The 57,671-nt window shown below is 69.6% G+C and carries 39 protein-coding genes and 3 pseudogenes (1 of these 42 running past the window's edge); 22 read left to right on the top strand and 20 right to left on the bottom strand.

Annotated elements, in window-relative coordinates; all coding sequences use genetic code 11:
• On the top strand, nt 1-77 hold the final stretch of the coding sequence (locus PV679_RS20830; protein ID WP_319681840.1) for a hypothetical protein. 310 nt of this gene lie to the left of the window's left edge; 77 of the gene's 387 nt are visible here — the last part of the coding sequence; the start codon falls outside the window, past its left edge; its stop codon occupies nt 75-77.
• A 36-nt stretch (nt 78-113) separates the two neighbouring features.
• The gene (locus tag PV679_RS20825) at nt 114-10,916 is read left to right on the top strand and encodes a hypothetical protein (protein WP_319681839.1); all 10,803 of its coding nucleotides are present in this window, start codon (nt 114-116) and stop codon (nt 10,914-10,916) included.
• Between the two features lie 25 nt (nt 10,917-10,941).
• Here PV679_RS20825 and PV679_RS20820 read toward each other — a convergent pair whose 3' ends face one another.
• Nucleotides 10,942-11,544, bottom strand: a complete 603-nt coding sequence (locus PV679_RS20820; protein WP_319681838.1) for a TetR/AcrR family transcriptional regulator — start codon at nt 11,542-11,544, stop codon at nt 10,942-10,944.
• Between the two features lie 126 nt (nt 11,545-11,670).
• On the opposite strand from PV679_RS20820, the gene PV679_RS20815 reads away from it, so the two are divergent.
• The 4 genes from PV679_RS20815 to PV679_RS20800 all read left to right on the top strand — a co-directional run bounded on the left by PV679_RS20815 (nt 11,671) and on the right by PV679_RS20800 (nt 19,191).
• Nucleotides 11,671-12,609, top strand: coding sequence for an oxidoreductase (locus PV679_RS20815; protein WP_319681837.1), 939 nt, complete (start codon nt 11,671-11,673; stop codon nt 12,607-12,609).
• Between the two features lie 602 nt (nt 12,610-13,211).
• Nucleotides 13,212-14,435 carry an alpha-hydroxy acid oxidase gene (locus tag PV679_RS20810; protein ID WP_319681836.1) on the top strand — a complete coding sequence of 408 codons (1,224 nt, stop codon included), beginning with the start codon at nt 13,212-13,214 and terminating at the stop codon, nt 14,433-14,435.
• 717 nt (nt 14,436-15,152) lie between these two features.
• Nucleotides 15,153-16,595: an MFS transporter gene (locus PV679_RS20805; protein WP_319681835.1), complete on the top strand. Its 1,443-nt coding sequence runs from the start codon at nt 15,153-15,155 to the stop codon at nt 16,593-16,595.
• Between the two features lie 298 nt (nt 16,596-16,893).
• On the top strand, nt 16,894-19,191 hold the full coding sequence (locus PV679_RS20800) for a carbohydrate-binding protein (protein ID WP_319681834.1): 2,298 nt from the start codon (nt 16,894-16,896) through the stop codon (nt 19,189-19,191).
• A gap of 226 nt (nt 19,192-19,417) precedes the next feature.
• Here the strand turns inward: PV679_RS20800 and PV679_RS20795 are convergent, their stop codons facing one another.
• The 4 genes and pseudogenes from PV679_RS20795 to PV679_RS20780 all read right to left on the bottom strand — a co-directional run bounded on the left by PV679_RS20795 (nt 19,418) and on the right by PV679_RS20780 (nt 23,678).
• Nucleotides 19,418-19,897 carry a poly-gamma-glutamate biosynthesis protein PgsC/CapC gene (locus tag PV679_RS20795; protein WP_416069763.1) on the bottom strand — a complete coding sequence of 160 codons (480 nt, stop codon included), beginning with the start codon at nt 19,895-19,897 and terminating at the stop codon, nt 19,418-19,420.
• The gene (gene pgsB / locus PV679_RS20790; protein WP_319681832.1) at nt 19,897-21,333 is read right to left on the bottom strand and encodes a poly-gamma-glutamate synthase PgsB; all 1,437 of its coding nucleotides are present in this window, start codon (nt 21,331-21,333) and stop codon (nt 19,897-19,899) included. Before pgsB ends, PV679_RS20795 begins: the two co-directional genes overlap by 1 nt.
• Before the next feature lie 490 nt (nt 21,334-21,823).
• Nucleotides 21,824-23,239 (bottom strand): annotated as a pseudogene (locus tag PV679_RS20785) (MFS transporter); the annotation flags it as partial.
• Nucleotides 23,232-23,678, bottom strand: coding sequence for a MarR family winged helix-turn-helix transcriptional regulator (locus PV679_RS20780; protein WP_319681831.1), 447 nt, complete (start codon nt 23,676-23,678; stop codon nt 23,232-23,234). The gene PV679_RS20780 and the pseudogene PV679_RS20785, both read right to left, overlap by 8 nt.
• A 415-nt stretch (nt 23,679-24,093) precedes the next feature.
• Here PV679_RS20780 and PV679_RS20775 point away from each other — a divergent pair, with 415 nt between their 5' ends.
• From PV679_RS20775 to PV679_RS20745, 7 genes are all read left to right on the top strand, one after another.
• Nucleotides 24,094-24,954 (top strand): alpha/beta hydrolase, encoded by an 861-nt coding sequence (locus PV679_RS20775; RefSeq protein WP_319681830.1) that lies wholly within the window; start codon nt 24,094-24,096, stop codon nt 24,952-24,954.
• Complete coding sequence (locus PV679_RS20770) at nt 24,947-25,501, top strand: TetR/AcrR family transcriptional regulator (protein WP_319681829.1); 555 nt, start codon at nt 24,947-24,949, stop codon at nt 25,499-25,501. The genes PV679_RS20775 and PV679_RS20770 overlap by 8 nt, the downstream gene beginning before the upstream one ends.
• Before the next feature lie 286 nt (nt 25,502-25,787).
• Entirely contained in the window at nt 25,788-27,593 is a 1,806-nt protein-coding gene (locus PV679_RS20765) for a gamma-glutamyltransferase family protein (RefSeq protein ID WP_319681828.1), read from the top strand.
• A 63-nt stretch (nt 27,594-27,656) separates the two neighbouring features.
• On the top strand, nt 27,657-28,517 hold the full coding sequence (locus tag PV679_RS20760) for an inositol monophosphatase family protein (RefSeq protein WP_319681827.1): 861 nt from the start codon (nt 27,657-27,659) through the stop codon (nt 28,515-28,517).
• A 155-nt stretch (nt 28,518-28,672) separates the two neighbouring features.
• Complete coding sequence (locus PV679_RS20755; protein WP_319681826.1) at nt 28,673-30,088, top strand: NAD(P)/FAD-dependent oxidoreductase; 1,416 nt, start codon at nt 28,673-28,675, stop codon at nt 30,086-30,088.
• Between the two features lie 136 nt (nt 30,089-30,224).
• A complete protein-coding gene (locus PV679_RS20750) occupies nt 30,225-31,706 on the top strand; it encodes an AlkA N-terminal domain-containing protein (RefSeq protein ID WP_319681896.1) in 1,482 nt (493 codons plus the stop codon).
• An 11-nt stretch (nt 31,707-31,717) separates the two neighbouring features.
• Complete coding sequence (locus tag PV679_RS20745) at nt 31,718-32,224, top strand: methylated-DNA--[protein]-cysteine S-methyltransferase (protein WP_319681825.1); 507 nt, start codon at nt 31,718-31,720, stop codon at nt 32,222-32,224.
• Nucleotides 32,225-32,287: 63 nt separating this feature from the next.
• Here PV679_RS20745 and PV679_RS20740 read toward each other — a convergent pair whose 3' ends face one another.
• The 3 genes from PV679_RS20740 to PV679_RS20730 all read right to left on the bottom strand — a co-directional run bounded on the left by PV679_RS20740 (nt 32,288) and on the right by PV679_RS20730 (nt 35,061).
• Complete coding sequence (locus PV679_RS20740) at nt 32,288-33,010, bottom strand: SIR2 family NAD-dependent protein deacylase (RefSeq protein WP_319681824.1); 723 nt, start codon at nt 33,008-33,010, stop codon at nt 32,288-32,290.
• Between the two features lie 40 nt (nt 33,011-33,050).
• Complete coding sequence (locus PV679_RS20735; RefSeq protein WP_319681823.1) at nt 33,051-34,238, bottom strand: hypothetical protein; 1,188 nt, start codon at nt 34,236-34,238, stop codon at nt 33,051-33,053.
• Between the two features lie 331 nt (nt 34,239-34,569).
• Nucleotides 34,570-35,061 (bottom strand): NUDIX hydrolase, encoded by a 492-nt coding sequence (locus tag PV679_RS20730; RefSeq protein WP_319681822.1) that lies wholly within the window; start codon nt 35,059-35,061, stop codon nt 34,570-34,572.
• A gap of 98 nt (nt 35,062-35,159) precedes the next feature.
• On the opposite strand from PV679_RS20730, the gene PV679_RS20725 reads away from it, so the two are divergent.
• Nucleotides 35,160-35,390, top strand: a complete 231-nt coding sequence (locus PV679_RS20725) for a hypothetical protein (RefSeq protein ID WP_319681821.1) — start codon at nt 35,160-35,162, stop codon at nt 35,388-35,390.
• Between the two features lie 116 nt (nt 35,391-35,506).
• Nucleotides 35,507-36,661: a glycerate kinase gene (locus PV679_RS20720; protein ID WP_319681820.1), complete on the top strand. Its 1,155-nt coding sequence runs from the start codon at nt 35,507-35,509 to the stop codon at nt 36,659-36,661.
• Between the two features lie 154 nt (nt 36,662-36,815).
• On the opposite strand, the gene pssA is transcribed toward PV679_RS20720, so the two are convergent.
• From pssA to PV679_RS20675, 9 genes and pseudogenes are all read right to left on the bottom strand, one after another.
• On the bottom strand, nt 36,816-37,670 hold the full coding sequence (gene pssA, locus PV679_RS20715; protein ID WP_319681895.1) for a CDP-diacylglycerol--serine O-phosphatidyltransferase: 855 nt from the start codon (nt 37,668-37,670) through the stop codon (nt 36,816-36,818).
• Entirely contained in the window at nt 37,663-38,310 is a 648-nt protein-coding gene (locus PV679_RS20710; protein WP_319681819.1) for a phosphatidylserine decarboxylase, read from the bottom strand. The genes pssA and PV679_RS20710 overlap by 8 nt, the downstream gene beginning before the upstream one ends.
• A 180-nt stretch (nt 38,311-38,490) precedes the next feature.
• A complete protein-coding gene (locus PV679_RS20705; protein ID WP_319681818.1) occupies nt 38,491-39,696 on the bottom strand; it encodes an acyl-CoA dehydrogenase family protein in 1,206 nt (401 codons plus the stop codon).
• Nucleotide 39,697: 1 nt separating this feature from the next.
• Nucleotides 39,698-40,225 carry a MaoC family dehydratase gene (locus PV679_RS20700; RefSeq protein ID WP_319681817.1) on the bottom strand — a complete coding sequence of 176 codons (528 nt, stop codon included), beginning with the start codon at nt 40,223-40,225 and terminating at the stop codon, nt 39,698-39,700.
• A 3-nt stretch (nt 40,226-40,228) separates the two neighbouring features.
• Nucleotides 40,229-41,209: a CoA ester lyase gene (locus tag PV679_RS20695; RefSeq protein WP_319681816.1), complete on the bottom strand. Its 981-nt coding sequence runs from the start codon at nt 41,207-41,209 to the stop codon at nt 40,229-40,231.
• The gene (locus PV679_RS20690; RefSeq protein ID WP_319681815.1) at nt 41,206-43,242 is read right to left on the bottom strand and encodes a protein meaA; all 2,037 of its coding nucleotides are present in this window, start codon (nt 43,240-43,242) and stop codon (nt 41,206-41,208) included. The genes PV679_RS20695 and PV679_RS20690 overlap by 4 nt, the downstream gene beginning before the upstream one ends.
• 231 nt (nt 43,243-43,473) lie before the next feature.
• Nucleotides 43,474-44,805, bottom strand: a pseudogene (ccrA, locus tag PV679_RS20685) (crotonyl-CoA carboxylase/reductase); the annotation flags it as partial.
• Between the two features lie 421 nt (nt 44,806-45,226).
• Complete coding sequence (locus PV679_RS20680; RefSeq protein ID WP_319681814.1) at nt 45,227-46,036, bottom strand: TetR family transcriptional regulator; 810 nt, start codon at nt 46,034-46,036, stop codon at nt 45,227-45,229.
• 91 nt (nt 46,037-46,127) lie between these two features.
• The gene (locus PV679_RS20675) at nt 46,128-47,909 is read right to left on the bottom strand and encodes a 3-hydroxybutyryl-CoA dehydrogenase (RefSeq protein WP_319681813.1); all 1,782 of its coding nucleotides are present in this window, start codon (nt 47,907-47,909) and stop codon (nt 46,128-46,130) included.
• A 358-nt stretch (nt 47,910-48,267) separates the two neighbouring features.
• On the opposite strand from PV679_RS20675, the gene PV679_RS20670 reads away from it, so the two are divergent.
• Entirely contained in the window at nt 48,268-48,834 is a 567-nt protein-coding gene (locus PV679_RS20670; protein WP_319681812.1) for an adenylosuccinate lyase, read from the top strand.
• On the opposite strand, the gene PV679_RS20665 is transcribed toward PV679_RS20670, so the two are convergent.
• From PV679_RS20665 to PV679_RS20655, 3 genes are read right to left on the bottom strand one after another with little or no spacing between them, the layout of a single operon-like run.
• A complete protein-coding gene (locus tag PV679_RS20665; protein ID WP_319681811.1) occupies nt 48,783-49,331 on the bottom strand; it encodes a GNAT family N-acetyltransferase in 549 nt (182 codons plus the stop codon). The genes PV679_RS20670 and PV679_RS20665 overlap by 52 nt on opposite strands.
• A complete protein-coding gene (locus PV679_RS20660) occupies nt 49,328-49,468 on the bottom strand; it encodes a hypothetical protein (RefSeq protein ID WP_319681810.1) in 141 nt (46 codons plus the stop codon). Before PV679_RS20660 ends, PV679_RS20665 begins: the two co-directional genes overlap by 4 nt.
• A 53-nt stretch (nt 49,469-49,521) precedes the next feature.
• Entirely contained in the window at nt 49,522-50,589 is a 1,068-nt protein-coding gene (locus PV679_RS20655) for an Rv2578c family radical SAM protein (protein ID WP_319681809.1), read from the bottom strand.
• A gap of 137 nt (nt 50,590-50,726) precedes the next feature.
• Between PV679_RS20655 and PV679_RS20650 the strand changes: the two genes are divergently transcribed.
• The 6 genes and pseudogenes from PV679_RS20650 to PV679_RS20625 all read left to right on the top strand — a co-directional run.
• Entirely contained in the window at nt 50,727-51,206 is a 480-nt protein-coding gene (locus PV679_RS20650; protein ID WP_319681808.1) for an SRPBCC family protein, read from the top strand.
• A 232-nt stretch (nt 51,207-51,438) separates the two neighbouring features.
• A complete protein-coding gene (locus PV679_RS20645) occupies nt 51,439-53,871 on the top strand; it encodes an MFS transporter (RefSeq protein WP_319681807.1) in 2,433 nt (810 codons plus the stop codon).
• A gap of 135 nt (nt 53,872-54,006) precedes the next feature.
• On the top strand, nt 54,007-54,729 hold the full coding sequence (locus PV679_RS20640) for a PAS domain-containing protein (protein WP_416069762.1): 723 nt from the start codon (nt 54,007-54,009) through the stop codon (nt 54,727-54,729).
• Between the two features lie 138 nt (nt 54,730-54,867).
• Entirely contained in the window at nt 54,868-55,038 is a 171-nt protein-coding gene (locus PV679_RS20635) for a hypothetical protein (RefSeq protein ID WP_319681806.1), read from the top strand.
• Between the two features lie 842 nt (nt 55,039-55,880).
• Nucleotides 55,881-57,143, top strand: a complete 1,263-nt coding sequence (locus PV679_RS20630) for an MFS transporter (protein ID WP_319681805.1) — start codon at nt 55,881-55,883, stop codon at nt 57,141-57,143.
• 1 nt (nt 57,144) lies between these two features.
• Nucleotides 57,145-57,671 (top strand): annotated as a pseudogene (locus PV679_RS20625) (non-ribosomal peptide synthetase); the annotation flags it as partial.

Raw genomic sequence — 57,671 nt, 5'->3', positions numbered from 1 at the left:
GGATCGAGAGCTTCCGCCGCAAGACGGAGACCGGACCAGGCGGCGTCCCCGGATCGAGCACCACCGGGAAGCACTGAGTGGAGGAAATCAACTTCCCTCCGGAAGTCCGTACCATGCTCTGGATCCTCATCGGCGAAATGCCGTTGCAGGCCAGGGAGAATCTGGCCTACGAAAGCCAGCGGCTGTACACGGAATTCGGTGCGGATCTCGTCGAACTGCGCACCGCCGTCGAGCAGTCCATCACCGACGCCGGTGCCGGACTGCCCTCGCGGGTCTCCGAGTCCTATATCCAGGGTCTTTCGCTGCTCACTGACGACGGCGGTGTGGACCGTCTCCAGCAGATGGTCGACCAACTGGAAACCATCGCCTCGGGTCAGATCGACCACTCGATCAATATCCAGGGCGCCAAATGGGAGATCATCTCCGAGATCATCATGCTCCTCGCGGAGCTGGCGATGCTGGCCGCGCTCGCCTTCTTCACCGGCGGCACCTCGCTGACCAGTATGTTCCTGGCCAGGGCGCGCAGCCGGCTGGCGGTGCTGCTGATCCTCCAGCGGCTGCTCCGCATGAGCCATCTCGCGCCGACCCTGTCCGGCGCGCTGGAGGAGGCGTTCCAGACCCTCGCCGTCCGGCTGGCCCAGATCGGCCTCAACACGGGTCGGCGCAGGCCGGGCGGGATCGATGGCGCGGCGGTGTGGAAGGCGGCGGCCTTCGGCGGCCTCACCGGGCTCTTCACGCAGTGGCTCGGCGGCGCCGGTGATTACCTCAAGAAGCTGCTCAACATCAAACTCTTCAACGACAACCCGTTCAAGAACGGCCTGACCAGCGCGGGCGGCTTCCAGAAGTTCATAAACCACGCGTTCGACGTTCCGTCGACCTTTGTCGTCACCGGCATCAGCGAGTCGGCGGCCGAGGTGGTCATCAACGGCGCGTTCGACGGCAATTGGGCCTTCAAATGGGAGACCTTGGTCGGCAGCGGCACCAGCGGCATCTTCGACCACGGCGCGAGTTCGGGCCTGACCGCCGGTGGCCAGGCCCTCCACCTCACGTTCGACTCCGGCCTGACCGGAGGCGGCGGCGGGATCAACCAGTCATCTCCTTTCGACGGTACGGAGAAGTCCGGCGGCGGCTACGGCGGATCCTCCGGCGCCGTTCCCACGGTCACACCCGCTCCCGTCTCCACACCGCCGCCGGTGGCCACCACGCCGGCACCGCTCATGGCCACGCCTTCGCCACAGCCCGTCACGCGCTCGCAGTGGCAGGACTGGCTGACGTACGCGCCGGCCTCCGCGCTGTGGACCGAACGCTTCGACCCGGCCCGCGACCCGGGCCCGCTCCCCGGCGGCTCCAGCACTCTGAGCGGTGAATCCACGCTGATCCGCACCTGGATCCAGCGGATCGAGGTCACACCGGGCCAGTGGGTGCGCAATCTCTCCATCCATCTGCCGGTCAGCTTCGGCACCGGCTTCGACCCGGCGGACCTGACCGCGTTCCAGAGCCGTATCCAGGGCCTGCTGGACACCCACTTCAACAACGGCCTGCTGCTGCCCGGTTCCGGCGACCAACTGAACATCGACCTCACCCTCACTCCGGCCGCCGACCATCCCGAGGCCGTCAATCTCACCCGGACCGCCGACCCAGGACGCTCGGACCAGACCCACTTCCGCCTCCATCCGCAGGACGGCGACGGCGTCACGGACGAGACGCGCGAGGAGGACGACGCGACCGCGCTGCACGAGGTGCTGCACTACGCGGGCCTCGCGGACCGCGGACAGGACGCCGAGACGCTGTTCCGGCGGCTGGCCTCCCAGGCGGACGCGTACGGCCTGATGGCGGACGCCTCGCACCTGCCCACCGCCGGTGTGCCGGTCGACTATCTGCGGACCATCGAGAACGTCACGGACTCGGGTCCCGTGGTCCGGGACTATCCGCTGAGCGCGCGCGTCCTCGACGGGGCCACGGACACGGTGCTCGCCACGCCTCCGGCCGTCACCGCGACCGGCGAAAGCCCCTCGCTTCCGGCCACCGCCGGAGACACACGCGTACCGGCCGGAGGCGACCAGCGGAATGAGCCGGCGCGGACGCCGCCGGCCGGTCCGGCGCGCTCGGCCGTCCCGGACCCGGCGACCGAACCGGTGCTGGCGGCCGATACGGCGCCTGCTCCCGAAGCCGGTCACGCGCCGGACACCGGTACGGACCCGGCGACCGAACCGGCGAACGCCGTTCCGGCACAGCCGGACGACACCGTGCCCGTGGCTCCGGACAACGCCGTTCTGGCGGAACCGGAGTCTCCGCCGGCCACCGGTCCGTTCACGGCCACCGGTCCGTTCACGGCCACCGGACCGGGTGTCACCGGCGGCTCGGGCACGCCCGCCGCACCGCACTCGCGCACCGGTCCGGATACCACGCTCACGGCCCTCACCGCCGACACGGCCGACGCCGACAGCGCCACCGACCCGCGGCCGGACCAGGCGCCCGGTCCCACCGCCGTCGTCCCCGGTGTCGCTTCCGACACCGCCGTCCCGGCCGCCGCCGCGCGGCCCATGACCGGCGTCACCGCCACCGCGTCCGGCGGCTCCACCGCGACGACATCCTCCGCACCGGCGACCACCGGCACCGCGCCCGCGCCACCGTCCCGCGTCGTCACCGTCTCCGGCAACCCAGTGAACCCGCGGGACTGGCTCGCGCCCGCCGACGCACCGCCCCGTCATCCGCCCTCGCACGCGCCCAAGAAGGACGCCAAGGACGGCAAGCACGGCAAGGACAGCAAGCACGGCAAGGACGGCAAGCACGCGAAGAGTTCCGCCACATCGTCGTCCACGTCCGGCAAGCCGCCGAAGGACTCCACGACGACCTTCCTGGAGCCGGGCGGTCCTCGCAAGGACGGCGGACAGGCGCTTCAGGTCCCTGAACGGGAGCGCCAGTCGGACAGCCGTTCCATCGCCTCCTCCAGGCGGTCGCGGACGCACTCCACATCGGACGCCGTCCCGTACGACCTGCCCACGAAGGTGACCGTCACCAGTCCCGACGGCACCGTCGTCGTGGATCCCGAGCCCTCCGTGTTCGTCACCAGTTTCGGTTCCTCCCGGGAAGGCGCCCCGGGGCTTGTCTCCGTCGGGCCGCTGTCCAAGCGGTCGATCGCCGCACTGCGGAGCCGGCTGGTGACCGCTCTGCGGATCACGCGGCCCGCCGACCTCGCCGCACTGGACGAACAGATCAACGCGGAGGCGCTGGCCGAGCACACCGCCGCGCTGCTCAGCGAGAACGGCCACCGGATGACGTTCCGTGTGGACGGCACCGAGCACACCGTCGACGCACGGCTCGCGCTGAACTACGCCGGGCGGTCCAAGCGCTTCGGAGTGAACACCCAGAAGGATCCCGAACGCCGCGTGGAGCGGCGGGCGATGGGCGCGCAGAGTTCGGCGGACACCTCGGGATCCGGCACCACGCGTACGATCCCGATCGGGTGGAGCGGCAGCTTTCCCACCGCCGCCGTGCTGCCGCTGACCGCCGTCCGGGCCTCCGTGCAGGTCGCACTCACGCACAATCAGCTCTCGAACTCGACGACGATCACCGACAGCGTCCAGGTGGTGTCTTCGCAGCGGAGCAACGAGCAGTCGGAGGCATTCGAGTACGACACCTCCTGGAGCCTCCGCTTCGAGGAGACGAACCCGCCGCCGGCGCTCGGAGCCGAACCGGGGCAGCAGGGGCAGGACATCGAACTCCGGCGCACGGACGGTGGGGAGGGCTTCGGCGACTGGCAGGACTCCGCCCCGGACGCGCCGCCGGCACACGGCACGGTCACCGTGTGGTTCCCGCAGCACATGGTGGTGGACGAGGGCAATGTGCCGGATCCGCTGGACGAGGCGAACACACCGGCCGATCCGGACGACCTGCCGCTGTGGACCATCGACTCGCTGGCCGACCCGGGACGGCTGGCCCGCAAGGTCAAACGCGACTTCCAGCGGGAACTGCGGAACATCGGCAAGGACTCGCTGAGCGAGGTCGACACCTTGCTGGCGGAGGCCGGCCAGCGGGGCAACGCGCCGCTGATGCGCGACGGCATGTACTCGCCGGTGCTGCTGGACAAGGACGGCAACGCCCTCGGCATGCTCAAGGTGACCGTAGCCGTCACACCCGGCAACCCTCTGCGCAGCAGTGTCAAGGGCAAGATCAACATGGAGAGCCATCTCGCGCACTCCCAGAAGGTGAACATCTCGTCGAAGGTGACCAGCGGCGTCGCCGTGGACGGTTCCGTCACCTTCCCGATGACCGGCCAGAAGCCGGAGCCCGGTAAATCGGCCACCGCCAGCGGCGGTCCCACCGGCCGCGGTGGTGTGCTGTTCCGCGGCGCCCGGAGCCTGGGGTCCGGAGCCGGTTCCGTGCTCCAGCACTCCGTACGGAGCAACGCCTCGCACCTGCTGACGGACGCGCGGCTCACCTACACCGTCGAATTCGTGGGTGCGCGCGGCGGCACCAGCGGCCCGCGGGTCTTCGGCGGCGGCGGGAAGCCGCACCTGGGCCGGATGCGGATTCTGCGCGCCGCCGACGCGCGAGGCACGGAGCCCACCGGTGCCTCGGTGCGCCGGCTGCCGGCCGAGCTGGCCGAGGCGCGCAGCATCGGTGTGTCGGCCAGCCCGCTGGCCGTCACCGGTACGGACGTGATGTTCGACCGCGCGGAGGACTGGCTGCGCGAGCGCGGCTTCCTGCCGCCGGTGCGGCGCGAGAGGAGCTGGATCCCGGGGATCGACGAGCCCCGCGCCCACGCCCAGTTGGTGAACCTGCGCCGTGTCCAGCAGGCCAGGTCCTCCATCGGCCGCCGGGCCGCGGCCGATTCGATCCTCGACGGCGGCTACGCCCTCTGGCTCGACGACCCGTCCATGATCGGTGGCCAGCGGATCCAGTTGCGGCTCTCCGGCCGCCGGGACCCGGCACGCGAGCCGCGGCACACCAGGAGCCTCCCGGCGATCCAGCTCATCAACTCGGTGGGCCTGGCCGTGCCGGGCGCCGAGCAGCAGTCGCACACCTGGGGCTGGTCCCTGGGCTTCGGTGGTTCCGGCAGTGGGCTCATCGACAAGGCCAAGGGCTGGCTCGGCGGTGGCGCCGACTGGCTGTTCGACTGGAACCGGACCCGCACCAGCACGACCGAAGACGGCATCAGCCACGACCAGTTGACCCTGAGCAGCGGCGGCCAGGCCGCCGAGGTCTTCGAGGTGCCGCTGCTCCTCGACCTGGATGTGTACGGCAGCGACCCGCTGGTCCCGCTGGACCGGTTCGCCCGCGAACGGCCGCATCCGGACGCGCCAGCGTCCGACGAGGAGAACCCGGCGTCCGGTCCCGCGCCCGGCCCCGCCGACAGCCCGGGTGTCCCGGGAGTACTGCGGATCGCCGTCCCCGAACACCGCACACTCCACGCCCGCATGGCGGTGAGACCCGTACCGGATCCCGTCGTACGCCAGGCGACCGCCGAGGACCACCTCAGGATGCGGCTCACCGCCGACGGCGTACCACGCCCGGACGCCTTCCGGGTCCCGGGCGATGCGGTGATCGACCTCTTCGCCGGCTCCGGCGCGCTGATCGGTGTGTGGGACCGGATCATCGCCGGTCTGCCCAACCGGATACCCGATCCGAGGAACACCGGCTTCGGCCGGGCGGAGGGCGGGGTCACCGGACTGGCGGCGGCCGTCCTGCGCGGCACCACCACGCTGGTGATCGGCCCGGCCCCCGGCGACCAGGGATCACTGGCCTCCGAGACACTGCGGGTGGGTCACTCGCCGGGCCAGTTGCTCGCGCACGGCCATCAGATCCTCGGCGGCAGCTATGTGCTGGAGGGCATGACGCTGCCCGGCATGGGCCTCGACCACGACTTCTCGGTGGAGCTGACGGCGTACGCTCGCCGCCCCGCTCTGGCGGTCGACCTGAACCAGGAGTCCTCGTCCGGCGCGAACACGCCCACCGCCGGGCCCGTCGAACTCAACCAGTACCAGGAGTCCGCCACCACCTCGCTCAGCGCGAACGCGCGTGAGACACGGATCGTCTCCGGCCAGAGGATCGTGGGCTCCTTCAGCGGACGCGCGAACGATCCCGCCTCCCACCCGGACTCCTTCACCGTCGCGCCCAGCCTCGCGCAGAGCTTCCAGGGGCACACCGAGGAGGCCGACGGAATCCGGTCCAGCACCAACCAGAGCCGTGTCGCCACCGAGAGCAACCGTCAGTACCGGCTGATCGCCGATGTCACGGTACTGATGACGATCCGGCACGGGCGGCGCAATGTGCTGGTGAACCTCGTCGGCCTCGGTCCCGGAGAGACCGTGATGCTGGCCGTCGACCTCCCACAGGCCCTGCAGATGCTGGCCACCGCACGCCAGATCCGCGCCAACGCACCCTGGTTCGAGGGCATGGACGGTCTGGAGACGATTCTCGGGGAATCCGACCCGGCGCTCGACGGCCCCCGTCCCGCGCTGCCCGAACGGTTCGTGCGCAGCAAGCGGATCGGTGTGGGCACGGTCCTCGACCTCATCCCCATCACTCCTCCGGCCACGCCCACCACCGCCGCGGCCGGCACTGCCACGCCCACCACCGCCGCGGCCGGCACCACCACCGTCGCCAACACCCCTGCCGCCGCCGACTCCCGCAACCCGCTCTACGACAGCCTGGTCCGCCAGGTGGAGCGGGAGGCTCCCGGCGTGCTCACTCCCGGCAACGCCTCCTATCTGCCGGGCCTGCACTCCCGTATCGCCTACCTCACCTCCATCGGCGCACTCCGGTCGCTGCCCGCCCGGGGTCCCGGCGATCCCAGGACACTCCATTTCGTCCATGTCGCGGACGGCGGCGCCCGGCTGGTGGAGATCGCCCTGTCCGCTCGTCCCCGCGCCGCCGCCCAGGACCTGCGCACCCTGCGCGGACGCAAGACCACTCCCGGGACCGGGCTGGAGAACGCCACCGTGCACGGGCCCAAGAGCATCACACGTAACGACACCACCTCTCGCACCCAGTCCACCACGTTGACCCTGCTCACCCGCAAGCCGGACGCCGCCGACGCCATGACCGGTGACCGCACCGGCCCCGCCATGGGAGCGGGCCGCAAACAGAGCCGGGGCATCACCAGGACGAGCGCCTGGGACGACCGCTTCTGGCTGCGCACCGACCATGTGGCGGACTTCGACGTCGACTACGTCGTCACCAGCGCACTGCGTTCGGCGCCGCTCGCCGAGTGGCCGCTCAACCTCCCCGGCGGTGTGATCGCGAGCGGCCTCGCCTCCTGGCGGGAGAGCGCGGACCTCGCCACCTGGTGGGCCGGCGCCGACTGGCCGTCCTGGCTGGCGAAGACCTTCTACGGCCGGGCGCCGGTACCGGTGGACACGCCGTACCGGGCCACGCTGCGCTTCGTCGCGGGCGAGTCCCCGGCGGGCCCCGACGCGCTGCCGGGAACCGACGACGACCCGCTCACCGACCCGGCCGCGCTGACCGGGCCCATCGAGTTCACCCTGCACACCACCGACCCGGCCCGCGACGCCGTCGCCTCCGGTCCGTACGGCGGTCCGCGGCTCGTGCTCACCGAGGCGCTGGTGGCGCACGAGTTTCCCGGTTACGAGTCGCTGCACCGGGCCCTCGGGGAGCTGGGCCTGACGTCGGAACAGTCCCGCGTCGCCACCGAGGAGAACGCGGCGGTCCAGCTCGGCGAGTACATCCACTACGGCCGGAGCGTCACTTCCGCCCAGCCGGCCTCCCGTACGGACCGCGAGGCGGTCAGGATCACCCGCCTGTACAACCCGCGCCCGGTCACCAGCAGCGGCGACGTCACCATGGACCGGGTCAGGCACGGCGGCGTCAGTGTCTCCTCCTCGACCTCCACCGCCCAGTTGCCCACGCTCTCCGTCACCGTGGGCCTGCCCGCACCCGGCGACCGCGGCCAGCGGCTGGGCCTCGGCATCCCGCTGAGCGCCGCCCGACCCGTCGGCTCCGCCCAGTCGGCCGCGATCAGCAGCACCGTCCGCGAATGGCTGAAGATCGGCATCACCAGCGTGCCCGCCGGTGAGCGCGGGGTGCGGAGCTATGTCGCCGAGGTCGACGTCGTGATCGAGCTGGGCCGGGGCACGAGGCGCCGGTACGTGGCGGGCCGTACCACGGCGCGGCTCACGGAGCGGGACCTGCTGGGCCACGGTGTGACTCCGCCGCGCACCGACCCGGGGATCTACGACCTCCGCTCCATGCTGCGTGAACAGGCCGATCCCGCCGACCGGGACTGGACCACCCATCCGCTCGCGGACCTGCCCGGTGTCATCGCCGCCGGACTGCATCCCGACGACACCCGCGCGCAGCTCTGGCTGGCGATCGGCCCTGGAGACCGTACCGACCCGGACGGCCTGCCCGAGGTCGCCCGCGCGCTCTACACGGCGGCCAGGGCCGCACAGCTCTCCCACCGGTCGGTGGAGTTGATGCTGCGTACCGAACAGGGGCACCAGCGCTGGCTGTTCGACGCCGACGGCGAGCTGAGCGGCCCGGATCCCGACACCCGGCGGCTGTGGACCACGTTCGCCACCGCGCTCAACCGGCATGCGGTGGCGGCGCTGCGGCAGTCCTCGCTCAAGCAGGACGAGGACGGCCGGCTGACCGTCCGCCATGACGAGGCCACCGCCCACCACGACGGTCTGACCGAAGAGCTGAGAAAGGACACCGTCGCGCTGACAGCGGCGGAACAGCTTTTCCTCCGGCGCGCGGCGGAGGAGGAACTGGCCGTCGCCGAGGCGAACCGGGCCGAGGCCGAGCGCCAGCGGGACACCGCGCACCTCCGCTTCGGCCATTGGCAGAAGGAACACGCGAAGGCCGCCGGCATTCAGCGGGCGGCCGACGAGCGCTACACCGAGGCCCAGCGGCAGCGCGACGGGGCCCGGGCCGACGTGCGGGCGGCCAGGGCACGTCTGGCCGCGGCGGCCGACGCCGCGACAGTGGCCGCCGCGCAGAGTGCGGAGCGGACGGGACGTACCGCGGAGCTACGGGCGGATCAGGCCATGAAGAAGGCCCTGGAGCCGTTGACGAAGGCCAACGAGGCTCTTGAGGAGGCGGACCGCGAACTCGAAGCCGCCCGGCTGCACCGGGCCGGCGCGGACATCGCTCTGACCAAGACCGAGGCAGCCAGGACCGCGGCGGACCAGGCGCTGACACCGATCGTGCCGGACGCCGACGAGCGGGCGCGCGCCGCCGCCGTCGGTCCGGCGCGGGCCGGAAGGCTGCTGGCCCAGGCCACGGCTGCGCGGAAGGACGCGCGCGAAAGCGTGGACACCACGCGCACCCGTCTCGGCAACGCCGTGACCGCCGTCAGGGAGGCTCAGGACGCTCTGGACGGTGTCCGGACCCAGCAGCGGGAGCAGGCCGACGTGCAGCGGCTGGCCGCCCTGAGCTTCGGCCGGGCCGGGACCCTGCTGTACGCGCGAGGCCGGGGGAGCGCCGACCACGATGTGGAGGTACCGGTCAGCTCGCTGACCGCTCGGACCGGTCTGGGCGCGGACGGCCGGGAGAGCGGGGTACGCAGGCGGCGGACGAAGGACGGGACCGGCGGCTCCGGAGCGGTCAAGTCCGACTCGCGGCGGTCCGCTTCGGCGAAGACCAGCGGCCACAAGGACAGCCAGAAGAAGGACAGCCAGAAGAAGGACAGCAAGAGCAAGGACACGTCGGCGGGCAAGGACAAGGGCAAGTACAAGGAGTCCTCGTCCCGGCGCTCGGGCCGGATTCTGAGCCCTGACGACCCTGCTGTGGTGGGCGAGTTGAGCGACCAGCAGCGGACGGCGCTGCGCGACGAGGACCTGTATGTCCAGGAGGTGCCGCTGGACGGCGACTGTCTGCTGCGCTCACTGCTGGAGACCGCGCCGGATGTCTTCCGCGCCGCCGACGGCGGGCTGCCCGGCCCGGCGGCCGTCCGGAACCGTCTCGCCGCCGCCTTCCGCGCCGAGATCGGGCGGCCCGTGCACCTCCAGCCCCTGATCACCGCCCTCGACCACCAGTTGCTGGCCGGTGTGGCGGAGGACCGCGTCCGCTCGGCGATGCGGGAGCTGCCCGGGCTGCCGGAGGACGCCGCCGACCTGGCGGCGGAACGGCGGAGCAGGATCGACGCGGAGCTGACCACGATGCTGGCTCACGGCCTGGACGAGCGGGAACTCACGGAGATCGCGGACAGCATCGCCACTCCCGGCAACTACGACAACGCCGGCGGCGACATCACTCTGCCTCTGGCCACCCTTGTCTACGGCTTCTCGGCGCTGGTGATCAACCACACCGGGGCCTATCCGGTGGGGCAGGGCGTCGGCCCGCTGGTGCCACTGGTCCGGCAGGACCGGTACATCAGCAGGTCCGACCACTGGATGGCGACCGTCCCCGCTCCGGACCCTACGACCGGCACCGAGCTCGACGACGGCGACACCATCGACCCGTTGGTCCTGGAGGAGACGCGCGGCGAACACCTCCTTCAGCAACTGAGCGCCGAGCTGGCCGTGCTGGGCCCTCGGGGGCCCGTCTCCGCCGCCATGGACACCGAGGCCGTACGGAATCTGCTGGCGGGCACTCCGGCCGAGCGGCTGCCCGACCTGCCGCAGGCGGCCCTGATCGCGCCGGACGAGATATTCGGCGAGGACGAACTTCAGCGGGCCGGGATCACGCTGACGCTGGACCAGCGGACCCAGGCCGTGCTCCAGTCGGGCCGCCTCGCGGCCCGCGATCTCGCGCTGAGCGGACACGACGCGTTCCGGCTGCTGCTGCTGACCCGGCCGGCCGCGGCCGGTGAGACCTATATACGGATCCTGGCCGAGGTGGCGGCCCGGCGGCTGGGCCTGACCATCGTGCTGACCGACCCGGCCGGTGGCCGGATCCGGTTCGGCCCCGCAGGCCCCGGCATCCCGTGGATCACGCTGGAACTCGGGTGAGCGAGATCACCGGGACAGCCGTTAGCTAGTGGGCGTGTCGGCCGGCGAGGGCGCGGGCGGTGCGGGCGGCTTGCTCCTCGACGGACAAGCTGGTGTTCCAGCGGCCGGGCAGCATGTCCTGCTGCTGGAACAGGGCCAGTCCGTGGGCTGCCGCGGCGACCTGGACGAGCAGCTCGAACGCCTCGTCCGGGCCGGGGGCGATCTGACCGGTGACGGGCATCAGGTCGTCGTGCAGCGCGCTTCCCGCCTGGGCCAGTTCGGGGTGCCGGGTCTTGTCGAGGCCGGCCAGGAAGGTGATGCCGAAGAGGGCGCGCTCTTCGGCGGCGAACCGTACATAGGCGACGGCGAAGGCCGCCAGTTGCTCGGCGGGGTCCGTGTGCGCGGCCAGCGCGATGCGATAGCGGCGCCGCTGCTCCTGGTAGCCCTTCAGGGCCAGCGAGGCCAGCAGGGCCTCCCGGTCGGCGAAGTGCTTGTAGGGCGCGGACACGCTCACTCCGGCTCTCCGGCATGCCTCGGCGAGGGTGAATCCGTGCGGACCTCGCTCGCCAACGAGGGCGAGGGCGGCTTCCTCCAGCGCGTTGCGCAGGTCTCCGTGGTGGGTGCCGGTGGAGCGCCGTTTGACTGCCATGCCCTTGAGGTTAACACTATTCACCAGAGGTGAATAGCATTCACCATGCATCACAGGGGAGCGGCGAGCCGCTCCCGCTGCCCCGTCGCGGGCCGCCGAGCCCCCGTAAGACACCTGGAGGAACCGATGACCCGATCGAAGCCCACGCGCTGGACAGCCCGTGACATCCCCGACCAGCACGGCCGCACCGCCGTGATCACGGGTGCCAACACCGGCATCGGCTTCGAGACGGCCAAGGCCCTCGCCCTGCGCGGGGCGGCAGTGGTCCTGGCGGTACGGGACGCCGACAAGGGCAAACGCGCGGCGGAGGCAATCGCCCTCGGCGCGCCGACGGCGCGGGTAGGCGTACAGCGGATCGACCTGAGTTCGCTCGCCTCGGTCCGTGCCGCGGCCGGGGAACTACGGGACACCTGCGCCCAGATCGACATGCTGATCAACAACGCGGGCGTGATGTACACCCCGCACCGGACGACCTCGGACGGCTACGAGCTCCAGTTCGGAACCAACCACCTGGGTCACTTCGCCCTGACCGGGCTGCTGCTGGACCTGCTGCCGGCCTCGCCCGCCTCCCGCGTCATAACCGTCAGCAGCGCCGGCCACCGCATGGGCGGCCCGATCGATCTCGACGACCTCGACTGGCAGAGGCGCCCCTACGACCGAACCGCCGCGTACGGGCACTCCAAGCTGGCCAACCTGATGTTCACCTACGAACTCCAGCGCAGGCTGCCCGCCGGCGGGCCCCTGGCCGTCGCCGCCCATCCCGGCGGCGCCGACACCACCGGCTCCCGGAGCGCGATGTCCCACTCCTCCGCTCTTACCCGCACGGCCTTCGCGGCGATCCGGCCGCTGCTCCTGCAGTCTCCCGAGATGGGAGCACTGCCCGTGCTCCGCGCCGCGACCGACCCGGACGTACGGGGAGGTGAGTACTACGGCCCGCGCGGATTCCAGCAGAGCAAGGGTCACCCCAAGGCGGTCCGCTCCAGCCCGCAGTCGTACGACACCGCCCTCCAACGCCGCCTGTGGACACTCTCCGAGGACATCACCGGCGTCACGTTTCACGCGTAGGGCCGAGCCACGCTGTCACAGATGGCTTCGTGCCGCTTCCGTGCGGCCAGTTTCAGCGCTGACTCCAACGAAGGGATGCCTGACGACCCCGAGGTACCTGTTACCGATGCCTGTGTGAAGGGGCCTTTCCACGGGCCCAGACCTGGTGTGCGCGGCCGTGTCCGGCGGCATCATCCGGCTCCGAGCTCATTCGGTCACGGCCCATCGCAGTTGATGTTTCCGGCGGCCATGGTTCCAACCGCCGGAGCGGCATAGTCACGATTGACCGCCAAGTTGTAAGGAAAACGGGCCAACAGTGGATCTGGCCGCGATGGTGCCTGACCTGCCGTCACGAGCCGTGATCGCCGTGGCCACGGTGTCCGGAAGCCGGATCGCGCCTGTGTACCGTGCGGCCCGGACTGCCCTCAGCCGTCAAGACCGGGCGTGCGGTCGGTGAAGCTTCGTGTCCGAGGCGGGGCCGACAGCCGGCCCGCCTCGGACGGCCCGTCAACGGCGCGGCCGACGCCACGGAACGGACATCGAAACGCTCACCCGGCCCGCCGGGAGACGCGGTCGCTCCCTCAGCAGCACCTCCACGGAGCTGCCCCGAACCACACAGGTTGGTGACAGAATTGGCCAAGCGCCAAATACCCAGGCCCGCCGAGATATTCGAGCTGGCGAAGTTCAAAAGGCCTGATCTGAACGCCCGCAGACGTCGGCTGAACGCGGCACTGACCATCCACGATCTGCGGGCGATCGCCAAGCGACGTACTCCGCGGGCCGTGTTCGACTACACGGACGGCGCAGCCGAAGGCGAACTGTCCCTCGCCCGGGCCCGTCAGGCGTTCGAAGACGTGGAGTTCCATCCCTCGATTCTCCGAAGCGTTCCGGAAGTGGACACGAGCACCACGATTTTCGGCGGGCCCTCCGCACTGCCCTTCGGTATCGCGCCCACCGGCTTCACTCGGCTCATGCACACCGACGGCGAGACCGCCGGCGCCGGTGCGGCCGGAGCGGCCGGTATTCCCTTCACGCTCTCCACGCTGGGTACTACGTCCATCGAGGACGTGAAGGCGGCCAATCCTCACGGGCGTAACTGGTTCCAGCTCTACGTCATGCGCGACCGGGAGGTGTCCTACGCTCTGACTCGCCGGGCCGCGGCCGCCGGCTTCGACACGCTCTTCTTCACCGTCGACACTCCCGTCGCAGGCGCCCGTCTGCGCGACAAGCGCAACGGATTTTCCATTCCGCCGCAGCTTACGCCCGCCACCGTCGTCAACGCCCTGCCGAGGCCCTGGTGGTGGTGGGACTTTCTCACCACGCCCACGCTTGAATTCGCGTCGCTGACTTCCACCGGAGGGACCGTGGGAGAACTGCTGGATTCGGCGATGGATCCCACCATCAGCTTCGAAGACCTCACGACCATTCGTGGAATGTGGCCCGGACGGCTTGTCGTCAAGGGCGTCCAGACCGTCGAGGACTCCAAAAAGCTCGCCGACCTCGGTGTGGACGGAATCGTGCTGTCCAACCACGGCGGACGACAACTTGACCGTGCTCCCGTGCCGTTCCGCCTGCTGCCCGAAGTGGTCAAGGAAGTCGGCGCGGACATGGAGATCGCCATCGATACCGGCATCATGAACGGTGCCGACATCGTCGCCGCGACAGCCCTGGGCGCCCGTTTCACTCTCGTCGGACGCGCCTACCTCTACGGCCTCATGGCGGGCGGACGCGAAGGCGTCGACCGAGCCGTCGACATCCTCACCGACCAGGTCGTGAGAACGATGAAGCTGCTCCAGGTCCCATGTCTGGAAGAGCTGACGCCCCAGCACGTGACACAACTCGTGTAAGGAGCGGAAGCGCCAACCGCGGTGGCATACCGCTGTTGCGGCAATGACCACGGGCCTGCGATGACGGCCGTGCCGAGGTGGCCCCCGCGGCGTGCACACTCCGCGGCACCAGACGACGGATGAGCTCTCACCGACGGCGTGACCCCTGTGTCCACCTCCGGAGGTCACCTCATGTGACGCCGGTCGCTGTAGCCGTACCTGCGCGGCTCAGGGCCGCGTGCGGGCGGGCAGTCGCTGTCCCGGCCCGCGCCCGGTCCGCGAGTTCATTCGGCGTCTGTTCGCCGAGTCGGAGGCCGTCCGGGACGACCGGACGGCCTCCGATCCAGCCGGCCCGCGATGCGCGCCGCGACTCCAGTCATGGCGCGCCACGTCACAGGCATTTCCTGAGCGGCAAGCGGCGGAAAGCAGTGGCAAGCGGCGGAAAGCAGCGGCCGCTGTGGTCGATATGCGTCTCGGTCATGCCCGTCCTTCGATTTCGAAGGTTAGCCAATCCTAACAATTATCGGCCCTTGTATGGAAAACCAGCCATCCTCTCTGTCGGGTGTGCCGTCCGGCCATATCACTCCTTCGAGCTCCTCATGATGGTCTTCACGGACGGACTCGCCGAGGAATTCATCCTCGTCCAGGAAGCGATCCGGATCGATTCGGAATGTGCCGGCACGGAATTCATGTCGCGGTGGCACCGAATTTCAGCACCCGATGGAGGAGACGTTTCAGATGTACCAGACTCAGGAGGCCGGACCGGACGCGCCGGTCTCCGTAGCGACAGCGATGTCCCGCACTCAGGAAGCAATCGGACTGATCGTCATCCTCATGGCGAGCTTTCTCCTCGCGGTCGACTTCTCCATCCTGACCGTCGCGCTGCCGACGATCGGGAACGATTTGGGCTTCACCGTGGGAGGCCTCCAATGGGTCATCACGGCCTTCGCTCTGTGTGCGGCCGGGTTCACGCTGTTCTTTTCGCGGCTCGCCGACCGGCTGGGGCGGCGACGCCTGTTCCTCGCGGGTATGTGCCTTCTCGGCGCGGGCTCGCTCCTCGGCGGACTCGCCGCGAATCCGGCGATGCTCATCGGCGCGCGAGTACTCCAGGGTGTCGCCACCGCGATCTCGGTTCCCACCGCCTTGGCCCTCATCACGACGACGTTCCCGGAGGGCAGCAGGCGCGAACGCGCCATCGGCCTCAACGCGACGCTGATGGCGACGGGATTCACGGTGGGAGCGCTCCTGAGCGGAGTGATCACCGAGTCCCTGGGCTGGCGCTGGACCTTCCTGGTGAACCTCCCGGTCGTGCTGGCCACCGTCGTCGTGACACCTCTGGTCATCAGGGCCACGCACGAGAGGTCCACGGCCCAACTGGACCTCTGGGGCTCCATCACGCTGTCGGGCGGGCTCTTCGCCGTCGTCTACGGGACATCGACGCTGACCGCCGCCGGATGGACCGACATCCGGAGTGGCCCGGTCATCGTCGCCGGCCTTCTGATTCTCCTGGCTTTCGTCCGGATCGAGCGCCGGGCGAAGAATCCGCTGATACCGGTCACGCTGTTGACCAGGCGTCATATCGTGGTCGCGAACGGCACCGGCTTCCTGGCATTCGTCACCGAGACATCATTCGTATTCCTGCTCACCTTGTACTTGCAGGACGCGCGCGGTTTCGATTCGCTGCGGACCGGCCTCTGCTTCGGCCTGCTCGGGGTCGGGACAATCGTCGGCGGTGCGGTGGGTCGCCACACCGTCGGACGCCTCGGAAATCGGGCCACTGTCGCGCTGGGGTTCACGGTGCAGGCCCTCGCGACTCTGCTCGTGGGCATGTTCGGCGCCGTCATGCCGATCTCGATGCTGCTCCTCCTGCTGCTGGTGCAGGGCGCCGCGAGCCTTGTGGCCACCGTCGGATTCGTAGTCGCTGCGACGAGCGGCCTGTGGAATGCCGAACAGGGCGCCGCGAGCGGTCTGGCCACCACCAGCCAGCAAATGGGAATCGCCGTGGGCACGCCGCTGCTGGCCGCCGTCTTCACGCTCGTTCTCTCGCATTCCGGCTCGCCGCACGATGCCGCGATGAGTGACGCGCTTTCGATCGCGATCGTCATCAACGCGTGCCTGTGCGTGGGCGGCGTCATCCTGAGCGGATTCCTGGATCGGTCTCGACCAAGGGCTGTCGCGTGATCCCTGGTGGATCAGCGCGCGGCGTGACGACGGCGTCGCTCGGGACCGCCGCCAAGGAACGCGGCTCATCGCCGATCGCCTGCCGTCCGCCGCGCCCGCGAGCCACCGGCGGCCACGCCGAGCCGCGGCCGGCCTCCGCCGCGCGCGTCATCTTTCGTCGCGACCGACTCCTTACGGGATCGCTGGACAGCGTCCTATAGTGACCGCCGACTCGCGATAATCGATAGGCGATGGGAGCAGGATGGACTGGAAACGTCGCGCGCTTGCGTTCAGCACTGCAGCGACAGCGATAGCCGCGTTGACGATCGCCCTTCCGGCGTCGGCCCAGGCGGCGGGCACCACCCTCTACGTCAGCACGACCGGTTCGGACGCGAACTCCGGCACCGCGCGATCCCCGTACCGCACCGTGCAGAAGTGCGCGGCGACCGCCGTCGCCGGCGACACCTGTGTGATCGCTTCCGGCACCTACCGGGAGACTGTCACTCCGGCCCACGACGGGAATGCCTCCGCACGGATCACGTTTCGCCGCGCGGCCGGAGCGGATGTGATCATCGACGGCAGCGACCGGGTCACCGACTGGTCGGTGGTGACCGCCTCGGATCTCTCGAAACTCCAGGCGGCCGATCCTTCCCTGTCCGGGTCGGACTTCTCGGCAGCCGCGTCCGAGGGAAAGATCTTTCAGACCGGCGTCACCCTGAACCCCGCGCTCCCGGGCAATCAGGTGTTCGTCGACGGCGGCATGCTCGGCGAGGCCCAGTGGCCCTATCCGGGCACCGACCCGAGCCGTCCGAACCACAACTACGCCGACTCGGGCACGACCGACACGCTGTACGACTCCGCTCTGACCCAGCCCGCCGGGTACTGGAAAGGAGCGACCCTGACCTCACACAATTGGTTCGTCAGCGAGACCGGGACCGTCACCAGCTCCGGCGTGGGCTCCGTGACCGCGGCCGGACTGCCGGCGTGTGTCGGGCTCAGCCCCAACCAGCAGAACCTCTACTCCCTGACCGGAAAGCTCCAGGCCTTCAGCCACTCCGGCCAGTGGTTCTACGACCAGGCCACTCACAAGCTCTACATGTGGATGGCCGACAACGGTGACCCGAGCGCGCACACGGTCGAGGCGAAGCAGCGCGAAGTCGCCATCGATCTGTCGGGACGCTCGTACATCTCGGTCGTCGGCATCGACATCCGCGCGGCGACAGCACAGACCTCGGCGACGTCGACCCACAACGTGCTGGACGACATGACCGCCAACTACGTCTCCCACTACATCGACCTGAAGGTCGACCCCGGCAAAGTCACCCCGGCGGACGCCTGCGACGTGCTGACGGCCGGCGAGACCACCAGCGGCATCCTCCTGCGCGGCTCGGCGAACACCCTGCGCAACAGCAGGATCCACTACAGCGCCGGCAACGGGGTGCTGCTCTCCGGCTCCGGCAACGTGGTGTCCAACAACCTCATCACCCATGTCGACTACCGAGGCAGCTACGCCGCCGGGATCAATGTGCTCGGCAGCAACCAGACGATCACGCACAACACGGTGACCAACAGCGGCCGCAGCGACATCAACATCGACAACAAGGTCGCCGGGACCACGTCGTCCGGCCATGACATCAGCTACAACGACCTCTCCGACTACGGCAACCTGGTCGTCGACGTCGGCGCGATCTATGTCTGCTGCCAGGTCGACCTCGCGGGCACGAAGATCCACCACAACAACCTGCACGACGCGGCGCTGTTCGCGGCGAGCGCTCCCGCGCCCGGCGTGTACCTGGACCTGTCCACCTACAACGGGACCGTGTACGACAACGTCGCCTGGAACCGGACCACATACGGAGTCGTGCTGATCAATCCCAACGGTGGCAGCACCTCGGGCAACAGGATCTACAACAACACCAGCGGCACGGATCCCAAGTCCGTCAGCCTCTTCGGCGGCACGTACTCGGACACCGAAGTGGCCAACAACATCGGTGACGCGGACACCATGGCCGGGGTGACCTCCTCCAACAACCTTCCGCACACCTCCGACCCACAGTTCACGAACCCAGGCGCACACGACTTCACACTCAAGCCGACATCGCCGGCCCGCGGCTGGGCGGTGGTGCGTCCGCCGGCCACCGACGGATACACCGACGCCGCGCCCAGCGCCGGCGCCTACCAGTACAGGGCTCCCCTCTGGAAGGCCGGGGTGGCGACGGAGACGACGAAGGTCCAGGCGGAGTCGTATGCCGAGGGCGCCGGTGTCTCCACCCACGCCGCCGGTACCGGCACCGTGCTGGGCAGCTTCGACGGCGGTGACTGGACCAGGTACGACGACGTGGACTTCGGCAGCGGCCGAGACCTGCTCGCCGCCGACCTCGGCAGCGAACCGCCCTACTCGGGCGGCCGGTTCGAGATCCGGGTCGACTCCTCGACCGGCCCCGTCATCGGCGCCGTGACCGTGGAGAACACCGGAGCGTGGGACACCTATCTGAGCCAGACGGTTCCGATCACACCGACCAGCGGTGTGCACGACGTCTATCTGAAGGCTCTCGGAACCGGTCCCGGTGTCGCGAACATCGACCACTTCTCCGTGTTCAGGATGGTTCCGCGGTAGAAGACGCGCGCGGCGTCCGGGACGACGGCGCCCGCCGGCCACGGAGGGCGGCCCCGGTACCGGACGCGGTCCGCACCGATCACATGGACTGGCCGGTCCTCGCCGTACGGTGAGGACCGGGCACCCTTCGTCAAGCCCGGGGGTCCTCCTTGGTCAGCCTCCGCCGTCGGCCGGTGAGCGGCTGTGTCCAAGCCGGGCATCAGCCGTACGCAGGTCTGCTGCCGGGTCAGGCGGACGGCAGGGCGCCGAGCAGGATGCCCGCGGTCAGGACGACATAGGCCGTGAGCGTGACCGTGCCGGTGGCGAGCACGGTCGCGCCCTTGGGCTGGCGTACGACCTGGTAGGTGATGAGGCCCGGCACGATGAAGCCGAGTGTCTGGTTCGCGTACATCAGCGGGAATTCGAGAGACAGCACGATCAGCAAAGCGCCCTGGAGGAGGACACCGATCATGACGACCGCGGAGAACAGACGCTTTCCGTAGAGGATCACGAAGCGCTGGACGAGCAGCGTGGTCACATACGTCAGTACGGTCACGCCGACGGCCATGGCGGCGCGCTGGAGGTCCTCGACGAGCGTCAGTGCCAGCCAGCCCGGCGTGATCATGCCACCCGGGGAGAGATTGGTCGTGAGGTAGCAGACCAGGGAGAACATCAGGCCCAGACCGATGCTGACGGCCGCGATCTCGGGAGGGAGGACCCCGGGCATCAACGAGGTTCTCCTGGGTTCCGTGGCGCCGTGGAGTCCCAAGGGCCCGTGGGATGCGAAGAGTTCGAGTGGTCCGGCGAGTGCGGAAGCCGCGGATACTTGGCGTGGTGCGGCCGCTGTCGGCGGGACGAGGGATGCTCCGCCGGATCGGTGGTGTCACCGGAGCCGGCACGCGGACGCGGCCGTGGATCCGGCGCGGACACGGAGCCACCGGAACCGGCATCCGGCACCTCCCGGTCCTCCGGGTCCGCCGTCTCGTCCGGCGCCAGCTTCGCCAGACGCTCCAGCAGCAATTCGCCCTGACCATGGATATTGCCGATCGCCACCAGCGAGGAGTCCGGTCCGAGCATGCCGAGCAGCTCCCGTGTGAACTCCGCCGGATCGCGCTTGTCGCCGCCCAGATCCACCGCCCGCGACCGCCACTCGGCCGGAATCGCGTCGATCGCGCTCTTCGCCGGGTGGCCGATCACAAAGACCTTCTCCGGCTGGAGTTCGGGGATGATCTCGCCCATCTGGCCATTGCGCTCGATCCGGTCGGGACGGCAGTTGATGACCACCTGGAGCGGACGGTTGACCGCGCCGAGATCGAGGAGCTGGTTGATGTTCATCAGCGTCGACTCGGGGTCGTTCGCGGCGAACGCGTTCGCGAACCGCAGCCGCTTGCCGTCGTGCGTGAGATAGCGCCGCACGGAGAGGACACCCGGGTCCGGCGGTGCGTCGTACATGCCCTGGAGCGCCGTCCCGCGCTCCACGCCCAGCAGCTCGGCCACCTTCAGCGCGATGGCCACGTTCTCCTTGAACGTGAACCAGCCGAAGCCGCGCAGCTCCTCGTCGGAGACCGTCTCCGGGTCCGCGTAGATCAGTTGGCAGTTCCGGGCGTCGGCCTCCTCCTGGAGGATCGCGAACCGGTCCTTCTCCGCCGTGACACAGATACCGTCCTCCGGCATGGAGCGGGACAGTGAACGCGCCACATCGTCGAGAGTCGGACCCATCTCGGCGAGATGGTCCTCCCGTACGTTGCACAGCACCCCGATCGTGGACCGGATCAGCTTCGACTGGTTGATCTCCTGGAGCGCCGGTGTGACGGCCATGCACTCGACCACCAGCGCGTCGGGGCTGTACGCGGCAGCCCGCCGCACGATGCCGATCTCCTCCGCCACATTGGCGACGCCGAACTTGCGGTGGATTGGCTCCTCGGTCGCGTCCGGGTGGATGAACCGGGCCGCCGTACCGGTGGTCTTGGCGACCGTGATCAGCTTGCCGCCGCGCAGCGCGCCCGCGCACAGCCGGGTGATGGAGGACTTGCCGCGGATCCCGTTGACCAGCACGCGGGTGGGGATGCGGTTCAGGTTGGCGAAGTGCCGTGCCTGTTCGACGACGCCCGCGACCAGCAGGATCGTGCTGCACGCGAGCAGCACGTAATAGAGGAAGAGCACGTGCGGTCAGATCCTTTCGGCGGGGACTGACGGCGCGCCTGCGCCGCTCCTGGAGCTGCCGGCGCGGCGGTTGTGGTGCGTTCGAGGACGGTGGTCATGTCCGCGGGCTCCGTCTGGTCGCCGATGTGGGTGGCGACGGACAGCAGGTCGGCATAGCCCTCATTGAGGGCGCGGCGCACCCGGTCGGTGACGGTGTCGGTACGGTCGCGCTGGTCGCTCACCGGCTGTTGCGGTACGACGAGGACGTCCCCGGCGCGGTTGAAGCAGCGGCATCATCGGGGCGGGACCGGACGAGCAGGACGATACCGCCGCCGGCCGCGCGGCCCGGGCGCCGACACGCCACCAGTGCCGATGACGAACAGGGCGGCGCACGACCGATGTCCTGGGCGGCCAGGATCCGCTGTTCGAGGGCGTTGAGGTGCTCGCGGCGTGGACCCCGGGTGGTCTGCGGCGCTTGCGGCGTAACGGCCGAGGTGTTCCCGTCCGTCGCGCGGCCCAGCGTGCGGTCGAAGACGTTCAGGAGGAGGTAGAGCACGCCTGCGCCGAGCATGATCCAGGCGAGGTGGTGCATGCCGCCGGTGTCCGCGCGCTGCCCGAAGGAAGCGGCCGTCGTGGAGGAGGCGACCATCGAGCCGACGTAGGCGAAGGTGCGCAGCAGGCCGGCAGAGGAGGCGGTGCGCTCGGGATCGGCCTGGAAGTAGACGGAGTTCTGCAGGGCCAGGTTGTTCAGACCCTGCGGGACGCCGAAGATCAGGGCGACGAGAATCAGCATCCACACGGCGCTGTCCCCGGTGAGCGTCAGCATCACCACACAGGCGACCACCTGCCCGAGCGCGCCGACGAGCAGCTTGCCGCGCACGCCCTCGCGCCGCCCGGAGACGATCGAGATGCCGATGGCCACCAGGAACATGGGGATCTGCACCAGTCCGGCGTGGAAGGGCGAGAGCCCGACGCCCTCTTCCGTCCACTGGGTGAAACCGTAGAGAAAGGAGTAGGCGACGACGTAGGCGACCAGCGCGCGACCGTAGGTGACCAGCAGTGGCGTGTTGCCGCCCAGCACCCGCAGGTCGATGAACGGGGCGGACGCCCGTAGCTCCCGCACCGCGAACGCGGTGCTCGCGGCGGCGGCGATCACCAGCAGATACCAGTCGCGCAGGTGCAGGTTCATCAGGAACAGCAGCAGCGAGATCAGCGTCACGGCGAAGAGCGCCATGCCGGGCAGGTCGAGCTGGGCGGCGAGGCGTCCGCGCTGCGGAGACTCTTCTGTACCGGTCTTCTCTGTACCGGACTCCTTTGCAGCGGCCTCCTTGGGCAGCCGGAGCAGTCCCAGCAGCACGGCCGCGACGGCCAGCGGCACATTCAGCGCGAAGGTGGCGCGCCAGCCGCCCAGCTCGATCAGCAGGCCGCCCAGCAGAGGGCCGATCACGGCGATGGTCTGGTTGGCGACGGCCAGAGCGGTCAGCACCCCACCTGGACTGTCCTGCCCGGTGCGCTTGGCCTCGCTGCGCAGCAGCGCCATCGCGGCGGGATACCCGGCGCAGGTGCCGAACCCGAGCAGGACCCGCGAGGCGATCAGCATGCCCATGTTCGGCGCCAGAGTGCCGAGGACACCGGCGATCCCGACAAGGCTCGTGCTGACGAGGAAGAGCCTGCGCGGCCCGAAGATGTCGATGAGCCGACCCACGACGGGCTGCCCGAGAGCAGTGGCCAGGTAGAGGGCCGAGACCAGCCACGCGGTCTGCGAGGGCGGCACGCCCAACGCGTCGCCGATGGGTATGAGCGTGACGGCGATGATCGTCGAGTTGATCGGGTTCAGGACCGAGCCCAGCATCATCGGCGGCAGCAGCCGCCGGTCGAAGCCCGCCGTCGCCGTCCTGCCTCGCCCCGCTGTCCTCTGATCAGTCATGGGTGAGGCGCTCCAGTACTGCCATGGCCCCGATCACGGCCCGCCGTTCCTCTTCCGTGCACTTCTCCTGCAACTCACCGGCGAGCCATTCCTGTCGGGCCTGCCGACCCTCCTCCACCCGCCGGTGCCCCTCCACGGTCAGCGCGATCAGCAGACGGCGCCCGTCATCGGGGTCCGGCCGCCGTTCCACCAGACCCAAGGCGGTCAGCGACGCGACCGTCGCCGTCATCGACTGGTGGCGCACTCCCTCGGCCGAGGCAAGCTCACTGGCCGTGACGCCTTGCCTGCCGGACAGGCGAGTCAGAACGGACGCCTGCCCGAGAGTGATGTCCTCGGCTTCGGCGGCGTTCAGGATGCGGCGCCGCAGGCGGCTGATGACCGTACGGACCTCTCGCGAAGCCTGAATAGCCGAGGGCGACAGGCGCGGGCTCTCATTCATGCGTTCCACACTAGAACCCGCAGCCTAAGTTGTACAGTTTATCTGTACAGCTTGGGCTGCTTGACGAGCCACTCCGCAGGGCCCTTTCAGGCGCTGGTCACGCGCTGTCGGTGGTGTCCTTGCCGCTCTTCGCGGAGTTATCAACTCGGCCTGCGCGCAGGTGAATGCGTCGCCCGAGGCCGTGTCCGTGGAGACGCGTCCGGCTGGGCCCTCGGGGTGCTGATCGTGGTGCCGGCTCGCGTCGACGTCGTCTGCCGACGCTCGGGACGAAGCCTGAAGCGCTCCACCTCCCGTCTTGTGGCCGAGCCCTGCGGGGATGCGCTCGGTGTTGACCCGTGGGTGCGCGGCGGCAGTTCCGCTTCCTGTCCGTCGGAGGGACTGGCGCTCATCGGATAAATGCATTAGCTTTATGGCTATGAACATTAACCACGAAGTGAACGCGACCGAAGTTCTGGAGGTCGACGGCGGGCTGCTGGCGTACGACGTGACCGGTGAGGGCCCACTGATCGTTCTTGCGCACGGCATGGGTGAGAACAGGTCGGCCTACCGCGAGGTGGCCGTCCGGCTCTCGGCGGCCGGCTTCCGTGTCGCGAGGATGGACGCGCGCGGCCACGGAGAGTCCAGCACAGGCTGGGCGTCGTACACCCGTACCGATTCGGCCGGCGACATCCTCGCCTTGATCAGGCACCTGGGCGGCCCCGCCGTCATCGTGGGCCACTCCTTCAGCGGAGGCGCCGCCACCATCGCCGCGGCACAGGAGCCGGACCTGGTCAGTGCGATTGTCGAGATCAGCCCGTTCACCCGCGTTCAGAAGATCAACTTGGGCGCGGTGGTCAGCCACGCCCGCCACCGCAAGGGCGTGGCCCTGCTCATGGGCGCCACCCTGCTGCGCAGCGTCCGGTTGTGGAAGCGCTACCTCGACCACGCCTGCCCGGGTGCTGAACCCGCCGGTTTCGACGACTATGTCGCCGCTGTTGAAGCGGACTTGCGCCGGCCGGGCAGGATGGCCGTTGTCAGCAAGATGGGCATGGCCGCCCCGACCGATGCCGGCGCCCGGCTCGCCGATGTCCGATGCCCGGCTCTCATCCTCATGGGCACGCTCGATCCCGACTGGCCCGATCCCAGGGTGGAAGGCGAGGGCATCGTGGCGGGTCTGCCTGCCGGACTCGGCCGACTCGAACTGGTCGAGGGCGCGGGGCACTACGCGCATGTTCAGTTTCCCGCCGAAGTCGCCACGGCCGTCCTGGACTTCGTCAGGAGTGGCGCGCGTGGCTAGGGCGGCACTGTCCACGAACGCGGTGGTCGACATCGCGCTGCAGGTCCTGGACGAGGACGGCCCCGGAGCCCTGACGCTGTCGGCGGTGTCCGGCCGGGCGGGCGTCTCCACCCCGTCCCTGTACAAGCATGTGCACAACCTCGCCGAGCTGCGTGTACTCGTCTCGGCCCGCATCATGAACGACATCGCGGACCAGGCGGGACACGCCGTGCTCGGCCGCTCCGCCGACGAGGCGATTCGCGCGTTCATGACGGCGTGGCGGCGCTATGTGCAGCAACGTCCGCACCGCTACTCGGCTTTGATCCAGAGTCCTGAGCCGCAGACGGCCGAGGCCGGGAGGCGGCTGATCAACATCATCACCGCCGCACTCCGCGCCTATGGAATGGAGGACTCCGCTGCGATCCACGCGGCCCGATGCCTGCGTGCGGCGGTCCACGGCTTCGCGGTCCTGGAAGCTCAGGGAGCCTTCGGTCTGCCCGAGAACCTGGACGACAGCTACGACCTGTTGACCGATGTGATGATCGCGGGTCTGCGGGCGCCGCATTGATCAGCGCGTGCGGTGTCGACGCCCGCCGGCCGGCAGGCCCCGCCGTCGCGCCGCACGCTCAGCCCGTGCGCGACATCCCGCGAGTTCCACACCTCGGCGGTGTCCGGAGGTAACCACTACGCCCACTTCGTGCCGGAGGCAGGCCCGAAGGAGCGTCGGGCGGTCGATAGTCTGCTCGACGGTCAGGCCAACGGAGCCATGGGTCCCAACTCCCCGGATTCTCCCCAGGTCGGTTCGTGAGCACTTACTGTGCGTCCGCAGCATTCAAGTGACAAGGATTCAGGGCATGTTCACTACCCGCCCCACTCTCCAGGGCACCTTCGGCATGGTGTCCTCCACCCATTGGCTCGCCTCGCAGTCCGCGATGGCTGTCCTGGAGGACGACGGCAACGCCTACGACGCGGCGGTCGCCGCCGGCTTTGTGCTGCATGTCGTCGAACCGCACCTCAATGGCCCCGGCGGCGAGGTGCCGATCATCCTCGCGCCCGTCGGCGGCGAGGTCACCGTGCTCTGCGGACAGGGTCCGGCGCCGGCGGGCGCGACCACAGCCCACTACCGCTCGCTGGGCCTCGAACTGGTGCCAGGCACCGGACCGCTGGCCGCCGCCGTCCCCGGCGCGTTCGACGCCTGGATGGTGCTTCTGCGCGATCACGGCACCAAATCCCTGGCCGAGGTCCTGCGCTACGCCATCGGCTACGCCGAGGACGGCCACGCGCCCGTCGAGCGGATCGGCCAGACCGTCGAAACCGTCCGCGAACTCTTCGAGACGGAGTGGACCTCGTCCGCCGATGTCTATCTCCGCGACGGCAAGGCACCGGCGCCCGGAGAGCTGTTCCGCAATCCCGCGCTCGCCGCGACCTGGCGCCGTCTGATCGCCGAGGCCGAGGCGGCCGGCGAGGACCGGGTGACCCAGATCGAGGCCGCCCGCACCGTGTGGCGCGAGGGCTTCATCGCCGAGGCCATGCTCCGGCAGTCGGCGCGGCCCACCATGGACACCAGCGGCTCACACCACACCGGCACGCTGAGCGCCGCCGACCTCTCCGGCTGGTCCGCGGCGTACGAGGCGCCCGCCACCTACGACTGGGACGGCTGGACGCTCTGCAAGGCCGGCGCCTGGAGCCAGGGCCCCGCCTTCCTCCAGCAGCTCGCCCTGCTGCCGCGAGACCCGTCGGAGCTGCCGGAGTACGGCTCCGCGGAGTACGTCCATCTGCTGGTCGAGGGCTCCAAGCTCGCCATGGCCGACCGGGAAGCCTGGTACGGCGACGCCGCCGACGTGCCCCTCGCCGCGCTGCTCTCGGAGCCGTACAACACCGCGCGCCGCGCGCTCATCGGTGAGAAGGCGTCGTACGAACTGCGTCCCGGCAGCCCCGAGGGACGCGAGCCCGCACTGAGCGGCCACGCCAGCGCCGTCGCCGCGGGCGACGCCGGCTTCGACGCGCTGGGCGTGCCCGGCGCGGGCGAGCCGACCGTGGCCAAGGACGGCGCCACCCGTGGCGACACCTGCCACCTCGACATAGTCGACCGGTGGGGCAACATGATCGCCGCCACGCCCAGCGGCGGCTGGCTCCAGTCCAACCCGGTAGTGCCCGAGCTGGGCTTTCCGCTGGGCACCCGGCTTCAGATGGCCTGGCTCGACGACGGCCTGCCGAACTCCCTCACGCCCGGCCGCCGGCCCCGGACCACTCTCACACCGTCACTGGCCCTGCGCGACGGTGTGCCGGTTCTCGCGTTCGGTACGCCCGGCGGCGACCAGCAGGACCAGTGGCAGCTTCACTTCTTCCTGGCGCTCGCCCTGCGGGCGCCGGTCCGTGGCGGCCTCGACCTCCAAGGTGCCATCGACGCGCCCAACTGGCACAACGACAGCTTTCCCGGCTCCTTCTTCCCGCGCGGAATGCGGCCGGGCAGTGTGACCGTGGAGGCGCGCGTGGACCCTGGCGTCATCGAGGAGCTGCGCCGCCGGGGCCATGACGTGACCGTCGGTGACGCCTGGTCGGAGGGACGGCTGTGCGCGGTCGCCAGGGATCCGGAGACCGGCATCCTGTCGGCCGCGGCCAACCCGCGAGGCATGCAGGGTTACGCCGTCGGCCGCTGACCGTCGGCCGACGTGTCCCCACCTGTCCTCCGGTCTGTCACCGTGGCGTGATTGGCTGGACGCATGATCGATGACTCCCTGTACGAAACGGTTTCCCTGCCGGGGACGGCCCATGGACCGAGCGTGGCCGCCGTCGAGGCGGCGGTCCGCGCCGCGGCCGCCGCCGAGATCATGCCGCGCCACCGGCAGCTCGCCGCGCACGAGATCGTGGAGAAGAGCGGTCCGCACGATCTGGTGACCACCGCGGACCGGCGCGCCGAGGAGCATCTGACCGCCGCCCTCACCGCGCTGCTGCCGGGCTCCGTGGTGGTCGGCGAGGAGGCGGTCCACGCGGACCCGGCGGTGTACGGCGCGCTGCGCGGCGACGCGCCGGTGTGGATCGTCGATCCGGTCGACGGCACCCGGCAGTTCGTCCGCGGCGAAGCGGGCTTCTGCACGCTCGTCGCCCTCGCCCAGGGCGGCGAGGTGCTGGCGTCCTGGACCTACGCGCCGGTCCTGGAGGAGATGGCCATAGCGGTACGGGGAAGAGGAGCCTGGCTCAACGGCGTCCGGCTGCGCTCCGGCGCGCCCGCGCCCGGCGCGCCGCTGGGGGTCGCCATGTCGCATCCGGACTACACCACGGACGAACAGAAACGAGCGCTGCTCGGCCTGCGCACCGAGGGCATCGACGCCCGTGCCTGCGGCGCGGCCGGGCTCGAATATCTGGATGTCGCGCGAGGCGCGCTCGACGCGGTGGCCTTCAACTGGGAGCTCGCCTGGGACCACGCGGCGGGCCTGCTGCTGGTGACGGAGGCCGGCGGCGCCCAGACGACGCTCACGGGCGAGCCGTACCGCATCACCGGCGACAACGCGCTGCCGTTCACCGCGGCCAGGGACGAGGCGACGGCCCGGCGGGTACGGGAGCGCCTGCTGGCCGGGGCCTGAGCTGCGCGTCCGCCACCGGCTGTCCCAGCCGGGGCCGCCGGTCGCCTCCTTGTGAGCTGTGGTGCCCGTCGTCGCGGACGGTACCGGCGCTCGGGCTGTCCGTGCCCAGGAATATCCTGGGTCCTCTGGCCATCGGCTGACAAAGGAGTCCGAAGGTGACGTCGTTGCTCGATGCCGTCGTCGTGGGGGCGGGACCCAACGGGCTGACCGCCGCGGTCGAGCTCGCCCGGCGCGGCTTCTCCGTAGCCGTGTTCGAGGCCCGGGACACCGTGGGCGGAGGCGCCAGGACGGAAGAGCTCACGCTCCCCGGATTCCGGCACGACCCCTGCTCCGCGGTGCACCCGCTGGGCATCGGTTCGCCGGTCTTCAAGACGATGCCACTCGACCGGTACGGCCTGGACTGGCTGCATCCCGAACTGCCGATGGCGCATCCCTTCGACGACGGCACGGCCGCCGTGCTGTCCCGCTCGGTCGCCGAGACGGCCGCGTCGTTCGGCGCGCGCGACGCGGGAGCGTACCGCCGGCTGGTCGCTCCGTTCCTCGGCAAGTGGGACACGCTCGCGCGCGACTTCATGTCCCTGCCGCTCACCGCTCTGCCACGGGACCCGGTCACTCTCGCCCGCTTCGGGCTCGTCGGGCTGCCTCCGTCGACCTGGCTGACGCGCCGCTTCCGCGACGAGCGGGCGCGGGCCCTGTTCGCCGGTCTCGTCGCCCATGTCATCGCACCGCTCGACGGACTCGCCACCGGCGCCGTGGGCCTGCTCTTCGCGCTCGCCGCGCACGAGGGCGGCTGGCCGATGCCGCGAGGCGGCTCCCAGTCGCTCTCCGACGCGCTGACCGCGTACCTCCAGGACCTCGGCGGCACGGTCCACACCGGATTCGAGGTCAAGCGACTGGACGACCTGCCTCCGGCGCGCGCGTATGTCTTCGACACCTCACCGACCGCGCTCGCCCGCATCGCGGGCCTGGGCCGGGTGTACGACGGCTACCGCTACGGCGCGAGCGTCTTCAAGATCGACTACGCGCTGGACGGACCGGTGCCCTGGACGGCCGAGGAAGCGCGGCGGGCCGGCACCGTCCAGATCGGGCCCACCAGCGGAGAAATCGGTACCGCGCTGCGCCGGGTCGCCGCCGGACGGCCACCGGAGACACCGTTCCTGATCACCGCCCAGCCCAGTCTGGTCGACCCGTCGCGCGCTCCGGAGGGCAAACACGTCTTCTGGGCCTACGGCCATGTACCGAACGGCTGGGAAGGCGATCTCACGGACGCGATCGAGCGGCAGATCGAGCGCTTCGCGCCCGGCTTCCGTGACCGCGTGCTGGCCCGGGCCACCGCGGGACCGCCCGAGCTGGCGACCCGGAACGCCAACTACGTGGGCGGTGACATCGCCTGCGGCGCCGCCTCGGGACTTCAGCTTCTGCTGCGGCCCAAGATCTCGCTCTTCCCGTACACCACACCGCATCCGGCCGTCTTCATCTGCTCCTCCGCGACCCCGCCGGGACCAGGAGTGCACGGCATGTCGGGACACAACGCGGCGAAGGCCGTATGGCGACGGCTGCGCGAGGTCTGACCCGGGACCACGAAGGCCGACGGGAGCGGGCCGCGCGGGAGCGGACCGGACGCGGAGTACGTGCCGCGAACGCCATGTCGTTTTCCTGCCAGCTCCGGTGCTTCCGGTGGCCGATGCTTGACCCATGCACGCTGCAATGCACACCGACACCGAGCGCTGCGTACGGGCCGTCAGGTCCAAGGACGCACGGTTCGACGGCTGGTTCTTCACGGCTGTGCTGACCACGCGGATCTACTGCCGTCCAAGCTGTCCGGTCGTGCCGCCCAAGGCCGAGAACATGACCTTCTATCCGAGCGCGGCCGCCTGCCAGCAGGCCGGATTCCGCGCCTGCAAGCGATGCCGTCCTGACACCAGTCCCGGCTCACCGGAGTGGAACGCCCGCGCCGACACCGTCGCCCGGGCCATGCGGCTCATCCAGGACGGTGTCGTCGACCGCGAGGGCGTTCCCGGCCTCGCCCGGCGCCTCGGTTACTCGGACCGTCAGATCGAGCGTCAGCTACTCGCCGAGCTGGGCGCGGGCCCGCTCGCCCTGGCCCGCGCGCAGCGGGCGCAGACCGCTCGCGTACTCATCGAGACCACCGCGCTGCCGATGGCCGAGGTCGCCTTCGCGGCGGGCTTCTCCTCGATCCGGTCGTTCAACGACACCGTCCGTCAGGTCTTCGCGCTCTCGCCGAGCGAGCTGCGCTCCCGGAGTGCGCGGAGCGCGCGCGGCGCCGAGCGGCCCGGCGCGCCGGGAGTGATCTCGCTACGGCTGCCGTTTCGCGCGCCTCTCCATCCGGACAATCTCTTCGGCCACCTTGTCGCGACCGCGGTCCCCGGCGTCGAGGAGTGGCGGGACGGCGCGTACCGGCGCACGCTCGCTCTGCCGTACGGGCACGGCATCGTCGCACTCGGCCCGCGCCCCGACCACATCGCCTGCCGGCTCTTCCTCACCGACCCTCGCGATCTCACTCTCGCCATCAGTAGCTGCCGCCGGATGCTCGACCTGGACGCCGATCCGGTCGCCGTCGACGAGCAGCTTCGCGCCGACCCGTCGCTGGCGCCGCTCGTCGACAAGGCGCCGGGCCGGCGGGTGCCTCGCAGCGCCGACGCCGCGGAGTTCGCCGTACGGGCCGTCCTCGGCCAGCAGGTCTCCACGGCGGCGGCCCGGACCCACGCGGCCCGGCTGGTCGTCGCGCACGGCGAGCCGGTCGACGATCCCGAGGGCGGACTCACTCATCTCTTCCCACGCCCGGCGGCGCTCGCCGAGCTCGACCCGGAGGCGCTGGCGCTGCCGCGCAGCCGGCGTACCACTCTCACCACGCTCGTCGCGGCGCTCGCGGACGGCTCCATCCGGCTCGGCGCCGACAGCGACTGGGACCGGGCACGGGCCCAGCTCGGCGCACTGCCCGGTTTCGGACCGTGGACGGTCGAGGTGATCGCGATGCGCGCGCTCGGCGACCCGGACGCGTTCCTGCCCACGGACCTCGGTATGCGCCGCGCCGCGCGGTCGCTCGGCCTGCCGTCCACTCCGGCCGCGCTCACCGCGCGCGCCGCCGCCTGGCGGCCCTGGCGCGCATACGCCGTGCAGTATCTGTGGGCCACCGATGACCACGCCATCAACCGCCTTCCCAAGTAAGGAAGTCCGCAGTGTTCAGACAGCACACCGTGATCGACAGCCCCTACGGGCCGCTGACCCTGGTGGCCACGGACGGGGTTCTGAGCGGCCTCTATATGGTCGACCAGCGACACCGGCCGGAGACGGAGACCTTCGGTGAGCGGGACGACCGGCCGTTCGGTGAGGTCCGCGCCCAGCTCGACGCGTACTTCGATGGCGAGCTGTCGGAGTTCGATCTGCCAGTGCGGCTGGACGGCACAGCGTTCCAGCGCGCCGTCTGGGAGCAGCTCCGGGAGATCCCGTACGGCGAGACGCGTTCGTACGGCGAACTCGCCGTGGCCCTCGGCAAGCCCGGCGCCTCACGCGCGGTCGGGCTGGCCAACGGCCGGAATCCGATCAGCATCATCGTGCCCTGCCACCGGGTCATCGGCTCGACCGGCGGCCTCACCGGCTACGGCGGCGGGCTCGACCGCAAGCAGCGGCTGCTGGTCTTCGAGGGCGCGACGGCCGGTGTCCCGGCCGTCGCCACGCTCTTCTGACCGCTGCCGAGAGGCCGTCGCGCCGGTAGCCGGGACCGCCGCGCCGGCCCCGGTGGAGCCGTGTCAGCTCCGGTGGTACCGCTTCAGCAGCGTCGGGAGCGCCGTGCCGATGGGTTCGCGGATGATCTCGTCGGCCCGGTCGTCGTAGGGCGTCGGCTCGGCGTTCACCACGATGAGCCGCGCTCCGTGATCGGCGGCGAGTCCCGCCAGCGCGGCGGCCGGCTGCACCTGGAGGGTCGTGCCGACCGCGATGAACACCTCGCACGCCTTGGTGATCGCGAGCGCGCCGGCCAGTACCTCGGGGTCGAGCCGCTCACCGAACATCACCGTCGCCGACTTGAGGATCCCGCCGCACACCCGGCAGCGCGGATCGTCCTCGCCCGCCGCGACCCGGTCCAGCGCTTCCTTCATCGAGGACCGCGCATGGCACCGGGTGCAGGCGATGGCCCGCGCCGTACCGTGCAGTTCGAGGACCTTACGGGCCGGCATCCCGGCGAGCTGATGAAGTCCGTCGACATTCTGTGTGATCACCCGGACCGCGGTCCCGGACCGCTCCAGCTCCGTCACCGCCTCGTGCGCGGCGTTGGGCCGGGCGCGCAGAGTCCGGCTCTCGCCGCGCACGCGCCACGAGCGGCGCCGGATGTCCGGGTCCGTCATGTACGAGTCATAGGTGACGAGCTTCTCGGCGCCGGGATCGCGCCGCCAGAGACCCTTCGGCCCGCGGTAGTCGGGGATGCCGGAGTCCGTGGATATCCCGGCGCCGCTGAGGATCGCGACCAGAGTCATGCCGCGAGCGTACGCAGCGGCGCCGGGAGCGGCGAACGGATTACGGCTTACGGCCCGCGGGAGCGGCGGCGACCTGGGCGAAGGGGCTCGACGTGAGCCCAGTCCAGCGGTGCAGGACCGCGCGTCCGCTCTGCCGGGTGGTCCCGCCCTGCTGGGCGGTGCTGGTCCTGGCGAGGTAGTAGCGGCCGTCGTCGAGCGAGATCAGCCCGTACTGTCCGCCCGACTGCCAGCCGTACAGACCCGACGCCTTGTCATGCAGCCCGCGCGGGAGAAGCGGCAGCAGCGAGCCGCGCTCCGAACGCTGCTGACCGCGGACGACGCCCCGGACGGGACGCTTCGAACCGTCGAGGACGAAGAGGGAGTAGTTGGGGAACTGCGTCTTGGTGCCCTTGTACACGGCCAGCAGCCAGTTGCCGCTGTGGGCGTCGTATTCCAGGTTCTGCACGCCGTAGGTGGTGTTGCCGGTGTACGCGAAGTATTTGCCGTCGGGGGAGGCCGGACCGCTCTTGTGCGCGGTGTTCTGGGACAGCGGCCGCTCGTACTTCTTCCACCGCCGTACGTCGTACTGGAGCAGGACCTGGTGGTCGTTGTCCCGGCGGCCGGCGTTGGCGTAGGTCCCGTACGCGACGGTGAGCTTCTGGCCGCTGCCCTTACGGTCGAACGACGGCCCGAACGCGACGCCGTCGATGCCGCTGCATCCGTACCGGTGGTCGGCGGTGTTCGCGATGTCGCCGTCGAAGACGCCGTCGCCGTTCATGTCGGCGGAGTAGTCCTTCCCGACCTCCTTGAGATGAACGGCGGAGACCACACCCGCCGACTCGGCGGGCATATTCATGCGGGTGATGCGGGCCCCGTTGAAGATCGCGACGTAGAACGCCTTCGCCGCTTTGTGTTCGAGGGAGCCGTAGACCCGTCCGTCCTGTTCGTTGAAGTCCAGGTCACCGAGATGTCCCGGGACACCGGTGACGGAGCCGATGGGTTTGCCGCGCAGATCCGTCTTCACAAGGAGGTCGGTGAAGGAGAAGTACATATGGCCCTTGCGGCGGTCGACGGCCATGCCCTGGAGATGTCCGGACTGCCAGGCGCCGCCGTCGACAGTCGCCGGAGCCGCCGGAAGCGACCGTCCTGACCGGCCGACGGCGTCCTCGGCATGAGCCGCGCCACCGCCGGCCACGACGACTAAGGATGTGGTCAGAGCCGCCAGTCGTACGCGCGTCCGATTTCGCATGATTCCTCCAAAGTCTGGGACTTTGGATGATGCCAGGAGACGGTCCGCGGCGGAACCAATACGGAATGAATACCTTGAATAGACCTTATGGGTCGTTAATTCAGCTTATATGACGGTAAGTTGTTCAATTCCGCCGACACGTGTTGTGCGTGTCGCGCCGGGCGCCGGTTCAGGCGCCGGACGTGAGGCAGCGCAGAGCGCTCGGCGCGAGACCGGGTGTCCATGGCGGCGATTGTGCGCGTTCGGCCGGCTTGAAGGTCAACTCCACGGACGCGGACGGCCGGGTCCATGGGCCCGGCCCATGGACTCCGGACCTGACGGGGCGGAAGTCCTACCGGGGCCGCCGGCCGCTCTCCAGCTCCACCGTGCCCGCGCCGGAGTCCAGCGCGTCGAGTGCCGCCACGACCCGCGGTCCGAGCGATCCCAGCAGGTACGACGCGATGTCGTCGCGGTCCAGCAGCCGCCAGGACAGCAGCTCCTCCTCCTGGAGCCGGATCGCCGAGAGCTCTTCCTCGCTCAGCACCCCGCCGTCGTACAGATACGCGGCGATGGGCGGCCGGCCGGCTCCCGGCACCCAGTCGATGGCGAGCAGCCGTCCCGGCTCGATGTCCAGGCCGATCTCCTCAAGCGTCTCCCGCCGGGCCGCCTGACGCGGGGTCTCGCCGTGGTCGGACTCGATGGTCCCGCCGGGCAGCGCCCAGCCGGACCGGTAGTTGGGCTCGACGATCAGGACGCGTCCCTCGCTGTCCCGGAAGAGCATGGCCGCACCGGCAAGGACACGGGGGAGGCCTGCGATGTACGCGGCGTAGTCGGTATCCGTCACACGAGAAGCCTAACGGGGCCCGGCGCTGCCCGATTTCATTCTGTGATTGTGCGACATTCATATGGTTTGTCGGATCTTGCCGAGGAGGCTGAGTACGGATGAAGCGCTGTACGCGTGCGTGGACGACGGCACTGCTGGTGGGTGCGGTCATGGCGGTGGGCGCGCCGGTCGCGGGAGCGGTGGAGGTCGCGCCGACCGCCGGTTCGCTGGTGCGGGCCGACGAGCTCGACCTGGTGGAGGACGCCCTGGAGGAGATCACGGAGCCTCTCGACGACAGTGACCGCGTCGTGCGGCGGCTCAGGGAATTGGAGGCGGCGGCCGGCAACTGAGGCGAGAGGACGCGCGGCCCGCCGCGAGCCCACCGCACCGTGGCCATGGGCACAGGGCCACGGTGCGGATAGGGTCGGGTCGGCGCGACTGCCTGTTCGCGAGCAAAGGAATTCAGATGCCGAACGGAGCGGTAATCGAAGCCGCACGCGTGCTCGTCGCGGCGGACAAGTTCAAGGGTTCACTCACGGCCGTGCAGGTCGCGGAGCGAGTGACGGCAGGACTGCGCGAAGCCGCTCCCGGAGTGACGGTCGAGGCGATCCCGGTCGCGGACGGCGGCGACGGCACCGTGGCGGCCGCCGTGGCCGCCGGTTTCGAGCGGCGTGAGGTACGGGTCACCGGGCCGCTCGGTGAAGAACTGCGCGCCGCCTACGCTCTGCGGGACGGCACCGCCGTCGTGGAGATGGCGGAGGCATCAGGTCTTCAGCACCTCCCTCCCGGGGTCTTCGCACCGCTGACCGCGACGACATACGGCTCCGGTGAGCTGCTGCGCGCCGCACTCGACGCGGGCGCGCGGAGCATCGTCTTCGGCGTCGGCGGAAGTGCCACGACCGACGGCGGCGCGGGGATGCTCGCGGCCCTCGGCGCACGCTTCCTGGACGCGGAAGGACAGCCGGTCGGACCGGGCGGCGGCGGACTGCGGGAGCTGGCCACCGCCGATCTCTCCGGCCTGGACGCCCGCCTCGCCGAGGCGGACATCGTCCTCGCCAGCGATGTCGACAACCCGCTGACCGGCCCCAAGGGCGCAGCCGCCGTGTACGGACCTCAGAAAGGCGCCGGCCCCGAGGACGTCGCCGTCCTCGACACCGCCCTCGTCCACTACGCCGGAGTGCTTGAGACGGCCATCGGCTCCCGGGCCGCCCGCCTCGCCGGTTCGCCCGGCGCGGGCGCGGCCGGCGGCATCGGCTACGGCGCCCTGGTCGGCCTCGGCGCCACCTTCCGGCCCGGCATCGAGGTCATGCTCGATGTGCTCGGCTTCGCTCCGGCCCTGTCCCGGGCGACCCTCGTCATCACGGGCGAGGGCTCACTGGACGAGCAGACCCTTCACGGCAAGGCCCCGGCGGGCGTCGCGGCGGCGGCCCGCGCCGAGCAGATCGAGGTCATCGCCGTCTGCGGCCGTCTGGCCCTGTCCGCCGAGGCCCTGAACAAGGCGGGCATCCGCCGCGCCTACGCCCTCACGGCACTGGAACCGGACCCGGCCGTCTGCATGGCCGAGGCGGGCCCGCTGCTGGAACGCCTCGCGACACACATCGCGCGGGACTTTCTGCTCTGAGCCGCGCGCAGACGGGACGGGCGCCATCCTCCGCACGGCCCCGCGTACCTGACGGTGCACCGGATCGCGGTGCGAAGAGCACGCGATGAGCACGAGAAGAGCCCGGGTGCGGTCAGCACCCGGGCCCTTCATGATCACGCCATGCCTGTCACTGCTACGGAAGCTGAGCCGCCCGCGCCTCGCGACGGTTGTCGCGGAACGTGTTCACCCGGCGCGCCGTGGCGAAGAGCGGAATCACCGCGCCCGTCACGACCTGGAGCGCACAGCCGGTCTGGAGCAGAAGCTGACCACCGGGAGCGTCGAACGCCCAGGCCGCCAGCAGCCCCATCGCGGCCACGATCCAGCTCAGCATCGCCACCGCGAGGACACCTCGCGGCTTGGGATACTCGACCCGGCTCACCATCAGCCACGCCACGCCGACGATCGCGAGCAGCGTCGGCACGAAGGGAAGCTCCAGCAGCACGATCGAGATGACCGTCAGCGCGCCGAAGGGGCTCGGCATGCCCTGGAACATGCCGTCCTTCATCGTCACACAGGAGAATCTGGCCAGCCGTAGCACGACGGCGAGCAGTACCACGATCGCCGCCAGCGCCGAGACCCGCTGATGCGCGTCGTCCGCGACCATGCCGTACACGAGCACGAAGTACGCCGGGGCCAGGCCGAAGCTGATCAGGTCGGAGAGGTTGTCCAGCTCCGCGCCCATCGGCGAGCTGCGCAGCTTGCGCGCCACGAGACCGTCGAACAGGTCGAAGATCGCCGCGCACAGCATCAGGATCACGGCCGTCGCGGCGGAGTGCCGCGCCATGCCGCTCTCGTCGCTGCCCGTCAGATGAGGAATGAGGATGCCGGTAGTGGTGAAGTACACCGCCATGAAGCCGCAGGTGGCGTTACCGAGCGTGAGAGTGTCCGCTATCGACAACCGCAGTGAGAGCGGCATGTCTTCCGCGTCGTCCTCCGCTTCGGCCTCGGCCTCCACGGCCCAGCCGGCCTGCGTCTCGGGATCAATCACGGTCAATTCGAGTCACCCCTGCGGTCGTGGTCTGACCGACCTCGACAGCGACATCGACACCTTCCGGAAGGTAGATGTCGACGCGCGAGCCGAAACGGATCAGGCCGATGCGCTCGCCCTGCTCCACTTTGGTTCCTTGAGGCAGGTACGGGACAATACGCCGGGCAACCGCGCCGGCGATCTGCACCATCTCGATGTCGCCGAGTTCGGTGTCGAAGTGCCAGACAACGCGCTCGTTGTTCTCGCTCTCCTTGTTGAACGCCGGAACGAACCCACCGGGGATGTGCTCGACGGAGGTCACGGTTCCCGCGAGCGGGGCGCGGTTGACATGGACGTTCAGCGGGCTCATGAAAATGGCGACCCGGGTGCGCCCGTCCTTCCACGGCATGATGCTCTGCACCACACCGTCGGCCGGAGAGATGACCCGGCCCCGGGTGATCTCACGCTCCGGGTCGCGGAAGAACCACAGCATGCCCGCCGCGAGCGCGGTGGCGGGCACGGCGAGGACGGCGGCGCGCTTGGACCGGCGCGCACGCGCCAGGCCGATCGCCGCGGTGGCGACGGTAGGCAGAAGCCACGGCGATGCTCCGCGCGCGAGGCGGACCCGGCCGCGTGGTGCAGAGGTTTGGCTGTGGGGCATGGATGACCTTCGTAGCGGGTGATGCCGCGCTGGCAACGGGGGACGGCGGCTTTCATTCGATGGTATCGGTTGCGAGCCGCAACTGAGCAAGCCAGCAGCCGAGTCGACCGGCTTGAAGCAAGCGTCGGATGACGACAGGGTGTGATCTTCTTCGCGCCAAAATCGGATCAAAAGCGATAATCAACCCTGGAATCGGTACTCCTCCAGCAGTCGGCGGCCAATGATCATTTTCTGGATCTCGGCGGTGCCCTCGCCGATCAGCAGCATCGGCGCCTCGCGGTAGAGACGCTCGATCTCGTACTCCTTGGAGAAGCCGTAACCACCGTGGATCCGGAAGGCGTCCTCGACGACTTCCTTGCAGTATTCGGAGGCGAGGTACTTCGCCATCCCTGCCTCCAGGTCGTTTCGTTCACCGGAGTCCTTTTTGCGTGCCGCGTTCACCATCATTGCATGGGCGGCCTCGACCTTGGTGGCCATTTCGGCCAGCTTGAACTGGATCGCCTGGTGCTCCGCGATCGGCTTGCCGAATGTATGACGTTGCTGGGCATACGCCACACCCAACTCGAAGGCGCGGTGCGCGACCCCGCAGCCACGCGCGGCGACATTCACCCGGCCGACCTCGACACCGTCCATCATTTGGTAAAACCCTCGGCCGGTGGTGCCACCGAGTACCCGATTGGCCGGAATGCGTAGTCCGTCCATGATGAGCTCAGTGGTGTCGACGCCTTTGTAGCCCATCTTGTCGATCTTCCCGGGGATGGTGAGGCCGGGCCGGACCTCGCCGAAGCCCGGCTCCTTCTCGACCAGGAACGTGGTCATCGACTTGTGCCGGGCCGTGCCCTCCGGATGGCCCTCGTCGCTGCGGCACAACACCGCCACGAGTGTGGACGTCGCGCCGTTGGTCAGCCACATCTTCTGGCCGTTCAGTACGTACGAGTCGCCGTCCCTGGTCCCTTTGGACGTGATGGCCGAGACGTCCGAGCCGAGACCGGGCTCGGACATCGAGAACGCTCCGCGCACCTCACCGGCGGCCATCCGTGGCAGGAAGGTGTCCTTCTGTTCCTCGGTGCCGTGCTGTTTGAGCATGTACGCCACGATGAAGTGGGTGTTGATGATGCCCGACACGGACATCCAGCCCCGGGCGATCTCCTCCACACAGAGCGCGTAGGTGAGCAGCGACTCGCCCAGGCCGCCGTACTCCTCCGGGATCATCAGCCCGAACAGACCGAGTTCCTTGAGGCCCTCGACGATCTGCGTCGGATACTCGTCGCGGTGCTCCAGCCCGGTGGCGACAGGGAGGATCTCCTTGTCGACGAAGTCCCGGACGGTCGCCAGGATCTCCTGCTGGATGTCGGTCAGTCCGGCTGTCTGGGCGAGTCGGCTCATCTCACTTCTCCCGCTGGTTCTTCGGTGTGTCCGACAACTCCGGGCGGCCGGGCTGCTCGCCGCCGCGCTCCTTGATGTACGCGGCGGTCGGGACCATCACCTTGCGGCGGAACACGCAGACCAGCGTGCCGTCCTGTTTGTAGCCCTTCGTCTCCACCTGGACGATTCCGCGGTCGCCTTTGGACCTCGACGGTGTTTTGTCCAGCACGACCGACTCGCCGTAGAGCGTGTCGCCGTGGAAGGTCGGCGCGACATGCCTCAGCGACTCCACCTCCAGATTGGCGATGGCCTTCCCGGAGATGTCCGGCACCGACATGCCCAGCAGCAGCGAGTACACGTAATTGCCCACCACGACGTTCTTCCCGAAGTCCGTCGTCCGCTCGGCGTAGTTGCTGTCCAGGTGCAGTGGGTGGTGGTTCATGGTGAGCAGACAGAAGAGGTGGTCGTCGTACTCCGTGACCGTCTTGCCGGGCCAGTGTTTGTAGACCGCGCCGACCTCGAACTCCTCAAAGGTGCGTCCGAACCGCATCGCTCAGGCCTCCGGCGCTTCGAATGCGGTGGTGCGCCGCATTCCGGCGGCCCGGCCCTTGCCCGAGATGACCAGCGCCATCTTGCGGCTGGCCTCGTCGATCATCTCGTCACCGAGCATCGCGGAGCCCTTCTTGCCGCCCGCCTCCGAGGTGTAGTACTCGTACGCGTCCAGAATCAGCTCCGCGTGGTCGTAGTCCTCCTGCGACGGCGAGAAGATCTCGTTCGACGCCTCGATCTGGCCCGGGTGCAGCACCCATTTGCCGTCGAATCCGAGCGCGGCGGCGCGGCCCGCCACCTCGCGGTATCCGTCCACGTCGCGGATCTGGAGATAGGGCCCGTCGATCGCCTGGAGATCGTGAGTACGGGCCGCCATCAGAATGCGCATGAGGATGTAGTGGTAGGCGTCCGCGCCATAGCCGGGCGGCTGCTGACCGACGACCAGCGACTTCATATTGATGGAGGCCATGAAATCGGCCGGGCCGAAGACGATGGTCTCCAGCCGTGGCGAGGCGGCGGCGATCTCGTCGACATTCACCAGGCCCTTGGCGTTCTCGATCTGCGCCTCGATACCGATCCTCCCGACCTCGAAGCCCATCGTCTTCTCGATCTGGGTCAGCAGCAGATCGAGAGCGATGACCTGCTGTGCGTCCTGGACCTTCGGCAGCATGACGCAGTCGAGATTGTGGCCCGCGCCCTCCACGACCGTGATGACATCGCGGTACGTCCAGTGCGTCGTCCAGTCGTTGACCCGGACGACCCGTGTCTTGCCCGTCCAGTCGCCCTTGTTCAGCGCGTCGACGATGGTGTGCCGGGCGCCCTCCTTGGCGAGCGGCGCGCACGCGTCCTCCAGGTCCAGGAAGACCTGATCGGCGGGCAGGCCCTGCGCTTTCTCCAGAAAGCGCGGATTCGAGCCCGGCACGGCCAGACAGGAGCGGCGCGGACGCAGCCGGTTCACGTGACTCTCAGCGGTGAGAGCGGTCATGCGGAGACCTCCAATGGGTCGAGCTTGTTCGCTTTCCGGATCTCGTCGACGATACGGCCGATGATCTCGGTGATCCCGAAGTCCTTCGGAGTGAAGACCGCCGCCACTCCGGCCGCGCGCAGCTCCTCGGCGTCCCCGTTCGGAATGATTCCGCCGACGATCACCGGGATGTCACCGGCGCCGGCCTCGCGCAGCCTCGTGAGTACGTCGGGCACCAGCGCGGCGTGCGAGCCCGACAGGATCGAAAGACCCACACAGTGCACGTCCTCGGCGATGGCCGCGCCGACGATCTGCTCCGGCGTCAGCCTGATGCCCTGATAGATCACCTCGAAGCCGGCGTCGCGGGCGCGCACGGCGATCTGCTCCGCGCCGTTGGAGTGCCCGTCCAGACCGGGCTTGCCGACCAGCAGCCGCAGCCGTCCAGGACCTCCCGCGGCGCCGGACACCGACGCCAGCTCCTCGGCGGTACGGGACACCTTCTCCCGTACGGCGGCGAGCGCGGTGCCCGCTCCGGCGGCCACCGCGACCGGTGCGCCGCTCACACCGGTCGGCGCGCGGTACTCACCGAAGACATCGCGCAGCGCCCAGGCCCATTCGCCGGTCGTCACTCCGGCCCGCGCGCACTCCACGGTGGCGGCCATCAGATTGGCCGTGCCCGCGGCGGCCTTCTTCAGAGCGGCCAGCGCCTCGGTGGCACGGGTCTCGTCGCGGTCGTCCCGCCAGCGCCGCAGCGCCGCCACGACCCGCGCCTCGTTCGCCGGATCGACCGTCATGATCGCGGTGTCGAGATCGGCGGTGAGCGGGCTGGGTTCGGTGGACTCGTAGCAGTTCACACCGACGATCCTGTCCTCGCCCGACTCGATCCGGGCCCGGCGCTCCGCGTGCGAGGAGACCAGCCGGGACTTCAGATAGCCGGACTCCACCGCCGCCATCACTCCGCCCATCTCCTGGATCCGGTCGATCTCGGCGAGCGACTCGCCGGTCAGTGAGGCGACCTTGGCCTCGATGACACGCGAGCCCTCGAAGATGTCCGGATACTCCAGCAGATCGCTCTCATGGGCCAGGACCTGCTGGATGCGCAGTGACCACTGCTGGTCCCACGGCCGGGGCAGGCCCAGCGCCTCGTTCCACGCCGGAAGCTGGACGGCGCGGGCGCGGGCGTCCTTGGAGAGCGTCACGGCCAGCATTTCGAGGACGATCCGCTGGACGTTGTTCTCCGGCTGCGCCTCGGTCAGCCCGAGGGAATTGACCTGGACGCCATAGCGGAAGCGGCGCTGCCTGGCGTCCTCGATGCCGTACCTCTCCCGCGTGATCTGGTCCCAGATACGGGAGAAGGCCCGCATCTTGCACATCTCCTCGACAAAGCGGACGCCGGCGTTGACGAAGAAGGAGATACGGGCCACGACCTCGCCCTTGCGGTCCTCGGCGATCTGACCGGACGCGAACACCGCGTCGAGGACGGCGATCGCGGTGGACATCGCGTAGGCGATCTCCTGCACCGGCGTCGCGCCCGCCTCCTGGAGGTGGTAGCTGCAGATATTGATGGGATTCCACTGCGGAATGTGGTTCACCGTGTAGGTGATCATGTCGGTCGTCAGCCGCAGGCTCGGCACCGGCGGGAAGACATGTGTCCCGCGCGAGAGGTACTCCTTGACGATGTCGTTCTGCGTCGTGCCCTGGAGTCCGGCGATGTCCGCGCCCTGTTCCTCCGCCACCACCTGATAGAGCGCCAGCAGCCACATCGCGGTGGCGTTGATGGTCATCGAGGTGTTCGTACGCTCCAGCGGGATGTCCTGGAACAGCCGCCGCATGTCGCCGAGGTGCGAGACCGGGACTCCGACGCGGCCGACCTCGCCGCGGGCGAGGAGGTGATCGGGGTCGTAGCCGGTCTGCGTCGGCAGATCGAACGCGACCGAGAGGCCCGTCTGGCCCTTGGCGAGATTGCGCCGGTACAGCTCGTTGGACGCCTCGGCGGTCGAGTGACCGGCGTACGTCCGCATGAGCCAGGGCCGGTCCTTCTGACGATCGGTCATGTGAGAACCTCACACATTCCTGCTGGACACGTCGGTGCGTTCCGCTGCCGCGCTGCCGCTGGACACGTTGGTACGTTCCGCTGCCGCGCTCCTGCCAGGGCTGCCGGTACGTTCCGCTGCCGCGCTCCTGTCAGGGCTGCCGGTACGTTCCGCTGTCGCGTCTCGGCTGTGCTTGTCGGTACGTTCCGCTGTCGCGTCTCGGCTGTGCTTGTCGGTACGTTCCGCTGCCGCGTCACGGAACAGATTGATGGCATCGATGTGGCGCGCCCGCAGCTTGTGGTCGCGCACGCCCAGTCCTTCCCGTGGCGCCAGCGCCAGGACGCCGACCTTGCCCTGGTGGCGGTTGCGGTGGACGTCGTACGCCGCCTGGCCGGTGTCCTCCAGCGCGTACACCTTCGACAGAGTGGGATGGATCCTGCCCTTGGCGACCAGCCGATTGGCCTCCCACGCCTCGCGGTAGTTGGCGAAGTGCGAGCCGACGATCCGCTTGAGGGACATCCACAGATAGCGGTTGTCGTACTCATGGGTGTATCCCGAGGTCGACGCGCAGGTGACGATCGTGCCGCCCTTGCGCGTGACATACACACTCGCGCCGAAGGTCTCGCGTCCCGGGTGTTCGAAGACGATGTCCACGTCCTCGCCGCCGGTCAGCTCGCGGATGCGCTTGCCGAAGCGCTTCCACTCGCGCGGGTCCTGGTGATGCTCGTCCCGCCAGAACGCGTAGCCCTCGGCGGTACGGTCGATGATCGCCTCGGCGCCCATCCGCCGGCAGATCTCCGCCTTCTGGTCGCTGGAGACCACACAGACCGGATTGGCCCCGCCGGCGAGCGCGAACTGAGTGGCGTACGAGCCGAGTCCGCCGCTCGCGCCCCAGATCAGGACGTTGTCGCCCTGCTTCATCCCGGCGCCGTTACGGGACACGAGCTGGCGGTAGGCGGTCGAGTTCACCAGTCCCGGTGCCGCCGCCTCCTCCCAGCTCAGATGCTGTGGCTTGGGCATGAGCTGATTGGACTTCACCAGCGCGAGCTCCGCCAGCCCGCCGAAGTTGGTCTCGAAGCCCCAGATGCGCTGTTCCGGGTCGAGCATCGTGTCGTTGTGGCCGTCGGAGCTCTCCAGCTCGACCGAGAGACAGTGCGCGACGACCTCGTCGCCCGGCTGCCAGACATTGACTCCGGGTCCGGTGCGCAGCACGACACCGGACAGGTCCGAGCCGATGACGTGGTACGGCAGGTCGTGGCGCTTGGTGAGTTCGCTGAGCTTTCCGTACCGCTCCAGAAATCCGAAGGTCGGCAGGGGCTCGAAGATCGAGGTCCAGACGGAGTTGTAATTCACCGAGCTGGCCATGACGGCCACCAGGGCCTCTCCAGGACCGAGCGCGGGCACGGGCACATCGTCGAGATGGAGGGACGTGCGAGGGTCCTTCTCCGCGGTGGGGAGACCGGCGAACATCTCCGTCTCGTCCTTGTGCACGGTCACCGCGCGGTACGAATCAGGCATGGGCAGTGCGGCGAAGTCGGCGGACGTGCTGTCCGGCGACTGGATCGCGTCCAGGATTTCCTTCACGGTGTTGCCTCCGGCGAAGCTGAGGGTGCGTCGGCGTGCGTGCTGTTGCTGAGGAGGTGTGCCGTCGGTTCGGCGGATGCTGCTGATCGTGCTGATCGGCGGCGCCGGGTGGGCGCGGAGATGCCTGTGACGCAGGCGTCCGGACGCACAAGCGAGAGGCTTGCGGGAACAGCCGGACAACGCCAACGTATGGCACGGCGTGACACCTCGCAAGGCACTGGGTGCCAGGAATCTCTCTCACTTGTCACTCGCGCGGCACGCATGAGCAATATCTACCGCTCAAAAAGCAGCAAATATCACTTTAGGTCGCCGAGTGTGCGCACGGCGTATCGCCGGGCTGGAATCAGATGATCGGAATGCCCGGGAGCGCGGCAGTGGACGGGCCTTCTCCGGCGTACTCGCTCAGAGGTCTCAGAGATGCTCAGGTGTTCTTGAGGGCCTGCTTGATCGTCCGCATGACCTCGTCCAGCGGAGCGTCCGTACGTGCCACCGCGACCAGTACGTCTCCGCTGGTCCGCGCGGTGGCCGCCGGTCGCGGCTGGTTCCCGGCGGTCCGGCCGGCGCCGATGCCCGAGCCGAAGGTCTCACGGACGATCGCGAAGGCACGGTCGAGCTGCGCCTCCACATCACCCTGGCCGCCGACGCGCAGCCAGCGGCGCAGTACATGGTTGTGCGCGGTGACGACGGCGGACGCGGCCACCTCCGCCAGCAGCGGGTCGTCATTGCCGTCGGTGTGGTCGCGCTCGTCGAAGTGGCCCAGCAGATAGCGGGTGAACAGCCGCTCGTAGCGGGCGACCGAGGCGATCTCGCGCTCGCGGAGCGTGGGTACCTCACGGGTGAGGCGGTAGCGCTCCACGGAGACGGCGGGCGAGGCCGCGTACATCCGCATGACTTCCTTGATGCCCCGGCAGACCGTGTCCAGCGGGTGCTCATGGGCCGGCGCGGCGTTGAGCACCGCCTCCGCCCGTACGAGCGTGTCGTCGTGATCCGGGAAGATCGCCTCTTCCTTGGAGCGGAAGTGCCGGAAGAAGGTCCGGCGCGCGACTCCGGCCGCGGCGGCGATCTCGTCGACGGTCGTCGCCTCGTATCCCTTGGTCGCGAACAGTTCCATGGCCGCCGCCGCCAGCTCGCGGCGCATCTTCAGGCGCTGAGCGGCCGCGCGGGTGCCTGCGGCACTCTCCGGAACACCGGGCTTGGCGTCCGTACGGGAGGATTTGGCGGACTGCGACATGAGGTGAACGTACTGCATCGGCGCAGGAGAGCGCGCCTGCGGGGCCGGGCCGCCAGGCTCGCCCGGCACCGCGCCGCGATCCGCGCCGGTGTCAGCGCCGGGCGTATTCGCGAAAGCCGCGCCCTGTCTTGCGGCCGAGACAGCCCGCCGCCACGAGATGCTCCAGCAGCGGCGCCGGAGCCAGCCCCGGATCGCGGAACTCGCGGTGCAGGACCTGCTCGATGGCGAGCGAGACATCGAGGCCGACCACATCGAGCAGTTCGAACGGGCCCATCGGATAGCCGCCGCCCAGCCGCATCGCGGCGTCGATGTCGTCGAGCGTCGCGTAGTGCTCCTGGACCATCTTGATCGCGTTGTTCAGATACGGGAAGAGCAGCGCGTTGACGATGAAGCCGGCCCGGTCGGCACAGTCCACCGGGTGCTTGCGGACGGCCGTGGCCACCTCGCGGACGGTGGCGTGGACATCGTCCGCCGTGAGGACCGTACGGACCACCTCGACCAGCTTCATCGCCGGTGCCGGATTGAAGAAGTGCATGCCGATGACGTCCCCCGGGCGCGAGGTCGCGCGGGCGCAGGCGACCACGGGGAGCGAGGAGGTCGTCGTGGCCAGTACGGCGCCCGGCCGGCAGACCTTGTCGAGCACGCCGAAGAGCTGCTGCTTGATCTCCAGGTCCTCGGCCACCGCCTCGACGACGAGATCGACGTCGGCGAACGCGTCGAGCGAGCCGGCCGGCACGATTCTCGCCAGAGCCCCGTCACGGGCCTCGGCGGTGAGCCGGCCCTTGTCGACGGAGCGCGCGAGGGACTTCGCCACCCGGGTCCTGGCCCTCTCCGCCTTCTCCGTGCCCCGCGCCGCGAGCACCACGTCGAATCCCGCCTTGGCGAAGACCTCCGCGATTCCGCTCGCCATCGTGCCGGAGCCCGCGACACCGACCGAGCGGACGGGCCGGCCCGGGACGCTCGCCGCGCCGGCCGGCGGGCCGACGGCGTCCGGCACCACGGCGCCGCTGCCCGGCGCGTCGTACGTGTAGAAGCCCCGACCGGACTTCCGGCCGGTCAGCCCGGCGTCGCTGAGCTGCCTGAGGATCGGCGCGGGAGCGTGCAGCCGGTCGTGCGACGCCGCGTACATCGCGTTCAGCACGGTACGGGCGGTGTCGACGCCGATCAGGTCGAGCAGGGCGAGCGGGCCCATCGGCAGACCGCAGCCCAGCCGCATCGCGGCGTCGATGTCCTCGCGGGAGGCGTACTTGGCCTCGTACATCGCGGCGGCCTGGTTGAGATATCCGAAGAGCAGTCCGTCCGCGACAAAACCGGGCCGGTCGCCCACCGCGACCGGTTCCTTGCCCAGCTCCCGGGCGAGCGCGGTGACCGTGGCGACGGCGCCGGGCGAGGTGAGGACGGAGGAGACCACCTCGACCAGCTTCATCGCCGGAGCCGGGTTGAAGAAGTGCAGACCGAGGACGCGCTCGGGATGCGCCGAGTCGGCCGCGAGCCGGGTCACCGACAGCGCGTTGGTGCCGGTGGCCAGGATCGCGGTAGGGCTGACGATCTCGTCCAGCGCCCGGAAGACCTGCTGTTTGGTCTCGTACGACTCCGGCACGACCTCGATCACCAGACCGGCCTGGGCGGCGGCGCGCAGATCGGGAAAGGTACGGAAGCGCGCGAGGACCGTACGCCGCTCCTCCTCGGTGAGCCGCCCGCGCTCCACGGCCCGTGCGGTGGACGCTTCGAGCGCGGCGACGGCGTGGCCGGTCGCCTCGTCGCTGATGTCGATGCCGATGACCTCACGGCCGGCGCGGGCGAGGACCTCGGCGATACCGGTCCCCATCGTGCCGAGGCCGACGACGGCGATGGTCGGGAGAGGGATGTCCATCACGGGACTCCAGGGGATGAGTGACGACTGAAGAAGGGCGCGCGGGCGGCTCCGACAGGCACACGGAGCGCGGCGCACGGCGGTGCGGTCGCGGTGAGGGAGGACGGACTCTGTTCCGGAGTCGCGCCGTGCGGTCCGGACGGCCGGACCGCGGTTCTGCTGAACCGACAGCACTCGCGATGGCTGCGTCACCAGGCCACCGGAGTCGCGGGGGTTTCCCGCTCATCTGAGAGTAACCGACGAGTAACGAGCGCGCCATAGCTGGGCCGCCGAGATGCGGTGGGCCACGGCGCGGCCGGGACGCCCGGTGTGGCGAGAGGCCGTACGGAGGCCGCCGGCCGCCGATACCCTGGCCGTCATGGACGAGGACTTCCGCTCGCTCGCGGACCGGGTGAGAGACGAGTCCGGGGGCTCGGCCGCGTACGAGCGGCTCATCCGCACCGAGGACCTGGAAGAACTGGCCGATGTCCTCGTGGAGCGCGAACGGCCCTTGTGGGCACGGGAGATCGCCGCGTTCCGGCTCGGCTGCGCCGGTGACCGGCGGGCCTTCGAGGCGCTGGTCCTGCTGCTGAACCACCGCGATCCGGAGCGCTGCGTCTCCGCCTCGTACGCGCTGGCCCGGCTCGCGGATCCGCGCACTGCGAGGGCCGCCGCAGCGCTCGCCACCAACGGTCTGCGCACGGCCTACGCGCTCCATCCGGTACGCCTGCTCACGGCGCTGCGCGCTCCCGAGTCCGTACCGGCGCTGATCACCACGCTGCGCGGGCTGCTGGCACCGGACGAGCCGCACTGGCGGGTGGCGCTCGCCTGTGTCGAGGGCCTGGGGCTGCTCGGAGACGGCAGGGCGCGGACCGTCCTCGAAGCCGCCCGGGATCACCCGAGGCTGGGCGCCGCCGCCGCAGAGGCGCTCAGCGCTCTCGCGTAACGCACCTCGGGCACCGCCACACCGTCCACGGTGAAGGACTCCTCGGCACCGTCCGCCACGAAGCCCGCCTTCGCGTAGAAGCGGCGGGCACGCGTGTTCGCCGCCAGGACCCAGAGGAGCAGCAGCGGATACCGCTCCGCCGCGGCGCGCTTCGTCAGTGTGTCCATCAGCGTCCGTCCGACCCCTGTGGCGAGATGTTCGGGCAGCACATAGAGCGCGTACAGCTCCGCGGCCTCCTCAGGCGCGTCCTGGTCGCGGCTCGTTCCGTAACAGCCCCATCCGACCACCCGGCCGGCGCGCTCCGCCACGAGATGGATCACCTGGCCGCCGCCCTTGACCAGATGCTCGCGACGGCGGGCCGCGTCCTCCTCGACGCTCATCGCGTCCAGATACGACCGCGGCATCAGCCCGGCGTATGTGTGCTGCCAGCTCCGTATCCGGACCCTGGCGACCGCTTCGCAGTCGGCGGCGGTCATCTCGCGGACCAGGAGAGTCATCGCGCCCGGTCCGTCTCGCCGCTTGTCGCGAACGCCTCGATCGCCAGGACGAACCGGCCCGTGCCCCGGACGACCTGGCTGTAGCCGTTGCCGGGAGCGACGCCGTCGGGCGAGCGAAGATGGGTGAGCCGCGTCATGGAGCCATCCTTCTCCATGCCGGTGGCCGTGGACCAACGGGTTTCGCGTGCGGTCAGAGCAGGGTGAGCTGTGTGGCGCCCGGTCCCGGGTCCGGCGTCCCCGGCCGCCGCGGCGGGTCCTGTTCACGCGGTTCCTCGATCCGCCGGGCCGCTCCTCGGCTCGCGGGACCGATTCCGAACTCGTTCGCCAGCTCGTGCACCTGGCGTGTTATCTGGCGCTGATACCACTTCGGCGCGTACGCGCTTGCGGCGTACATGCGCTCGTAACGCGCCACCAGACGCGGATGGTGCTGTTCCAGCCAGGCCATGAACCACTCGCGCGCACCGGGCCGCAGATGCAGGACCAGCGGGGTCACGGAGGTGGCCCCGGCGGCGGCTATCGCCCGCACCGTCGCGCGTAGCTGCTCGGGACCGTCGCCGAGGAAGGGGATGACGGGCGCCATCAGCACTCCGCAGCCGATGCCGCTGTCGGCCATCGCGCGTACGACGTCGAGGCGGCGCTCGGGCGAAGGCGTGCCCGGTTCCACCGTGCGCCACAGCTCCTGGTCGGTGAAGCCGACCGAGACCGAGATACCGACCTCGGTGACGGACGCCGCCTGCCGGATCAGCTCCAGATCGCGCAGGATCAGCGTGCCCTTGGTAAGGATGGAGAAAGGGTTCGCGCGGTCGCGCAGCGCGGTGATGATGCCAGGCATCAGCCGGTAGCGGCCCTCCGCCCGCTGGTAACAGTCGACATTCGTCCCCATCGCGATATGCGCGCCGTGCCAGCTTCGGGAGCCGAGATGGCGGCGGACCAGCTCCGGCGCGTTGATCTTGACGACGATCTGGGAGTCGAAACCGAGACCGGTGTCGAGATCCAGATAGCTGTGGGTCTTGCGGGCGAAGCAGTAGACGCAGGCGTGTGAGCAGCCCCGGTACGGGTTCACCGTCCATTCGAACGGCATACGGGACGCACCCGGCACCCGGTTCACGATCGAGCGGGCGCGGATCTCGTGGAAGGTGATGCCGCGGAACTCAGGAGTGTCGAAGGTGCGTGTGGTCACCGCGTCCGTACCGAAGAGCGCGATGTCCCCTGTCGTCCTCGATGTCGGAGGGTTTTCGACCAGATTGTCCCAGCGCATGGATACCTCCTCGGTAGTACTCCCTCCACAATAGAACACATGTTCCCTTGATCGCCTCCGCGTGGATTTGGGCGGGCGCGCCGGAGGGTGGTTGGGTGGCCGCACCCCACTGAAGAACGAGTGCTGGAGGAAGAGTCATGGCGCAGGTCGAAGCCACTACGGAGCGGGTCATCGCGGCGGACGCGGAGACGGTGTTCGACGCGCTGGCCGACTACGAACACACCCGTTCGAAGCTCCTGCCGTCGCACTTCAGCGAGTACGAGGTACGGGAGGGCGGCGACGGCGAGGGCACCCTGGTCCACTGGAAGCTCCAGGCCACCAGCAAGCGCGTGCGCGACTGTCTGCTGGAGGTGACCGAGCCGACCGACGGCCGGCTGGTGGAGAAGGACCGTAACTCCTCGATGGTCACCACCTGGACCGTCACTCCGGCCGGTGAAGGGCGTTCGAAGGCCGTCGTCACCACCGTCTGGGACGGCGCGGGAGGTGTCGGCGGCTTCTTCGAGCGGACCTTCGCTCCCAAGGGTCTGGGACGCATCTACGACGCCGTGCTCGAAAAGCTGGCGGCGGAGACCGAGAACAAGCCCGAGGCGGGCACGGAAACCGAGCCCGGCAAGTAACCGGGACGGATCTCCGTCGGCGTCACCGTTTCGAGTGGTTTTCCCCGCGGCGTCATCGCGTGCTCCCTGCGCGACGCGTCGCGGGAAAGCCCCTGTTGAGCGGCTCGACGTGCGCTCCAAAGCCCAACCCGCCCCCGTCACAACGCTGTTCAGTGGTGCGTATTGCGCTTGCTCCCCGTTGGCGTGTAATGCGAAGAATGACGCCGCGCAGGTGTGACGAGGGGAGCAGTACGTGGGCGGGATCACTCTGGTGAAGGACGTCGAGCAGGTCGCGGTACCGCCCGCTCCGACGGCGGCAGGCCCGCCGCCACCGCCACTCACCGACGGCCCGGACTCCGCGGAAGCCCTCAGCCCGCGCCGGGTGCGGCTGGTCTTCGTCGGGCTGATGCTCGCCCTGCTGCTGGCCGCGCTGGAACAGATGATCGTGGCCACCGCGCTGCCGAAGATCGTCGGTGAACTGCACGGTCTCGACCGGATGTCCTGGGCGATCACCGCCTATCTGCTCACCTCGACGATCGGCCTGCCGATCTACGGCAAGCTCGGCGATCTCTTCGGCCGCAAGGGCGTCTTCCAGTTCGCGATCGTCGTCTTCGTCATCGGGTCCGCGCTCGCGGGCTGGTCCCGCACCATGGACCAACTGATCGCCTTCCGCGCCATCCAGGGCATCGGCGCCGGCGGACTCATGATCGGCGTGCAGGCGATCATCGCGGACATCGTGCCGCCGCGGGAGCGCGGCCGCTTCATGGGCCTCATCGGCGCGGCCTTCGGTCTCGCCTCCGTGGCGGGCCCACTGCTCGGCGGCTTCTTCACCGACCACGCCTCCTGGCGCTGGTGCTTCTACTTCAATGTGCCCTTCGGCCTGGTCACACTCGCCGTCATCACCGTTGTGCTCAAACTGCCGAAGCCGGCGGTCCGGGGCCGGCTGGACATCCTGGGCGCGCTGATGCTCGCCGCCGCGTCCACCTGCCTGGTCCTGCTGACCAGTTGGGGCGGTACGGAGTACGCGTGGGGCTCGCGCGTCATCCTGGGCCTGGCGGCGGGCGCGGCCGGAACGACCCTGCTCTTCCTGGTCGTTGAGCGTTTCGCGGCGGAACCGATCATCCCTCTGCGGCTGTTCCGTGACTCGGTCTTCAACATCACCGGCCTGGTCGGCGCCGTCGTCGGCGTGGCGCTGTTCGGCGCCGCCAGCTATCTGCCGACGTTTCTCCAGATGGTCGACGGGGCCAGCGCCACCGAGTCCGGTCTGCTCATGCTGCCGATGATGGGCGGCATCGTCGTCGCCTCCATCGTCTCCGGACACCTCATCAGCCGTACCGGGCACTACCGGATCTATCCGGTGCTCGGCAGCGCGATCTCAGTGGTGGGAATGTGGCTGCTGTCGCGGCTGGAGACCGACACCTCACGGCTTGAATGCGGTATCGCGCAGGCGGTACTCGGCCTCGGGATCGGCCTGGTGATGCCGGTGCTCATCCTCGCCGTGCAGAACGCCGTCCCGGCCGCCGACCTCGGCACCGCCACCAGCGCCAACAACTACTTCCGCCAGATCGGCGGCAGCGTGGGCGCCGCCGTCTTCGGCACTCTCTTCGCCAACCGGCTCACCGACGCGCTCGCCGACCGCATTCCCGCCGGGGCCGGTCTGCCCAGCGCCGAGTCCATCACTCCGCAGACGGTCCACGCCCTGCCGCCCGCGCTGCGTGACAGCTATATCCAGGCGTACGCGGACGCGATGCCGCGGATCTTCCTCTATCTCGTGCCGGTGCTTGTGCTCGGCCTGTTGATCGCCTTCTTCCTCAAGGAGAAACCGCTGGTGTCCCAGAACGCCTCCGCCGCCGATTCCGCCGCGATCCCCGCCGCGCGCTCCGCGACTTCCAGCGCTCCGCCCGCCGCTCCGGGCGCCGCGTACGCTCCCGGTGTGGCCGTCTGCGGCACCGTGCAGCACCACGACGGCACCATCGTCCCGCACGCCGCACTGACCCTCATCGACGTCCATGGACAGCAGATCGGCCGAGGCGCGAGCGGCGGCGACGGACGGTACGCGCTGAGTGTGCCCTGCTCCGGCTCGTACGTGATGATCGCGGCGGCGGGCGGGCACCAGCCGCAGGCCGTCACCGTCACCGTCGGCGAACGTCCCGTCGAACTCGATGTGGTCCTCGGCGGCGCCGGACGCCTCGCCGGTTCCGTGCTCACCGCCGACGGCACTCCGGTGCGCGACGCCGCCGTGACCCTCACCGATGTACGAGGAGAGGTCGTGGCGTCCACCCGCAGTGGCCGCGAGGGCAGTTATGTGATCTCGGAGCTGGTGGCGGGGGAGTACACCCTCGCCGCGAGCGCTCCGGCCTTCCGGCCCGCGGCGCTCCCGGTCAGCGTGCAGGCCTCGCGCGAGACCCGGCAGGACATCGAGCTGGCCGGCGGCGCGGTTCTGCGCGGTACGGTACGCGCCGGCGGCGGCCGGCCGGTCGAGGACGCGCGTGTCACCCTGCTCGACGCGGCGGGCAATGTGGTGGACACGCTCACCACGGGATCCGACGGCACCTTCCGGTTCGTCGACCTCTCGTCCGGCGAGTACACGGTGATCGCCGCGGGCTATCCGCCGGTCGCCACGGTGCTCCGGATGGCAGGCGGCGGACGGACCGAACGAGACCTCCTGCTCGGGCACGAGGACTGACTGAATTTCAGTCAGCCAATAGGTAGTGCGCGGGCGCACTACCTATTGGTTCATTGCCCCGCGCATCCAGTACGAGGGCCGTACCGTGGTGGGCGGAGCCGCGGATCCTGGCGGCGGGGAAGGAGCCTCCCACCCATGGACAGTGGTATTCCGCCGGGACTGCCGCGACGGCTCGCCGCGGCCGGCCGGATTCCGCTCGCCGTGGTCGTCGTGGACGGTGACGGCCTTGTGTCGCACTGGTCGAGCGGTGCGCGACGGCTTTTCGGCCATGCGAAGCACGACGCGGTCGGGCAGCTCGCGAGTGATCTGATGCCGGTCGCCGGTGCGCTCGCCGAGGACGAGCGCGGAGTGGCCCACGGTATGCACGACCCGTACGACGAACTGGGGCCGGAGCTGCACGCGCGCGGCTCCTGTCCCACCGCCGGACGCGCGAAGGTCTCCGACGCGGGACACGACAGGCTCGATGTGCTGTGGTGGGCCTATCCACTGGCCGGCCCGGGGCCGGGACGCCATCTCGTACTCGCGGCGGACACGGCCCGGTTCCGCGCCGACGGTGAGAGCGAGGGCGCGGACACGCTCCGGATCGCGCCGGGCTTCGCTCTGCACACGGAGTTCCCGGACTCGGACGCGCTGGCCCGGCGGCTGCCGGACATCCTGCCGAACATGAGCCCCGCCGAGTCCAGCCGCGTCATCGAACAGGTACTGGAACTGGGCTGTCCGGTCCTGGAGTTCAGCCATCACGACCGGGTGCCCGTCACTCCGGACTGGGGCGTGCCGAGGCGGCCGGCCGGACGGCACAGCGGGCCGCCGTCGCGGGAGCCGTCGCGGAGCTGCTCGGCGACCGGGGCAGGGCCTTAGGCCCTGGGCCGTGTCTGACACATAGCGCCGTCCGCCCGGAGGGCGGGGCCTGCGACGTCTGGTGCGTGCGATCCCAAGACGGAGGATCATCCGTGTACTGGACGTACTCGGATGACTCCGACAGCGCAGGGAGCATGAGTGCCAGGCGTCGCAGGCCAGGCAGGATGTGTCAGACAGGGCCTGGTCGTCGAGCTGACCTCCGCCTCGAAGGCCGTGTTCCAGCAGACCGCGAAGAGCCCTGACGGGCCGCCGGAGAAGCTCCGGCGGGTCGATCTGCCGGCGAGGTGGTTCGTGCTCGCCCGCGCGTGACCGGCGGGAGCGACCGGCCGGGCGGCTGCCGGCGGTGTACGTACGGACCGGGCCGGCCTCTTCCGAGGCCGGCCCGGTCCGTTGTGGCGGGTGCGGCGGACCACCGTCGGTCGTGCGCCGACACCGCCCGGCGGCCGGAAGAGCGCCCGGGGCCGCGGATCATGTCACGCGTGTTTCAAGTCACCCTCGGCACAAAGGGGCCGCCGCCGGTGGAGCGGCGCGTTTCTTTCGCTCCGGGAAAGCATCGGGATCCGGCCACGCACCGCTATGCGGTACCAGGGCAGAGTGATTCCGGTTTGCTAATGGCAACCGGAATGAGGAAATCACTCGGGTAAAACTCTACGGGAATCAGTCGTTCGCCCTTCGTGTGCGTAAATGCACTCATGCACCCCGTCGACACTCCAGACGTCACGTGGCGAATTAAGGACAACTGGGTCATGGAAGCGTTCAGGCCGCCAGGAGTGTGCCCGCTTTAGTGGCGTATGGGGTATTTGGTGTGGGACGGAGCGTCACTTCTCCGTCACTAAACCTGCTCAAAGATGGACACAGGGATCGCTCCACTGAATGTGCCACATGGCCAAAACGGGCCGTCTGGTAATTCCTTGACTCGGCTTGTCTTGACTGTTAGAAAATGACGTCGAACGGGGGGAAATATGTTCGCAGATCTCGGCTGCACACACAGAGTTCATCAACTCGGAACACGTCACGCCGATCAGGGGCCGCTGCTTCGGTGAGCCCCGCGGCCAGCCGATTCCTTACTTCACGCGCCGCAGCGAAACGGGCTGTCCAGCGGCCCCGGATCGCTAGCTTCGCCTGCCATTTCGCCTGCTAACGAACGGTCCGTGAACGTGAAAGCTTATCTTGACCTGCTCCGTATCGGCGACTACCGGCTGCTCTGGTCGGCGCTCGTACTCAATCTGCTCGGCGACGGCGCGACCTACGCAGCCATGGCCTGGATCACCGTGGAACGTGCGGGAGCCGCCGGCCTGGGTGTCCTCGGTGTCTGTCTCACTCTTCCGGTGATCCTCGGCGGAGCCGTGGTGGGTCCGCTGCTCGACCGGTTCTCCCGGCGCAAGCTCTTCATCTACGACTCGGTCTTCCGTGGCGCTGTGGTCGCCCTCATCCCGCTTCTGGCCTGGATCGGTGCGCTGGAACAGTGGCACCTGTACGCGGTCGCGGTGGTCTACGGCCTGCTGAAGATCATTCCGCTGGCGGGCACTCCGGCGGTGCTGCCCGAGCTGGTACCGGGAGAGAAGCTCCAGGCCGCCTCCGGCCTGGAGGCCACGGCGATGGGCGCGGCCAACGTGGTCGGCCCGGCGCTGGGCGCGCTGCTGATCGCGGCCTTCGACGCTCCCAGTGTGCTGTTGCTCGACGCGGTCACCTATCTGATCTTCGCTCTGCTGATCAGCCGGATCAAGGCGCCGATGGGCCGGCCCGAACCGACCGGCGAGACCGGGACGCGGCAGAAGCCGGGCTGGGCGCCGGTGTTCAAGCTGATCGTGCGGGACCGCTTCCTGCTTGTCCTCACTCTGTCGTTCGCGGCCTTCAACGTATCGGCCGGCGCTCTGGTGGTCGCCCTGCCGTGGCTCGCCAAATTCGAATTCCACAGCGGACCTGGTGTACTGGGCCTGATGCTCGCCGTACTGGCGGCCGGTGAACTGATCGGCTCGCTGGTCTCGGGCGCGGTCCAGACCTCGGAGAAGCAGATGCTCCGCATCGGAGTGCTGCAACTTCTCTCCGGTGCCGTGCTGTTCCTGCTCGTGCCCACCAGCCTGCCCTGGATCCTGCTCGGGCTCGCGCTCAACGGCATCCTCTCCGCGCCGATGACCGTGCTCGGCGGTGTGGTCCGGATGACCCGCGTCCCGAACCAGATGCGCGGCCGGGCCATGACGCTCATGCGCACACTGATGGCCGGCGCGCTTCCGGCCGGCTCCGCCGTCGGCGGTGTGCTGCTCAGCGGCAGCCACTACACGGGGCTGGTGCTCGGTGTCGCCGCACTCGCGGCGGCTCCCGGAGTCCTCACCGTGGTGCTCTTCCGCAACACCGCGTTCAGATTGGGGGTGACAGCCGGTGAGCAGCAGGATTCCGTCCCTGCCACGTCCTGATGTGCGAGCAGCCGAACCTGACGCCCTCCTTCTTGTCACCGACCGGCCCCGTTCGCTGAATTCCGGCGAAGCGTCCGGCATCACCCTCGCGCTGCCTCAGGATCTGGCGGAGCGAGTACGGGAGAGCCGGCTGGCGCTGGCGGCGTTCGCTGTGGTGCTGCACCGGTACACCGGCCAGAGTGAACTGCCGCTCGACGCCGACCTGTCCGGCGGCGGCGACGGCGGACTGACCCTCACCGTCGATCCGGACGAGCCGATCGCCGCGCTGCTCGCCAAGGCGGACCGGGCGGTCGCCGACCGTCCGGCGGCCGGTACCGCCGTACGGTTCGCCGATCACCGGACCGAGGCCCGGACGGTGCCGGGAGACCTGCCGGACCCGGCCGCCGAGATCGCTCTCACGGTCGACGGCGGCACGCTTCACCTGGGCTATCGCAGTTCGCTCTTCGAGCGGGAGACCGTCGAGCGGTTCGGCGCCCATCTGCTGCGCGCGATGCGATTCCTGGCCGGCCATCCGCACCGGCCGGTGCG

Origin of the sequence: Streptomyces sp. AK02-01A (assembly GCF_033795305.1) — a bacterium.
In the GTDB taxonomy this organism is placed as follows: Bacteria; Actinomycetota; Actinomycetes; order Streptomycetales; family Streptomycetaceae; genus Streptomyces.
This window is presented reverse-complemented; position numbering and strand designations above follow the sequence as displayed.

Coding starts and splice junctions, on each gene's coding strand:
- PV679_RS20680 (WP_319681814.1), bottom strand. CDS start 46,036: ATGTCGCAGTCCGCCAAATCCTCCCGTACGGACGCCAAGCCCGGTGTT.
- PV679_RS20740 (WP_319681824.1), bottom strand. CDS start 33,010: ATGACTCTGGTCGCGATCCTCAGCGGCGCCGGGATATCCACGGACTCC.
- PV679_RS20820 (WP_319681838.1), bottom strand. CDS start 11,544: ATGGCAGTCAAACGGCGCTCCACCGGCACCCACCACGGAGACCTGCGC.
- PV679_RS20750 (WP_319681896.1), top strand. CDS start 30,225: ATGCACACCGACACCGAGCGCTGCGTACGGGCCGTCAGGTCCAAGGAC.
- PV679_RS20735 (WP_319681823.1), bottom strand. CDS start 34,238: ATGCGAAATCGGACGCGCGTACGACTGGCGGCTCTGACCACATCCTTA.
- PV679_RS20650 (WP_319681808.1), top strand. CDS start 50,727: ATGGCGCAGGTCGAAGCCACTACGGAGCGGGTCATCGCGGCGGACGCG.
- PV679_RS20705 (WP_319681818.1), bottom strand. CDS start 39,696: ATGAGCCGACTCGCCCAGACAGCCGGACTGACCGACATCCAGCAGGAG.
- PV679_RS20725 (WP_319681821.1), top strand. CDS start 35,160: ATGAAGCGCTGTACGCGTGCGTGGACGACGGCACTGCTGGTGGGTGCG.
- PV679_RS20720 (WP_319681820.1), top strand. CDS start 35,507: ATGCCGAACGGAGCGGTAATCGAAGCCGCACGCGTGCTCGTCGCGGCG.
- PV679_RS20655 (WP_319681809.1), bottom strand. CDS start 50,589: ATGCGCTGGGACAATCTGGTCGAAAACCCTCCGACATCGAGGACGACA.
- PV679_RS20660 (WP_319681810.1), bottom strand. CDS start 49,468: ATGACGCGGCTCACCCATCTTCGCTCGCCCGACGGCGTCGCTCCCGGC.
- PV679_RS20670 (WP_319681812.1), top strand. CDS start 48,268: ATGGACGAGGACTTCCGCTCGCTCGCGGACCGGGTGAGAGACGAGTCC.
- PV679_RS20640 (WP_416069762.1), top strand. CDS start 54,007: ATGGACAGTGGTATTCCGCCGGGACTGCCGCGACGGCTCGCCGCGGCC.
- PV679_RS20695 (WP_319681816.1), bottom strand. CDS start 41,209: ATGACCGCTCTCACCGCTGAGAGTCACGTGAACCGGCTGCGTCCGCGC.
- PV679_RS20700 (WP_319681817.1), bottom strand. CDS start 40,225: ATGCGGTTCGGACGCACCTTTGAGGAGTTCGAGGTCGGCGCGGTCTAC.
- PV679_RS20815 (WP_319681837.1), top strand. CDS start 11,671: ATGACCCGATCGAAGCCCACGCGCTGGACAGCCCGTGACATCCCCGAC.
- PV679_RS20760 (WP_319681827.1), top strand. CDS start 27,657: ATGATCGATGACTCCCTGTACGAAACGGTTTCCCTGCCGGGGACGGCC.
- PV679_RS20795 (WP_416069763.1), bottom strand. CDS start 19,897: ATGCCCGGGGTCCTCCCTCCCGAGATCGCGGCCGTCAGCATCGGTCTG.
- PV679_RS20805 (WP_319681835.1), top strand. CDS start 15,153: ATGTACCAGACTCAGGAGGCCGGACCGGACGCGCCGGTCTCCGTAGCG.
- PV679_RS20710 (WP_319681819.1), bottom strand. CDS start 38,310: ATGCCCCACAGCCAAACCTCTGCACCACGCGGCCGGGTCCGCCTCGCG.
- PV679_RS20675 (WP_319681813.1), bottom strand. CDS start 47,909: ATGGACATCCCTCTCCCGACCATCGCCGTCGTCGGCCTCGGCACGATG.
- PV679_RS20665 (WP_319681811.1), bottom strand. CDS start 49,331: ATGACTCTCCTGGTCCGCGAGATGACCGCCGCCGACTGCGAAGCGGTC.
- PV679_RS20765 (WP_319681828.1), top strand. CDS start 25,788: ATGTTCACTACCCGCCCCACTCTCCAGGGCACCTTCGGCATGGTGTCC.
- PV679_RS20825 (WP_319681839.1), top strand. CDS start 114: ATGCTCTGGATCCTCATCGGCGAAATGCCGTTGCAGGCCAGGGAGAAT.
- PV679_RS20775 (WP_319681830.1), top strand. CDS start 24,094: ATGAACATTAACCACGAAGTGAACGCGACCGAAGTTCTGGAGGTCGAC.
- PV679_RS20690 (WP_319681815.1), bottom strand. CDS start 43,242: ATGACCGATCGTCAGAAGGACCGGCCCTGGCTCATGCGGACGTACGCC.
- PV679_RS20780 (WP_319681831.1), bottom strand. CDS start 23,678: ATGAATGAGAGCCCGCGCCTGTCGCCCTCGGCTATTCAGGCTTCGCGA.